This window comes from Nitrosomonas sp. Nm33 (genome assembly GCF_900107265.1).
GTDB lineage: Bacteria > Pseudomonadota > Gammaproteobacteria > Burkholderiales > Nitrosomonadaceae > Nitrosomonas.
This window is the reverse complement of sequence record NZ_FNPJ01000001.1, coordinates 57,672-108,185: the sequence shown is the minus strand read 5'-3', so window position 1 is coordinate 108,185 and position 50,514 is coordinate 57,672. Positions and strand designations below refer to the sequence as shown.

The 50,514-nt window shown below is 41.5% G+C and carries 49 protein-coding genes, 2 tRNA genes and 4 pseudogenes (1 of these 55 cut by a window edge); 19 read left to right on the top strand and 36 right to left on the bottom strand.

Annotated elements, in window-relative coordinates; genetic code table 11:
• Nucleotides 1–115 (bottom strand): annotated as a pseudogene (locus BLV54_RS15345) (IS5/IS1182 family transposase); the annotation flags it as partial.
• Between the two features lie 620 nt (nucleotides 116–735).
• Between BLV54_RS15345 and BLV54_RS00530 the strand changes: the two are divergent.
• Both BLV54_RS00530 and BLV54_RS00525 read left to right on the top strand, forming a co-directional pair.
• A pseudogene (locus tag BLV54_RS00530) lies at nucleotides 736–1,053 on the top strand (transposase); the annotation flags it as partial.
• A 29-nt stretch (nucleotides 1,054–1,082) separates the two neighbouring features.
• The gene (locus BLV54_RS00525) at nucleotides 1,083–1,370 is read left to right on the top strand and encodes a DUF1840 domain-containing protein (protein WP_090566195.1); all 288 of its coding nucleotides are present in this window, start codon (nucleotides 1,083–1,085) and stop codon (nucleotides 1,368–1,370) included.
• A gap of 53 nt (nucleotides 1,371–1,423) precedes the next feature.
• Here BLV54_RS00525 and BLV54_RS00520 read toward each other — a convergent pair whose 3' ends face one another.
• The 3 genes and pseudogenes from BLV54_RS00520 to BLV54_RS00510 all read right to left on the bottom strand — a co-directional run bounded on the left by BLV54_RS00520 (nucleotide 1,424) and on the right by BLV54_RS00510 (nucleotide 4,075).
• Nucleotides 1,424–2,083, bottom strand: coding sequence for a PAQR family membrane homeostasis protein TrhA (locus tag BLV54_RS00520; RefSeq protein ID WP_090566192.1), 660 nt, complete (start codon nucleotides 2,081–2,083; stop codon nucleotides 1,424–1,426).
• Between the two features lie 250 nt (nucleotides 2,084–2,333).
• Nucleotides 2,334–3,090: pseudogene (locus tag BLV54_RS00515) on the bottom strand (IS5 family transposase).
• Between the two features lie 148 nt (nucleotides 3,091–3,238).
• Nucleotides 3,239–4,075: pseudogene (locus BLV54_RS00510) on the bottom strand (NYN domain-containing protein).
• Nucleotides 4,076–4,227: 152 nt separating this feature from the next.
• Between BLV54_RS00510 and BLV54_RS00505 the strand changes: the two are divergent.
• Complete coding sequence (locus tag BLV54_RS00505) at nucleotides 4,228–4,911, top strand: RelA/SpoT domain-containing protein (protein WP_176969627.1); 684 nt, start codon at nucleotides 4,228–4,230, stop codon at nucleotides 4,909–4,911.
• Between the two features lie 115 nt (nucleotides 4,912–5,026).
• Complete coding sequence (locus tag BLV54_RS00500) at nucleotides 5,027–5,206, top strand: hypothetical protein (RefSeq protein WP_143032379.1); 180 nt, start codon at nucleotides 5,027–5,029, stop codon at nucleotides 5,204–5,206.
• Nucleotides 5,207–5,563: 357 nt separating this feature from the next.
• On the opposite strand, the gene BLV54_RS00495 is transcribed toward BLV54_RS00500, so the two are convergent.
• From BLV54_RS00495 to ftsY, 5 genes are all read right to left on the bottom strand, one after another.
• Nucleotides 5,564–5,656: transfer RNA gene (locus BLV54_RS00495), tRNA-Ser, on the bottom strand.
• 94 nt (nucleotides 5,657–5,750) lie between these two features.
• Complete coding sequence (gene rpoH / locus BLV54_RS00490; RefSeq protein ID WP_090566181.1) at nucleotides 5,751–6,599, bottom strand: RNA polymerase sigma factor RpoH; 849 nt, start codon at nucleotides 6,597–6,599, stop codon at nucleotides 5,751–5,753.
• Between the two features lie 298 nt (nucleotides 6,600–6,897).
• Nucleotides 6,898–7,806 carry a permease-like cell division protein FtsX gene (gene ftsX / locus BLV54_RS00485; protein WP_090566178.1) on the bottom strand — a complete coding sequence of 303 codons (909 nt, stop codon included), beginning with the start codon at nucleotides 7,804–7,806 and terminating at the stop codon, nucleotides 6,898–6,900.
• Nucleotides 7,803–8,456 carry a cell division ATP-binding protein FtsE gene (ftsE, locus tag BLV54_RS00480; protein WP_090566175.1) on the bottom strand — a complete coding sequence of 218 codons (654 nt, stop codon included), beginning with the start codon at nucleotides 8,454–8,456 and terminating at the stop codon, nucleotides 7,803–7,805. Before ftsE ends, ftsX begins: the two co-directional genes overlap by 4 nt.
• Before the next feature lie 37 nt (nucleotides 8,457–8,493).
• The gene (ftsY, locus tag BLV54_RS00475; protein ID WP_090566173.1) at nucleotides 8,494–9,492 is read right to left on the bottom strand and encodes a signal recognition particle-docking protein FtsY; all 999 of its coding nucleotides are present in this window, start codon (nucleotides 9,490–9,492) and stop codon (nucleotides 8,494–8,496) included.
• A gap of 402 nt (nucleotides 9,493–9,894) precedes the next feature.
• Between ftsY and alr the strand changes: the two genes are divergently transcribed.
• Nucleotides 9,895–10,986 carry an alanine racemase gene (gene alr, locus BLV54_RS00470; RefSeq protein ID WP_090566170.1) on the top strand — a complete coding sequence of 364 codons (1,092 nt, stop codon included), beginning with the start codon at nucleotides 9,895–9,897 and terminating at the stop codon, nucleotides 10,984–10,986.
• 38 nt (nucleotides 10,987–11,024) lie between these two features.
• Here the strand turns inward: alr and BLV54_RS00465 are convergent, their stop codons facing one another.
• Both BLV54_RS00465 and BLV54_RS00460 read right to left on the bottom strand, forming a co-directional pair.
• On the bottom strand, nucleotides 11,025–11,783 hold the full coding sequence (locus tag BLV54_RS00465) for a peptidylprolyl isomerase (protein ID WP_339389429.1): 759 nt from the start codon (nucleotides 11,781–11,783) through the stop codon (nucleotides 11,025–11,027).
• Nucleotides 11,784–11,986: 203 nt separating this feature from the next.
• Nucleotides 11,987–12,289, bottom strand: a complete 303-nt coding sequence (locus tag BLV54_RS00460) for a YciI family protein (RefSeq protein WP_090566205.1) — start codon at nucleotides 12,287–12,289, stop codon at nucleotides 11,987–11,989.
• A 326-nt stretch (nucleotides 12,290–12,615) separates the two neighbouring features.
• Between BLV54_RS00460 and BLV54_RS00455 the strand changes: the two genes are divergently transcribed.
• Together BLV54_RS00455 and BLV54_RS00450 are read left to right on the top strand one after the other, a co-directional pair.
• On the top strand, nucleotides 12,616–13,563 hold the full coding sequence (locus BLV54_RS00455) for a DnaJ C-terminal domain-containing protein (RefSeq protein ID WP_090566163.1): 948 nt from the start codon (nucleotides 12,616–12,618) through the stop codon (nucleotides 13,561–13,563).
• Nucleotides 13,564–13,887: a chaperone modulator CbpM gene (locus BLV54_RS00450; RefSeq protein WP_090566160.1), complete on the top strand. Its 324-nt coding sequence runs from the start codon at nucleotides 13,564–13,566 to the stop codon at nucleotides 13,885–13,887.
• A gap of 89 nt (nucleotides 13,888–13,976) precedes the next feature.
• On the opposite strand, the gene BLV54_RS00445 is transcribed toward BLV54_RS00450, so the two are convergent.
• The 4 genes from BLV54_RS00445 to BLV54_RS00430 all read right to left on the bottom strand — a co-directional run bounded on the left by BLV54_RS00445 (nucleotide 13,977) and on the right by BLV54_RS00430 (nucleotide 17,235).
• Complete coding sequence (locus BLV54_RS00445) at nucleotides 13,977–14,921, bottom strand: alpha-L-glutamate ligase-like protein (RefSeq protein WP_090566157.1); 945 nt, start codon at nucleotides 14,919–14,921, stop codon at nucleotides 13,977–13,979.
• 3 nt (nucleotides 14,922–14,924) lie between these two features.
• A complete protein-coding gene (locus tag BLV54_RS00440) occupies nucleotides 14,925–16,451 on the bottom strand; it encodes an inactive transglutaminase family protein (RefSeq protein ID WP_090566155.1) in 1,527 nt (508 codons plus the stop codon).
• Nucleotides 16,448–17,071 carry an ATP-dependent zinc protease family protein gene (locus BLV54_RS00435; protein WP_090566152.1) on the bottom strand — a complete coding sequence of 208 codons (624 nt, stop codon included), beginning with the start codon at nucleotides 17,069–17,071 and terminating at the stop codon, nucleotides 16,448–16,450. The genes BLV54_RS00440 and BLV54_RS00435 overlap by 4 nt, the downstream gene beginning before the upstream one ends.
• A 90-nt stretch (nucleotides 17,072–17,161) precedes the next feature.
• A tRNA-Gly gene (locus BLV54_RS00430) sits at nucleotides 17,162–17,235 on the bottom strand.
• A 62-nt stretch (nucleotides 17,236–17,297) separates the two neighbouring features.
• Here BLV54_RS00430 and thiS point away from each other — a divergent pair.
• From thiS to BLV54_RS00410, 4 genes are all read left to right on the top strand, one after another.
• On the top strand, nucleotides 17,298–17,501 hold the full coding sequence (gene thiS, locus BLV54_RS00425; RefSeq protein WP_090566149.1) for a sulfur carrier protein ThiS: 204 nt from the start codon (nucleotides 17,298–17,300) through the stop codon (nucleotides 17,499–17,501).
• Between the two features lie 86 nt (nucleotides 17,502–17,587).
• A complete protein-coding gene (locus tag BLV54_RS00420; RefSeq protein WP_090566202.1) occupies nucleotides 17,588–18,379 on the top strand; it encodes a thiazole synthase in 792 nt (263 codons plus the stop codon).
• A 42-nt stretch (nucleotides 18,380–18,421) separates the two neighbouring features.
• The gene (gene trmB, locus BLV54_RS00415; RefSeq protein ID WP_090566146.1) at nucleotides 18,422–19,093 is read left to right on the top strand and encodes a tRNA (guanosine(46)-N7)-methyltransferase TrmB; all 672 of its coding nucleotides are present in this window, start codon (nucleotides 18,422–18,424) and stop codon (nucleotides 19,091–19,093) included.
• Nucleotides 19,094–19,393: 300 nt separating this feature from the next.
• Nucleotides 19,394–20,671, top strand: coding sequence for a flavin-containing monooxygenase (locus BLV54_RS00410; RefSeq protein WP_090566142.1), 1,278 nt, complete (start codon nucleotides 19,394–19,396; stop codon nucleotides 20,669–20,671).
• 12 nt (nucleotides 20,672–20,683) lie between these two features.
• Here the strand turns inward: BLV54_RS00410 and BLV54_RS16610 are convergent, their stop codons facing one another.
• From BLV54_RS16610 to map, 6 genes are all read right to left on the bottom strand, one after another.
• Nucleotides 20,684–21,070: a formate/nitrite transporter family protein gene (locus BLV54_RS16610; RefSeq protein ID WP_256328996.1), complete on the bottom strand. Its 387-nt coding sequence runs from the start codon at nucleotides 21,068–21,070 to the stop codon at nucleotides 20,684–20,686.
• A gap of 95 nt (nucleotides 21,071–21,165) precedes the next feature.
• The gene (locus tag BLV54_RS16605) at nucleotides 21,166–21,480 is read right to left on the bottom strand and encodes a formate/nitrite transporter family protein (RefSeq protein WP_256328995.1); all 315 of its coding nucleotides are present in this window, start codon (nucleotides 21,478–21,480) and stop codon (nucleotides 21,166–21,168) included.
• 66 nt (nucleotides 21,481–21,546) lie between these two features.
• Nucleotides 21,547–22,794 (bottom strand): radical SAM family heme chaperone HemW, encoded by a 1,248-nt coding sequence (gene hemW, locus BLV54_RS00400; RefSeq protein ID WP_090566138.1) that lies wholly within the window; start codon nucleotides 22,792–22,794, stop codon nucleotides 21,547–21,549.
• 35 nt (nucleotides 22,795–22,829) lie between these two features.
• Entirely contained in the window at nucleotides 22,830–23,423 is a 594-nt protein-coding gene (gene rdgB, locus BLV54_RS00395) for an RdgB/HAM1 family non-canonical purine NTP pyrophosphatase (RefSeq protein WP_090566136.1), read from the bottom strand.
• A gap of 7 nt (nucleotides 23,424–23,430) precedes the next feature.
• Nucleotides 23,431–24,153, bottom strand: a complete 723-nt coding sequence (gene rph, locus BLV54_RS00390) for a ribonuclease PH (RefSeq protein ID WP_090566133.1) — start codon at nucleotides 24,151–24,153, stop codon at nucleotides 23,431–23,433.
• Between the two features lie 49 nt (nucleotides 24,154–24,202).
• Nucleotides 24,203–25,012 (bottom strand): type I methionyl aminopeptidase, encoded by an 810-nt coding sequence (map, locus tag BLV54_RS00385; protein WP_090566130.1) that lies wholly within the window; start codon nucleotides 25,010–25,012, stop codon nucleotides 24,203–24,205.
• A gap of 752 nt (nucleotides 25,013–25,764) precedes the next feature.
• On the opposite strand from map, the gene BLV54_RS00380 reads away from it, so the two are divergent.
• A complete protein-coding gene (locus tag BLV54_RS00380) occupies nucleotides 25,765–26,442 on the top strand; it encodes a c-type cytochrome (protein WP_256328994.1) in 678 nt (225 codons plus the stop codon).
• Between the two features lie 81 nt (nucleotides 26,443–26,523).
• Here the strand turns inward: BLV54_RS00380 and hemL are convergent, their stop codons facing one another.
• The 3 genes from hemL to thiD are packed head-to-tail and all read right to left on the bottom strand — an operon-like array spanning nucleotide 26,524 to nucleotide 29,315.
• Nucleotides 26,524–27,807, bottom strand: a complete 1,284-nt coding sequence (gene hemL, locus BLV54_RS00375; RefSeq protein ID WP_090566124.1) for a glutamate-1-semialdehyde 2,1-aminomutase — start codon at nucleotides 27,805–27,807, stop codon at nucleotides 26,524–26,526.
• A 14-nt stretch (nucleotides 27,808–27,821) separates the two neighbouring features.
• Entirely contained in the window at nucleotides 27,822–28,475 is a 654-nt protein-coding gene (gene thiE, locus BLV54_RS00370) for a thiamine phosphate synthase (RefSeq protein ID WP_090566121.1), read from the bottom strand.
• A 9-nt stretch (nucleotides 28,476–28,484) separates the two neighbouring features.
• Nucleotides 28,485–29,315, bottom strand: coding sequence for a bifunctional hydroxymethylpyrimidine kinase/phosphomethylpyrimidine kinase (gene thiD / locus BLV54_RS00365; protein ID WP_090566118.1), 831 nt, complete (start codon nucleotides 29,313–29,315; stop codon nucleotides 28,485–28,487).
• Nucleotides 29,316–29,367: 52 nt separating this feature from the next.
• On the opposite strand from thiD, the gene BLV54_RS00360 reads away from it, so the two are divergent.
• Both BLV54_RS00360 and gloA read left to right on the top strand, forming a co-directional pair.
• Nucleotides 29,368–29,556, top strand: a complete 189-nt coding sequence (locus BLV54_RS00360; RefSeq protein WP_090566115.1) for a rubredoxin — start codon at nucleotides 29,368–29,370, stop codon at nucleotides 29,554–29,556.
• Nucleotides 29,556–29,960 (top strand): lactoylglutathione lyase, encoded by a 405-nt coding sequence (gene gloA / locus BLV54_RS00355; RefSeq protein ID WP_090566112.1) that lies wholly within the window; start codon nucleotides 29,556–29,558, stop codon nucleotides 29,958–29,960. The genes BLV54_RS00360 and gloA overlap by 1 nt, the downstream gene beginning before the upstream one ends.
• A gap of 159 nt (nucleotides 29,961–30,119) precedes the next feature.
• Here the strand turns inward: gloA and BLV54_RS00350 are convergent, their stop codons facing one another.
• The 4 genes from BLV54_RS00350 to BLV54_RS00325 form a co-directional block, all read right to left on the bottom strand.
• Nucleotides 30,120–30,827 (bottom strand): SAM-dependent methyltransferase, encoded by a 708-nt coding sequence (locus tag BLV54_RS00350; protein WP_090566109.1) that lies wholly within the window; start codon nucleotides 30,825–30,827, stop codon nucleotides 30,120–30,122.
• A gap of 136 nt (nucleotides 30,828–30,963) precedes the next feature.
• Nucleotides 30,964–31,347 carry a Co2+/Mg2+ efflux protein ApaG gene (gene apaG, locus BLV54_RS00345; protein WP_090566106.1) on the bottom strand — a complete coding sequence of 128 codons (384 nt, stop codon included), beginning with the start codon at nucleotides 31,345–31,347 and terminating at the stop codon, nucleotides 30,964–30,966.
• Nucleotides 31,348–32,339: 992 nt separating this feature from the next.
• Complete coding sequence (locus BLV54_RS00330) at nucleotides 32,340–33,146, bottom strand: inositol monophosphatase family protein (RefSeq protein WP_090566100.1); 807 nt, start codon at nucleotides 33,144–33,146, stop codon at nucleotides 32,340–32,342.
• A gap of 1 nt (nucleotide 33,147) precedes the next feature.
• Nucleotides 33,148–33,702 carry a thioredoxin family protein gene (locus BLV54_RS00325; protein WP_090566096.1) on the bottom strand — a complete coding sequence of 185 codons (555 nt, stop codon included), beginning with the start codon at nucleotides 33,700–33,702 and terminating at the stop codon, nucleotides 33,148–33,150.
• Nucleotides 33,703–33,788: 86 nt separating this feature from the next.
• Here BLV54_RS00325 and BLV54_RS00320 point away from each other — a divergent pair, with 86 nt between their 5' ends.
• Entirely contained in the window at nucleotides 33,789–34,550 is a 762-nt protein-coding gene (locus tag BLV54_RS00320) for a 16S rRNA (uracil(1498)-N(3))-methyltransferase (protein ID WP_090566094.1), read from the top strand.
• A gap of 143 nt (nucleotides 34,551–34,693) precedes the next feature.
• Nucleotides 34,694–36,028 (top strand): amino-acid N-acetyltransferase, encoded by a 1,335-nt coding sequence (argA, locus tag BLV54_RS00315; RefSeq protein WP_090566090.1) that lies wholly within the window; start codon nucleotides 34,694–34,696, stop codon nucleotides 36,026–36,028.
• A 59-nt stretch (nucleotides 36,029–36,087) separates the two neighbouring features.
• On the opposite strand, the gene BLV54_RS16360 is transcribed toward argA, so the two are convergent.
• Entirely contained in the window at nucleotides 36,088–36,345 is a 258-nt protein-coding gene (locus tag BLV54_RS16360; protein WP_218132275.1) for a hypothetical protein, read from the bottom strand.
• The gene (locus BLV54_RS00310; RefSeq protein ID WP_218132274.1) at nucleotides 36,342–37,883 is read right to left on the bottom strand and encodes an EAL domain-containing protein; all 1,542 of its coding nucleotides are present in this window, start codon (nucleotides 37,881–37,883) and stop codon (nucleotides 36,342–36,344) included. Before BLV54_RS00310 ends, BLV54_RS16360 begins: the two co-directional genes overlap by 4 nt.
• A 349-nt stretch (nucleotides 37,884–38,232) precedes the next feature.
• Here BLV54_RS00310 and BLV54_RS00305 point away from each other — a divergent pair, with 349 nt between their 5' ends.
• The 3 genes from BLV54_RS00305 (at nucleotide 38,233) to BLV54_RS00295 (ending at nucleotide 42,251) form a co-directional block, all read left to right on the top strand.
• On the top strand, nucleotides 38,233–38,505 hold the full coding sequence (locus BLV54_RS00305) for an oxidative damage protection protein (RefSeq protein ID WP_090566086.1): 273 nt from the start codon (nucleotides 38,233–38,235) through the stop codon (nucleotides 38,503–38,505).
• Nucleotides 38,506–38,578: 73 nt separating this feature from the next.
• Nucleotides 38,579–40,678: a polyphosphate kinase 1 gene (ppk1, locus tag BLV54_RS00300; protein WP_090566084.1), complete on the top strand. Its 2,100-nt coding sequence runs from the start codon at nucleotides 38,579–38,581 to the stop codon at nucleotides 40,676–40,678.
• A 19-nt stretch (nucleotides 40,679–40,697) separates the two neighbouring features.
• Nucleotides 40,698–42,251: a CYTH and CHAD domain-containing protein gene (locus BLV54_RS00295; protein WP_090566081.1), complete on the top strand. Its 1,554-nt coding sequence runs from the start codon at nucleotides 40,698–40,700 to the stop codon at nucleotides 42,249–42,251.
• Nucleotides 42,252–42,385: 134 nt separating this feature from the next.
• On the opposite strand, the gene fba is transcribed toward BLV54_RS00295, so the two are convergent.
• From fba to BLV54_RS00265, 6 genes are all read right to left on the bottom strand, one after another.
• Complete coding sequence (gene fba / locus BLV54_RS00290) at nucleotides 42,386–43,450, bottom strand: class II fructose-bisphosphate aldolase (protein WP_090566078.1); 1,065 nt, start codon at nucleotides 43,448–43,450, stop codon at nucleotides 42,386–42,388.
• Between the two features lie 117 nt (nucleotides 43,451–43,567).
• Nucleotides 43,568–45,049, bottom strand: a complete 1,482-nt coding sequence (gene pyk, locus BLV54_RS00285) for a pyruvate kinase (protein ID WP_090566076.1) — start codon at nucleotides 45,047–45,049, stop codon at nucleotides 43,568–43,570.
• A gap of 26 nt (nucleotides 45,050–45,075) precedes the next feature.
• On the bottom strand, nucleotides 45,076–46,254 hold the full coding sequence (locus tag BLV54_RS00280) for a phosphoglycerate kinase (RefSeq protein WP_090566073.1): 1,179 nt from the start codon (nucleotides 46,252–46,254) through the stop codon (nucleotides 45,076–45,078).
• 216 nt (nucleotides 46,255–46,470) lie between these two features.
• Complete coding sequence (gene gap, locus BLV54_RS00275) at nucleotides 46,471–47,472, bottom strand: type I glyceraldehyde-3-phosphate dehydrogenase (RefSeq protein WP_090566070.1); 1,002 nt, start codon at nucleotides 47,470–47,472, stop codon at nucleotides 46,471–46,473.
• Between the two features lie 71 nt (nucleotides 47,473–47,543).
• Nucleotides 47,544–49,559 carry a transketolase gene (gene tkt / locus BLV54_RS00270; RefSeq protein ID WP_090566067.1) on the bottom strand — a complete coding sequence of 672 codons (2,016 nt, stop codon included), beginning with the start codon at nucleotides 49,557–49,559 and terminating at the stop codon, nucleotides 47,544–47,546.
• Between the two features lie 154 nt (nucleotides 49,560–49,713).
• Nucleotides 49,714–50,514: the 3' portion of a sigma-54-dependent transcriptional regulator gene (locus tag BLV54_RS00265; RefSeq protein ID WP_090566065.1), read on the bottom strand. 462 nt of this gene lie beyond the right edge of the window; the window shows 801 of its 1,263 coding nt (coding positions 463–1,263); the start codon falls outside the window, past its right edge; the stop codon is at nucleotides 49,714–49,716.

Below are 50,514 nucleotides of genomic sequence, written 5' to 3'. Positions count from 1 at the left end.
GATATAACATACCTTCTATCGTCATGCGCAAATTGCGCTTGTTATAAATCGCTTCTTGAAGCAGAATTTTCTCCAGCTTCGACCAGAACTCATCAGTAAGCATCAATCGGGGCATCGCAAACTCGTTTTATTGGTGGTGTGAGAACCTCTCAATATTACGAGTTTGCTTCTATTTATGAAATACTTATCTCAAAACGTCAACAGACCCTAGCATCGGCTCTATCTCGATTTAAGACAGTGATGGATCAATTAGCACATGTACGGATGTTGCGTGAACTGTTACACCACAGAATCCTAAAAATCCTTCGTCAACTCAATAGCTTGATCTTGGTTTTGCTTAACCGGGCAATAGTAAAATTTTATAATTACTTGTTTAATCAGAAGATGAAGATGCATCCTGATAAAGACACACTGAACTATGATGCAGATGAGCTATGCAAAAGAATCGCCATTCTTACGCAAAGCATAATGAATTTCTGGGAAGGTGGCGGTTGGGCTTCGGGAGACGCTGCAAATCTTCTGGATAGATCGATGCTTCAATGGCAAGCATCCTTAGCGATGAGCTTATCGCGGTGGGTAAATGCGTCTTCCTATGGTGACCTCATTCTCGCGTGGGCCAGCCTAGGAGCGCTGATCGAGGGTCAACTCAAACTGTTTCTATGTGTTTACTATTATGACTACGCAAAGGATATAGATGGAATACGTAAACGCGGCCAACCAATTGATCCTGACATAAAGATACATTTGGCGGTGGATGATTGTGGCTTACCGGTCGAGTTTGAGATTACCGCTGGAGAAGTGAATGATTGTTCTGTAGCACCGCACCTTATTGCCAAGTTACCCGATGCGGAAGCAATGGTAGCGGATAGGGGCTATGACAGTGAATGTATACGTGAGCAGATAGTAAAGAAGGGAGCCAGGGCTGTGATACCAACAAGGCGCAACTCAGTGAAAGGTAACGCAGATATGGATTGGGGATTATATAGATACCGGCATTGGGTAGAAAACGCTTTTGCCCGGCTAAAACAGTACCGGGCAGTGGCAACGCGATATCAATTCATTACTCATTCAAGGAGAAATGTATGCTCATGACATTTACAACCGATGTCTATGCCGACACCATGTTTGGGAATGACGCGCTTACCATGTTGAAAATGATGGAGTACAGTGCAACCGTGCCAGGCGCTATTCTGGCAGCGGATGTCCCTCAAGCGCCGAGTCGGTTAACAGCCGCTTTAAATGCACAAAAAGAAGTCTCACCAGCAAAGGATACGGATGAGCCAGCGGTGAGCATGGTTAATCGAGGACTGCCTCTAATTGAGCTACTGACTGCCGTAGCAAAGGCAGGCTGTGACGTAATGTGGAAATAAATCGATACCAGGAGAAAATAGGCTAAGTGGAAGGTCTATCTGCAGGAGTCATGCTAGGAGGCCGCATACCGGAGCACCGCGACGTAATGACATGCAGTACCCACCATTACAAACAAATGCCAGATGAAATGACCGTATCGAAAGCGCGAATCGGTCACAAAAAAAAACACGCCAACGGTGTAAGCCATGCCCCCTGCAACTAACCATAGTAGGCCGGATGCAGGTATGCGGGTATATAACGGATAAATCGCGATCAGAATGAGCCACCCCATAAGCAGATAAAGACTGGTAGAGATGATGGGGTTGTACATCTTATCAAACACCTTCAGTGCCACCCCGATTGCGGCAAAGCTCCAGACGATCCCAAGGAGCATCCAGCCCCATGCGCCACGAAGCACACCAAGCGTGAACGGCGTGTAGGTACCGGCGATAAGGAGAAAGATCGCGCTGTGTTCGACAATTTTAAACACACACTTGGCCTTGCCTCGCGGCAGGGCGTGATATAGAGTGGAAGCAAGATAAAGCAGCACCATCGTTGCCGCGAAGAGACTCGCACCGGCGATGAATTCCGTATCTGCGTGCTGCACTGCATGCATAATAAGAAATGGGGTTGCCACAAGTGCTGCGACCAATCCTATACCATGGCTGATGCTGTTCGCGATCTCTTCCCCTCGGGACTGCTCACGTTCGGGTTCTGCAAGCAATATTTTCACGATTTTCCAACCTGCGGTCTAACGCGGGTGTGAAAAACGACTTGATGGGTCAAGCAACACCGTTTCCGGGAGGTACTTGAACTTGATTTTTCGTCGATCGGAGATAATCGAATACACAGCATTTTGAGAAGTGGAAGCCAATTCTGTTCACCTCTGGGTACAACTTTATGAAAAGTATTTGCAATGTCCACGCTGATCGGTACACGCATTAGCGTGGAGTAGTTTAACAAGGCTAAGGTCTGTTAACATTTCACATAGGTAGCCATAGATATCCACATGCCATGGCAACCATACTTTCGTAATTTCTCTTCCGTTTGTCATATCGCGTTGCTACTGCTAGCACTGTTTTAGCCGGGCAAAAGCGTTTTCTACCCAATGCCGGTATCTATATAATCCCCAATCCCCAATCCATATCTGCGTCACCTTTCACTGAGTTGCGCCTTGTTGGTATCACAGCCCTCTGGCTCCCTTCTTTACTATCTGCTCACGTATACATTCACTGTCATAGCCCCTATCCGCTACCATTGCTTCCGCATCGGGTAACTTGGCAATAAACTGCGGTGCTACAGAACAATCATTCACTTCTCCAGCGGTAATCTCAAACTCGACTGGTAAGCCACAACCATCCATCGCCAAATGTATCTTTATGGTGTTACCCGCACGGCTTTTCCCGATAGCCTGCGGTTCTTGACCTGCTGCACCCGCACTATGCTGATGCGCTTTAATGTAGCTGCCGTCAATGAATTTCCACTCCCAATCCGGATCAATGATCAGTGCCTTGAAAACCCCGACCCACTTGTTACTGGATGACCAAGCATTGAATCTCTTGTAGATTGAATTCCAATACCCAAACACCTTGGGTAAGTCTCGCCACGGGCAAACCAACCCCATTCGATACCGCATACCTTCTACCGTCATGCGCAGATTGCGCTTGTATAAATTGTTTCTTGAAGCAGAACCTTCTCCAGCTTCGACCAGAACTCATCACTGAGCATTAATCGGGGCATTGCAAACTCGTTTTATTGATTGTGCGAGAACCCCAATATTACGAGTTTTCTTCTATTTATGAAATACTTATCTCAAAACGTCAACAGACCTTAGTCTGTCGCCGCAAAAAGAAACGAAATTTTATCGGCTATTAAACACGTGTCTCGCTCATTTTTTCCTTTTATCCTTAATACGCTGATTCTGAGTGTCTACTTCGAACAAGCCAATGGCCTTTATGAGGTCGCTGAATTTTGCGTAACCATAATTTCGCGAATCAAATGCTGAGAAGTTCTTCACAATATGTTTTTTCACCTCTCCCATGTTAGCAAAGCCATCTTCATCGGAAATCGCTTCAATTGCAGAGCGGATCAGTGATACCAGTTTGGTGTCCATCGCCAGCTCCCTGGAATTTTTCTTGGTACCGGGTATTATGGTTGAAGCTTCGCTCGAAGTTGTCGTAGATTTTGTGGTTTTCTTTTTCGGACTCGCTTTGGATTTGCTAGAAATATCTTCCGCTTGTGTCGAAAGATCATCTTCACTGTCGACCTGCTTATTTTGCGAAAGGATTTCGAAGTACTTGAATTCGTTGCAGGCGGCTTGCAATGATTCCGGTGTTTTTTTCTTACCAAAACCGTAGACCAGTTTACCGGCTTCTCGGAATCGAATCGCCAGCCTGGTGAAGTCGCTGTCGCTAGAAACGATACAAAAACCGTCCAGCGGGGCTGTGTAGAGCAGATCCATAGCATCAATGATCAGCGCGCTATCCGTTGCATTCTTGCCTTTGGTGTTGGCATATTGCTGAATGGGTTGGATAGCGTGTTTGGGCAACATTTCCTTCCATCAGCTCAACTGATTTTGAGTCCAGTCACCATAAATACGCCTGACATTCGCATCTCCGAATTTTGATATTTCCTCGAACAATTCATCAATGAGGTCGATCACCTTAAAGGTGTTGTCCGCATCAATCAATACCGCTAGCCTGGGATTGTTGTTGTCGGCACTCATAGAGTAGTCCGAAGATAATCAAAATTTGTAGTGAACATGTTTATGGGAAAATTCCTGAAGTTATTTGAAGTTGAAAGTATACAGAATATATACTGTCCTTTCCGATCCTCCCCGTTCTGGTAAGAATATGAATACAAGTGGAACTGAAATATGTGAACCTTGATGACTACGAGAAGAAATACTTCCCGATCTACAAAGCTTTCGCTGAAACGGTTCGTTTCATTTTGGAGAAAGCGTTACTAGTCACCGAAAATTTACCAAGACCTCAATCCATTCAGTGCCGAGCTAAAGAAATCGAAAGCTTGCGGCGACGACTAACCGAGTTGGGCAAACTGGATACACAGACACTGGAGCTAGATCGCCGAGATCTCGCGGGTGTCAGGCTTATCTTCTATACCAACAATGACGTTGATCACTTTCTGGCATCACCACTAATCCGAGAAAATTTCGAGATTGAAGAAGATTCGACGAAGGTTCACCATCCTACTCTTGAAAACAAAAGGGTACGATACCGGGCAATTCATTATACGGTTCGGTTACGTGAGGATCGCACGCATCTACCAGAATATGCGAAGTTCGCTGATCTTCGATGTGAAATTCAGATCCAGACCATTCTAAACCACGCTTGGTCCGAGACATCCCATGATCCTATTTATAAAGCCGAAATGGGCAATGGTACGGAAAGAAAGCTATGGAAGGCATTTTCCGTCGATTTGAGCAGATTATGGACAAGTACCTTATACCGGCAGGCTTTGAAATACAGAAAGCTCAGCAAGATTATGAACGACTTCTTCAAAGCAAAGAGCTCTTCGACAAAGACATCGCCAACCTATTGAATGATGCTCAGAATAACAATGAGCGTTATGAAATCCTAACAGGACTTAAGGACTACGCTATTTGGTTAGAGGTGAATTTGGATTTGCGAACGCGTGGAGATCTAGGAAGGAAGCCTTGACTGAATGGCTTGAAGATGAGAGATCAGAGGTCCAAGCATTCGCTAAAAGGCATATCGCAGAACTTAACCTCATGATCACATCAGAACAGCGTCGAACCGAGGCTGAAAGAGAAATACGAAATAGAAACTATGATGAGGAAAATGACAAAGACGATCCGTGGACTAATTATGCTTGATGTTGAATGGCTGCTTTTTGATGTCTAGCAGATGTTAAGTAGATTTTCCTCATTGATTGCTAATGGCACAAAGCGGTCATTTCAATGATGCCAATTGTCAGCGCTTATTGAATTCTATTTTTGAATCAGTCAGATTAAATCTAAACTTTTATAGATAATACTAATCGTATAAAAAGAATTCTCTATGTTGAGAATGCAAATACCCGTTAAGCTGGGAAATTAAAGTTTGATTGATGACCGGCACTCGTTACCGAAAATGAAATGTATTTTAATATTGTTCTTCAGTACGGTAAAAGGTACGGTATAAATGATATTTTCTTAAAATTTACTTTATAATCAAGTACTTACATAGATTATTGGCGGAGAGGGTGGGATTCGAACCCACGTGCCAGGTTACCCCAACCATCTGATTTCGAGTCAGCGCCGTTATGGCCACTTCGGTACCTCTCCACGCGCGGTATTCAAAATATAAATTTGCAAACCTTCATAGTTTACCAGTTTATAGCCGTTTTATTTATAACAAAAAGCATGATCTTTGTATAAATTAGACGGCATCAGCAACTGCATTTCTTATTTTCTGAATTGCTTTGACTTCAATCTGTCGAACCCGCTCAGCTGATACCCCCAGTTCTTCAGCCAATTCATGAAGCGTCGCAGTATCTTTTTCTCTTAACCAGCGGGCCTCAATAATATGACGACTACGATCATCAAGTTTTGCAAGTGATTCTTTAAGTCTTTCATGGTATATGCGAGAAATCTGTTCTTTCTCACATACTTGCGACGGGTCTATTCCATCAGTCAAATAATTAATTGGACTACAGCTTTCATCATCTTCTTCTGATAATGGCTCCAATGAAATATCGCGACCACTAAAGCGGGTTTCCATTTCGACTACTTCTTCAGATTTGACTCCCAATTGCTTTGCTATCACAGCCACTTCTTCCTGATTCAGGGTATCCAGACCTTGTTTCATACTCCGTAAATTAAAAAATAACTTACGTTGCTGTTTGGTAGTTGCGATTTTGACTAATCTCCAATTTCGCATGATGAATTCATGAATTTCTGCTTTAATCCAATGAATGGCAAATGAAACAAGGCGTACGCCACGCTCCGGATCAAATCGTTTCACAGCTTTCATTAATCCGATATTACCTTCCTGTATTAAATCAGCATGGGGTAGCCCATAACCTAAATAGCCCCGAGCTATAGCAACTACTACTCTTAGATGCGATAACACCAATTGATGAGCAGCTTTTATATCATTTTCATCCCTCAGACATTTCGCCAAACGAATTTCTTCCTCTTGGGATAGCATAGGAAAGCGGTTAACAGTTTGAATATATCCTTCAATACTACCTTCCACTATCATTGGTAACGCTAGAGTTGTTGTCATACTTTCTCCTTTAACTTCAGTTTTAAATTGTTATTATTTTAAAATTTATTTTAGCACTCACGCAATGAGAGTGCTAATAATCCCTGAAGTTTCCCTCATCATTAAGAAATTTAAGAGAGAAAATCTTTTGAAGACCCAAATTTTAGTGTAGAAATAAAATAAATATTTCCTGAATATTCAGGAAATATCTTACTTTTTGAAGATAAAAATCTAGAAAGTGAGTAAAAGTGAGTAAAAGTGAGTCTGTGTATAGGAGACGCTGGGTATGAAAAAGTTTACCCACTAAAAATCAACATCTTTATTTTGGTTCTATTTGAGAAAGATGCTGTGCAACTGATAGCCTTGCTCCCAACCACCCCAGCAACGCTGAAAAAATAAGCAGGCTAAGGCTATCTTGTAAAGAAAGATGGTTCAAATGAAAATCCGATGCATAGAGTTGCGCAAGCTCAACTAAACTTTCATTGATTGCCTGAATGCTTAAAGCAATGAGGAGCCAGGCAGCTATCGCACCGCCCATTCCTTGTATTGCACCAAAATAGAGAAAAGGACGACGAATGAAGCTGTCTGTAGCACCGATTAACTTAGAGACTTCAATTTCATCCCGTTTGGTCAATATCTGCAGGCGAATAGTGTTGAAAACTACTATTACCAACGCTAGACTCAATAACACAGCTAACATTAATACGGCAAGCTGACCTAATCTGAGTAAAGCATCCAATCGCCTGGCCCAATCGGTATCGACCTGAACATGCTCTACCTCAGGCCATTTTTTTATGGTAGCGCGTATATTCTCAAGTTCATCAGGTGAAATTTGCTGGATATTGATAATAAAAGCATCAGGCAATGGATTTCTTATAAGATTGCTTGCAATATCATTTAAACTACTTTCTTGTTGTAGCTGTTGCAAGGCAATTTCCTTGGAGATGAATTGAAAACTTGCAATAGAAGGAAATTTCTCTAACTGTGAATTAATATTTTCAATATCTGCGTGTGACGCGTTCAGTTTAAGAAATAAACTTAATTGGGGCGTATTGACAGTATCACCCGAGATAGTTTGCAGATTCCCAAGCAAAGTATAAATACCAAGAGGTAAACTGAAAGCAATACCAATCACAATAATGCTCAGGAGGCTAGATAATGGTGCATTTACAAGCTTTTTGAATGTCTGGCTTAGTGCTTGCCAATGTTGAAATAACCATATGTTCATATAACCAGCTTTCCTTGATTGAGTGTAAGAATACGATACCGGTTATCATTTAATATTGCTGTGTCGTGGGTAGCAATTACTACAGTAACGCCTACTTGATGAAAAGATCTGAATACTTCCATAATGCTCTGCGCATAATCTGCATCAAGATTCGCTGTTGGCTCATCGGCTATCAAAATAGATGGACGATGAACTACTGCTCGAGCAATACATAATCGTTGCTTCTCGCCCCCTGATAATGTGATGGGGTAAGCATTTTCCTTTTCCAGCAACCCAACCTTATCAAGTGCGGCTCGAACTCTGCTAGCCGCAGTCTTTCTCTGAAAGCCTCGTATTTGTAGTGGCAGCATAACATTGGCAAAAACAGTTCGATCATACAAAATTTTCTGATCTTGAAAAATTAAACCCAGGCTACGCCGCAAAAAAGGAATTGTATTTTTCTTAAGTGCATTGACATTCTGGTCGCTTACCATGATATTGCCAGATGTGGGTCGTTCAATTGCTGCAATAAGCTTTAACATAGTGCTTTTACCAGCACCTGAGTGGCCAGCTACCAATACTAGTTCACCCGAATGAATTGTAAAAGCAACATTTTTTAGAGCTTCAAAGCCGTCTGGGTAACGCTTGTAGACATTGATAAAGCTAATCATAAATACTACTACCACCAAGATTTAAACTGTTAAAAGCTTAATCAAATATTGCCTCGACAAATTCCTGCGCATTAAAGGGTCTTAGATCATCCAGCCCTTCTCCTATCCCGATAAAGCGCAAGGCAGGAGGGTCTTGTGGATATTGTGCGGCTATAGCAGCGATTACACCGCCTTTGGCAGTTCCATCCAGTTTGGTAAGAACTAAGCCTGTCACCCCAAGTGCTTCATCAAAAGCCTTGAGCTGGTTAAGTGCATTCTGACCTGTATTGGCATCCAATACTAATAAGACCTCATGTGGCGCATCTGGTAACGCTTTGTTGATAACACGTTTGATCTTTTTAATTTCTTCCATTAGATGCAATTGAGTAGTCAAACGACCAGCAGTATCGGCCAATACTATATCGATATCTCGTGCTTTGGCTGCATTGATTGCATCGAATATGACAGCTGCCGGATCACTCTTTTTCTGGGAATCGCTCTCCTGGGCAATAACTATAACGCCATTACGTTCGCCCCATGCCAATAATTGCTCTCGCGCTGCTGCACGGAATGTATCTCCAGCAGCCAGTAATACCGATTTACCTTGTGATTGAAAATAATGAGCAAGTTTTCCAATCGTAGTGGTTTTCCCAACGCCGTTTACACCTGTTATCATAATAATAAAGGGTTTCTTCGTCGTAACATCAAGTGGTTGTGCCAATGGCGCAAGCAAACTAACCAAAGTCTCCTGAAGCGCTCCTTTTAGTTGCTCTGCGTTGCTCAACGCATCTCGTTTCACTTTTTTACGCAATGTTTCCAGCAACCAATTTGTAGCATTCACGCCAGTATCTGCGGTAAGCAAGATGGTTTCGAGCTCATCATAGAGAGCTTCATCTATTTTGCGACTACCCAATAAACTGGATAATTGCTTGCCGAAATTCTGCCGGGTCCGAGCAAGCCCTTGTCTGACTTTGCTTGTCCAACTCTCCGTATTAGAATTATCTTCAGTGGGATTTTTTTCAGTAGAATTTTTTTTAGATTTAAAAAGGCTAAACATTCTGGTAGGCTGTAGTTACTCTGAATTCACAATAAATGCTGATTTTATTCCTATTACACAAATTTGAGTGTGTTAAAAATCAGCGCGCTATATTCTTATCACATTACTTAAATAATCAAATAGTTGCGGTATTAAAATACCAATTTCCTTTATAAAGATGAATTTTCTAACATATTATTTTTTATGTTACATCAAAATGTTTTTCTGATAATCCATATTACTAGTTTAAAGTGGAAAAATTAGCTGTCCGTAATATAATTCAATCAACTTGTATCTGTTATAACCTATTGACTTAATCAAATATATCTTTCTTTTTTTCTTGTACCCTTGCAATCTCTTCTAAAGAAATAGAATAAAATTCAAGCAATTGAGATAAAGTTATCTTCCAAATAAATAATATCAATGCCTCGCCCAATCCATACACTGATTGATCTTTCAGCACTTGAACATAATCTTTGCATCGTACGCAAACATGCGCAAAACGCACGTATCATGGCAGTAATCAAGGCAAATGCTTATGGGCATGGCTTACTCAATACTGCAAGTGCTCTAAAAGCCGCGGATGCTTTTGCTGTTCTTGAACTCGATGCTGCTGTACGCTTAAGAGAAGCAGGTATTTATCAACCCATTTTGCTTCTTGAAGGTTTTTTCTCTGAGGCAGAGCTAGCAATTATAAGGCAGTATCAATTAAGTACAGTAATACACAATCATGAGCAATTGACTATGCTCTCCTCAACAAAACAAAAAACTAAGATAAATATATTTCTTAAAATCAATACAGGAATGAATCGTCTTGGTTTCACACGCAAGGAAGGATTAGCCGTACTTGACACGCTAAGGATTAATCCGTATATCAATCAAATTACGTTAATGACACATTTTGCCTGTGCAGATGATCCCTCTAAAAAAGACGAAGTCAATCAACAGCTCAAACGTTTCCGCTTATTTTTTGGAAAATATCATCTGCCATGCTCATTGGCAAACTCTGCAGCAATTTTACAATATCCAGAAGCACATGCTGACTGGGTACGTCCTGGCATTATGCTCTATGGTGCATCCCCTCTGATAGATAAAACCTCTTCAGAGCTGGGTTTACGCCCTGTCATGACGGTTTCAAGCAGAATAATTGCCACACAACATATTGATGCAAAAGAAAAAGTTGGATATTGCGGTCAATTTCAGGCCGAACAACCAATGCATATTGGTATCGTTGCATGCGGTTATGCTGATGGATATCCACGACATGCGCCCACAGGAACACCAGTGCTTGTCAATGGGCAGCGTACACGTATAGTGGGACGTATATCCATGGACATGCTAACTGTTGATCTTACTGGGGTTAAAAATGCTAGTATTGGGAGTCCAGTAATTTTGTGGGGAAACGAGTTACCAATAGAAGAGGTAGCAAAATCTGCGGGTACAATCAGTTATGAATTGTTTTGTGCTTTATCCTCAAGAGTTAAGGCATTAACAGTAACAAACGAGAATCAGTAAAGCCTTTTAACTTCACTGACTCCCAAGCAAAAATATGTTTATTCAACTTTAGCTTTACTACGTAAATCTTGCACAGTTGTAGCAAAGTTTCGCTGTAATACACGTTGCTGCATATTCGATTTTACTTCTTCAAATGGAGGTGTGACTGCAGTACGTACATCTTCTAGGCGAATTACATGCCATCCGAAAGAAGTTTGCACCGGTTTTTCAGTCGTACTTCCTTTTTTGAGGTTCTGCAAAGCTTCCGCAAAAGGCTTGACATAGGCTGCAGCTGCGCTCCATCCTAATTCACCCCCATTGTTTTTACTACCGACATCAATTGATTTTTCTCCTGCCAGTTTCTCGAAAGAAGCGCCTTTTTTCTTAAGAGAAGCAATGATATCTTTGGCTTCTGCTTCAGTTTCAACCAGGATATGACGAGCTTTATATTCCTTATCACCCATCTGTGCTTTCACAGCATCATATTCACGTCGTAATACAGCGTCACTCACGGTATTATTTTTGATGTAATCAGCCTGATAGGCTCTAACTAATATCGCCTGACGCGCAAGTTCGGTTTGAGTTATCACATCCGGATCCCGATCAAGTCCTTTCTTAAGAGCTTCTTGCACAATAATCTCCTCCGCTATGAGATTCTCGCGCAGAGCATTTCTCATTTCCGAAGATTCAGGTTGGCCTTGAGCTACAGCCGCTTTGACCATAAAATCAAGCCTCGCCTGCGGAATGACTACTCCATTCACTTTTGCTACAGCAGCAGTCGATTGGGCATGAAGAGAAGTGACAATAAAACTCGACATACACACTGGTATTAACAATAGAATTTTTATTAAGCGCATGCAGCTACCTCTAAGTAATTTAAAATTGATATAAATTTATTTATACAAGATTACGCTCTAACAGTATGATTGACTGTAAGCGTGATTCTTTGCATATTATAGGCATAGGTAACGTAAAATATCTGATAATCCTTATTAATGAAACCTCTTATATTTAACTTGGTTTAATCTGGTAAAACTTTTTTGAATGGTTTAACAGTTACTTTTGAATATACTCCTGAGGTAATATAAGGATCCGCTTCCGCCCAAGATTGCGCTGCTTCAAGTGAAGCAAATTCTGCCACAATTAAACTTCCTGAAAAGCCGGCAGGCCCGGGGTCGGGACTATCAATTGCAGGATAGGGTCCTGCAAGTATAAGTCGCCCTTCATTTTGCAATGCTCTGATGCGCTCTAAATGTGCTGGTCTGGCTATCATGCGCTTTTCAAGGCTATCCGGAGCATCTTCCCCATTTATCACATAAAACATCATATTAATTACCTATTTTTATTAATTTATCTTTAATCTTATATATCAATTTTTTAAACCATTTAGGCTAAAATAATTATTAGTAAATTAGAAATTATTTCATATTAATTTAAATAGAGATTATAGAGATTATAAAAATCTCTTAGGATTCAATTTTTATACTTTACATTGATTTATTATCAACTAATAGATTAAAAAGAATTATTAAATACTTACTTAATTACATTAAATAGGATTTGGCTTAAACGAATATAGTGTTAGATTTAAATTTGATTTTAACTGGGAAATCTTGTGAATTATAAAAAATAAATTGAATATAAAGTAAAGTGGAATTCAAAGATTACTATAACATTTTGGGCATCAAACGAGATGCCACACAAGACGATATTAAACGCGCCTATCGTAAGTTGGCACGAAAATATCACCCAGATGTCAGTAAAGAACCTGATGCCGAGAACCGTTTCAAAGAGATTGGCGAAGCATATGAGGTACTTAAAGATCCTGAAAAACGTGCTGCTTATGATCAATTAGGCTGCAGTTGGAAAAGTGGTCAGGAATTTCAACCTCCACCGGGATGGAATCAGGGTTTTGAGTTTCATGGTGGTGGCTTTACCCAAGCAGATGCTTCAAAATTCAGCAACTTTTTTGAAGCATTATTTGGAAGCCGCTTCACTGCCAATAGGAAGAATCGTGATTATGGTTTCAATGTACGCGGCGAAGATACACATGCCAAAATATTCATTAATCTTGAAGATGCTTATCATGGAGCAACTCGTGCTATCACACTCCAGCACACCGAGATAGGCTCTGATGGGCGACCACAGATCAAGGAGCGTACATTAAATGTGCGAATACCAAAAGGAATTCGTCAGGGTCAACTTATTCGTCTCGTAGGCCAAGGTAGCCCAGGTGTAGGCCAAAGTAGAGCCGGAGATCTTTATTTAGAGGTAGCATTTCAACCGCATCCTTTCTATAAAGTTGAGGGAAAGGATGTGTTTCTCGAACTTCCTGTTACGCCGTGGGAAGCCGCGTTGGGGACAACAATCAAAGCTCCTACTCCAGCGGGTATTGTTGATTTGAAAATACCCCCTGGCAGCCAATCTGGGCGCAAACTACGCCTGAAAGAACGAGGTATTCCAGGTCATCCACCTGGAGACTTATACATTATATTGCAAATTATTTTGCCGTCAGCTGATAGCGAGCAAGCTCGCATGCTATACCGAGAAATGGAACAAAAACTGGCATTCAATCCGCGCGCCAGATTGGGGGTATAAATGACAATAAATCATGATGCAATCGATGGCATTATCGTTGAAGATGATATGGAATTTTCTTTCGGGGAGTTAAGTCATATCTGTGCGGTCAATGCAGAGTGGATCATTTCTTTAGTTGAAGAAGGAATTCTTGAACCAATGAATATCACGTCCAAACAGTGGCGCTTCAGTGGTGCTTGTCTACGACGCGTTCAGGTTATTCAGCGTTTACAAAAAGATCTTGGCGTTAATCTGGCAGGCGCCGCATTGGCGCTCCAGCTTCTTGAAGAGGTCGAAATATTACGCACTCGTTTAAGTATAATCAAGTCCAGCGATATTGGATAGTCTAAAGCAAACCCATTGTCACCTAAGTAAATAGGCAAGAATCCAAGTTAGCATGGGTTAACACAGCTAACTGTTAGAAAGCAGGCTTTCTATATTCGTAGATAAAGATCCTGAGCAAGAGATGCTCGTTCTTGCGCCGAAACAGGAATTTCAGTGAGTTGATCAATATAATCAAGACGTTTTTGCATACCTATTCCATTAGCAATTTGAATGGATAAACCAGGCCTTGCGTTCAATTCCAGTACCAAAGGACCAAGTTCACGATCCAATACAACATCAACTCCTAGATAACCTAATCCGACTAGTTCATAACACTGGGATGCCAATGTTAATAGCTTATCCCAGTGAGGTATTTTAAAACCTCTAATGTTGGCACCAGTGTCAGGGTGTTGTTCAACTGGATGGTTTTGCCAAACAGCATTCGTAGTATGTCCGGTTGCCAAATCTATTCCTGCTCCCACTGCACCTTGATGTAAATTTGCCTTACCGTCTGACATACGTGTAGGTAAACGCACCATTGATGCAACAGGTATCCCTCTGAATACTACGGTACGAATATCTGGCACTCCACGATAACTAATTGATTCAAATAATGGATCAAACTTTACTCTGTATTCTATGAGAGCCTGATCTGGTTGACCACCGAGGCTATACATGCCACTTAAAATATTGGAAATATGATATTCCAGATCTTCCTCTGTCAACAAACTACCATTGTTATGCTGATAGCGATCATTGATTCGTCCAATAATCACATAAATACCGTTACCCCCCGAGCCGTGTGCCGGTTTAACCACGAAATCTTTATGCCCACTTACAATATCGGGAAGATTACCTATGTCGTGCTCGATTTCAATAACACCATACAATTCGGGTACAGCAATTCCTGCTGCAATTGCCAGTCGTTTGGTGCGAAGCTTGTCATCGACCAATGGGTAGAGGGAACGTTCATTGTAACGTAAAATGTAATCAGCATTTCGTCGGTTTATCCCAACAACACCCGCTTGCTTTAGATTTAGTAAGGTTCTGAGCATTTTTTAGCGTTTGGCTAAAGCCCGGAAGCGCCACAGCTCTGTCAATCGATATCCGGAATACCGACCAAATAATAGCATGGCTGCCAATACAACAAGCAATAATTCAGGAAATACAAATATTAAATGTTGTAAAGCATGGATATTCATCACCAGATAGCCAATCGTTGCCACCAGCAAGCTTCCTGCGCCCTGTTTAAATGCTTCTGCGGGACCAGCCTCATCCCATGTGAGAGACATCCGTTCTATGGTCATAGTCATGATTACCATTGGAAATAATGCTACTGATAGCCCCATTTCAAGTCCAAGTTTGTGCATGATAACGCTGATACTCGTCATGAGAAGCACTACCATCGTCAACACAGAAGCCAATCGCGGAATAAGCAATAGCTTCAATCGATCTACATAAGCACGCAATAATAGCCCTAATCCAACAATCAAACAAAACAGCAGTAACCCCCAGGCCAGCTCTGTCTCTCGGAGAGCCAGTGCGATCAATACCGGCATAAATGTCCCAAAGGTTTTAATCCCAATTAGATTGCGCATTAAAACGACAACAAACGCCCCTAAAGGTACCATTAGTAATATCTTATATACATTCTGACTTTGAACCGGCAATGAATATAAGGAAAACTCCATCAGATGTGATCCCTTCAACACCGCACGTGATTCTGCAATATCCACCAATTCCCGTAGTGTTTTTGCTACAGAAAATTGAAGACCTATTTCATTTCCCCCCTCGACAGAAAAGGCTTTCTGATCGCCAATTTGCCATATGATAAAATTAGAAGGCAGACCTTCCTGACCATCCTTTATATTGAGTGTGCGCCATTGCTTACCATTATGAACTTGTATCCAGGACTCCAATTCAGAATAACGCCTACCATCTTCTAGACGAAGACCTTGAATAATTCGAGTAGGAATGCGAGCTCCTGCTAAAATCCAGTGAATACCTTTAGCAAGATTACGGGAATTATTTATATGCTCAAGCAGCAATTTTAGCTCTGGTGCTGGTGATGTAGCGTTTAATTGCTTAATGACTTGTTGTGCAAAAGAAACCGTATCTGCAGATTGCTGTCGCGCCTTATCGAGCAGCCCTTGGATAATTGGTCGGAAATTCTCAGGATAATCTGGTATTGATGGATAAACTGGCGGTTTACCTGAATCGGTTGTCTTTTCAGCATCCTCGTATATTATTGCGCGATAGAATAATAATTGTTTTCCTTCCGCGCGCCGCTTTGCCCACAGAGCTGTACGTCCACTATCGTCTTGTTCAATTGCCAATCCATAATTGGCTGCGACGAAATCCTCGTCCAGAATAGTATAGCCAGAAGGATTAAAAAGGAGCGGTAAACTCACTTTTACGCTGGTATCGGGTTTTGCGCGAAAAATAATACGCGCTTCTACATTCCAGACTTCTGCTTTCTCAGAAGCTGTTAGAGGCAATCCCAGTGTTGTTACTTTATAAGTAGCTAAACCTAGCCCTATCGCACACAATACTATAACCAGGAGTAATAAATGAAGCTGTCTCATTCAGTGATAGTCAACTCATCTGGTTGATCATGCTTTTTCTTCTTTTTCTTTACGTGACCGCAATCAGCCTTACTAAGATGAGTGCGCGACGAATCAACCAGAGCAACACCCGCAAGCGCTCTGCGTCCAAGCAGAATGGGATAATTTAAGGCTCGACGATCGATAAGATTAAATTCAACATTACGTACTTCGTTTGCTAAACAAATGTCCATCGCAACAACAAGGCGTACTTGTGGAATTCCGCTATGTTGTTTTATCTTATGTGAACGAAGGATGGGGCGTTCAATTTCGATAGTCCGATTAGGTTTACCCTTTTCAGTTCCAAAATCGAGAGTAAATCGCACCCAATCTTTATTTCCTTTATTAAATTGATGAATATCACGTGCACTCATAGACGAGGTATTTGCCCCAGTATCTATACGGGCAAGCATTTTCAGACCCCATGGCTCCAATCGAATAGATTCTACCCATCCAAGGATATGTCGCAGCTCAGGTTGATCGATTTTATTATCACGTAGCTCAGGTTGATCGGTTTTATTATCACTTAACACTGAATCGCTTGCTACTAGCAAAACAATTGCTAAAAAACAGTAAAACTGTCCCTGTAGGATTTTAATCATCAAGACGATCCGAGATTATTTGATCAAAATACTGATATTATATTATCAATAAGCCACACCCCGCATGCTTTTATTGCCAGAAAATGACAATGGAGCGGGTGAAGGGAATCGAACCCTCGTCGTAAGCTTGGGAAGCTTCTACTCTACCATTGAGCTACACCCGCATGATAAAATTATATAATTAAATGAATCTTTGAATTTACCTTACACTAAAAACGTATTTCAAATGTTACAAGTCACCATTAATGGTCAACCTCAGCATTTTGACAACTCTTTAAGCCTTCAGCAACTAGTTGAACACCTGTCGCTACAGAATAAGCGTATCGCTATCGAGCGTAATGGTGAAATCGTCCCTCGAAGTCAATTTTCCGAACAAACACTGTCTGATGGAGATCAACTAGAAATTGTTGTGGCAGTGGGTGGAGGATAATTTTTTACATTAATTCGAATATCAAATCAATATCAAACGTTTTGCTATTCTACATGCAACCTACAATTTCAATAAAAGCTGATTTCATGGATGATTTCATCGTTGCTGATAAACATTACTCATCCCGACTTTTGGTCGGTACTGGCAAATATAAAGATTTCAACGAAACCCGTGCTGCCATTGAAGCCAGTGGCGCACAAATCATAACCATAGCAATCCGGCGGACTAACATTGGACAAAATCCTAACGAGCCCAATCTGCTGGATGTTCTGCCACCGACTCAATATACATTGCTACCTAATACTGCTGGTTGTTATTCAGCAGATGAGGCAATCCGCACCTTACGGCTTGCAAGAGAATTGCTTAATGGACACTCCCTGGTAAAACTAGAAGTACTCGGTGATCCAAAGACATTATTCCCTAATGTGGTAGAAACCATTAAGGCTGCAGAAATTCTTGTCAAGGAGAATTTTCAAGTAATGGTTTATACCTCGGACGATCCTATTGTTGCTAAGCAGTTGGAAGAAATTGGTTGTGTCGCCATTATGCCTTTAGCGTCACTAATAGGATCTGGAATGGGTATTCTCAACCCATGGAATTTGCAGATTATCATTGATAACACCAAAATCCCTGTTTTGGTAGATGCCGGTGTTGGAACTGCATCTGACGCAGCAATCGCGATGGAACTGGGCTGTGATGGTGTGTTAATGAATACTGCTATCGCTACTGCACAAAATCCAATTATGATGGCCTCAGCCATGCGTAAAGCTGTAGAAGCAGGCCGCGAAGCCTATCTAGCGGGGCGCATGGCAAAAAAACCTTATAGCGCAAATCCAAGTTCACCGCTTGAAGGCATTTTACCGGCCCAGTCGAAGTGATCTTTCATCCAGCTATATAAAATTAATTTAAACGACGATATTTTGTCATCAGTGAGCTCTATTCGTAGTTATGTACTTCGCCAGGGCCGTATCTCAAATGCCCAGCGCAATGCCTATGAAACGCTGCTACCAGAATTCGGAATTCCTTTTTCTACAAAGCAACTAAATCTTGAAAAGGTTTTTGGACGCAGTGCTCCCAAAATTCTGGAAATAGGCTCTGGCATGGGAGAAACCACAGCCACTATTGCTCAACAGTACCCCCAAAATGACTATGTAGCGTTAGAAGTTCATACGCCAGGAGTAGGTAGTCTACTTAGTCAAATCAAAATACTTGAATTGACGAACTTACGCATTATTCAACATGATGCAGTCGAAGTTTTGCAGCACATGTTGCCAACTGAATCGCTCGACGGTGTTCATATTTTTTTTCCCGATCCCTGGCCCAAAACGCGACATCATAAGCGCCGGTTAATTCAACCTGCTTTTGTTTCACTTTTATGCAAGCATTTGAAATCAGGTGGTTATATTCATGTTGCCACCGATTGGAAAGACTATGCTGAACAGATTTTATTCGTTCTTAATAACGAAGCATTTCTTACTAATACGACAACTGATTTCGTCGTGCGCCCCCAATATCGCCCACTGACAAAATTTGAGCAACGTGGTTTACGATTAGGACATAACGTGTGGGATTTAATTTTTACCAGAAAATAACGTCAATACAGTTTTTTTGAATCCGCTCCTTATTGCAAAACCAGATAACTCTCAGCACTCTTTTATCCTATCCCATTCAACTTCAGATACTGCTGATCAAAATTATTGTTATCCTGCTTTTACTGCCTTTGCTATAAAGTGGTTCTAAGTAATACGATATATTTATGTGTACGCTGTTTAGTTAAATTTGTGCGGTCAGCTAGAAATGCTCATGTACTCCACCCAGGCCCTGACCGGAAAGTCTATAATAAAATCACATACTCCATCCCGTCCTACTGAGAAATCCAAGTTTAATAGTTTATGAGAATTGCTATTATCGGTGCAGGCTGTTCTGGCCTGACTACCATAAAAAATTTGATTGAAGCTGGTCTAGAAGAAATTACTTGCTTCGAGAAAAATGACCAGATTGGTGGAAATTGGATATTTACGGCCAACAAGAGCCATAGCAGCATTTGCGAAACAACTCATATTATTTCCAGCAAATCGATGTCGCAGTTCAGCGACTTCCCGATGCCCGATGATTATCCTGATTATCCAAGTCATCAGCAGGTACTTGCATATTTTCAAGCCTATACCAAGCATTTTCATCTGGAAAAATATATTCGATTTAATACTACTGTGCTCCATGTAGAAAGAATCGAAAAAGAAGGCTGGCGGCTGTATCTGAATGATGGTACCAGGGCAGATTTTGATTATCTTTTGATAGCCAATGGCCATCATTCGGTACCACGCTCCCCTTCTTGGAAGGATGACTTCATGGGAGAATATCTACATGCCCACGACTACAAATCGAATCGGGAATTTGAAGGCAAACAGGTATTGGTAGTAGGTGCTGGCAACTCTGGCTGTGATTGTGCTGTTGAAACCAGCCGTGTTGCTGCACGAGTGGATATCAGTCTCCGCTCCCCACAGTATATTATTCCCAAGTTTGTTATGGGGCAACCTACCGATTCTTTCGCTGCTTCATTTCAATGGTTACCACAAAATATCCAAGACATATTCCAGAAGATTTCTCTTCGTATTCAGATTGGACGCTACCGTGATTATCAATTACCCGAACCAGATTTTTCACCCACCCAAGCCCATCCCACCATCAACTCTGAATTACTAGACAAAATACGGCATGGGAAAGTACATCCCCGTCAGGGGATCAAAGAAATTTCAGGCCAAACCGTATTTTTTGCTGATGACTCTTCTGCTAGATACGACGTGATCATAGCGGCCACCGGTTATAAGATTAGTTTTCCTTTTTTTGATTCGACTTTCATTAACTGGGAAAATGTAACCAACATTCCGCTCTATCTTCGGATGTTTCATCCTAAGCACCCCACTCTGATTTTTATCGGATTGATTCAACCACAGGGCTGCATATGGCCACTTTCTGAGATCCAAGCCAAGCTAACTGCTCAACTGATTACCAATAAAATACAACTCCCAATGAACTGGCGTGAACAGGCATACATTGAAGGTAAATATTTAGAACAGCAATTTATCCGACACCCACGCCACTCCATCGAAGTGCACTATTTTCCGTATTTAAAGAAACTGTACCAAGTACTCCGGCAAAACCGGGGGTAACTTAATTGAACATTATTCTTTATGTCTTGCGCCTGTCAAATAAAGTGCAAAACCGGTAAAAATCATTCCTCCTACGATATTACCCAAAATGACTGGAAATCCATTCCAAAGCCACCAGTCAGTAATCGTAATGTTTGCCCCTAATAACATACCTGCAGGGATGACAAACATATTTACAATGGCATGCTCATAGCCCAATGCAAAAAAAGTCATGATAGGTAACCAAATGGCAGCAATTTTGCCACCCGTCGTGGTTGACGTAAATGCGATAACAGCACCTAATGCTATCATCCAGTTACAAAGCATCGCGCTGGTAAACGCAGAAATAGTGCCGCCTAATCCGATGTCAGCATAAGCAATTGTTTTTTGCTCAGTTGTTGCTACTATCCTCATCGCCATATTGATGGTTGTGGGATCAATATGACCTGCTTTGGTTACTACCAGAAAAAAAGAAATGCATACGATACACTTCCTATTAGATTACCAATCAATACCTAGAACCAGTTATGAATCAGGCGGTTGAATTGAGCTCTGCCATCCTTGACGGCAATGGGTATTAAAGCAAAATTTCCAGTCGCCAGCTCAAGTCCGAGGAGAACAATCATGACTAGACCGACAGGAAAAATAATGGCGCCGGCAATACCCAGTCCAGTTTGTGTCGTAGCGACAGCAGCGAGGCTCGCTGCATAACCGAGGAAAGCGCCGGCTAAAGCACCACGAATCAGCATATCCTTAACTGAAAGCACTGCTTTTTTGGCGCCTACATTCAGCATATTCTCGACAACATCTTCGAGTTTCACGTAAGCCATTAGATTTACCCTTGCCGGTTATACTTCTCTGGAATTACAAAATTTGATGGTTAAGAACAATTTATATTAATCATTGATCTGGATACAATTTTTACGCTTTTCTGGTAAAAATATCTGCAGTAAATCATTCAAAAAACGTCTACCGGTTAGCGATGGCATGATGCAATGATGATCCCAGCTGATTAAACCTCGTTGCTCTGCTTCTTTCAGTTGTTGTTGAATAGCGGTAATGGGCAAGCCAGTCCGCGCCTGAAAGCTTTCGACCTGGAAGCCGCTGATTAAACGAAGCGCATTCATCATGAATTCAAATGCTCGATCTTCCCCCTGAATTTCGTGTTCAGATTGTATCGGATCACCTAAGGCGCCATCCTTGGCTAAGATTTTCGTAAGATATTGCCTGGGTTGTTTATAGCGCATTTGTCGTATTATCTTATGCTGGAAACTAATTTTACTGTGCGCCCCCGCACCGATCCCCAAATAATCGCCAAATTGCCAGTAATTTAGATTGTGACGTGATTGATAATTAGGTTTGGCAAATGCCGAAGTCTCGTAGTTTGCGTAACCCCGACTTGATACTGTCTGTTCAATCATCAATTGCATCTCTGCAGCGAGATCATCATCTGGCAACGTAGGGGGAAAGCGATAAAATAGCGTATTAGGTTCCAGTGTCAAATGGTAAGCTGATATATGTTGAACCCCTGATGCGCATGCAAATGCAATATCATGACGTGCTTCTTCCAAGGTTTGATCTGGTAATGCATACATCAGATCAAGGTTCACGTTATCAAAATTTTTTAATGCAATCTCGATTGCATGATGCGCTTCTTTATCATCATGTATTCGCCCCAGTGCTTGCAAGTGCCTGGGATTGAAGCTTTGAACACCGATAGACAGACGATTGATCCCCGCAGCACGGAAATCTGCAAATTTTTGTGCCTCGAATGTGCCGGGGTTGGCTTCCAGCGTAATTTCGGTAGAAAGTTCTAGTGGTAATAGCATTCTTACGTGGGTAAGAATTTTATCAACAGCTTGCGCGCTTAATAAACTAGGCGTTCCACCCCCCAGAAACACACTGCTGACAGGTCGTCCCCAGATTTGAGGTAATGCCATTTCCAGATCACGGATAAGTGCTGATACATACTCATCTTCAGGCAATGCATTCCCCTTTTTGCCAATTTCGTGCGAATTAAAATCACAATATGGGCATTTTTTAACACACCATGGAATGTGAACATAAAGGCTCAATGGCGGTAAAGCTGTGAGTTTGGGCGATTGCGTACTAAATAGGGATGAAACAGAAATAGCTGCTGTCATGATCAATCAAATGCTTATTTTCGATGCAAAAATGATCAGAGTTTGGTAAACGCGAGAAACTCGCTTAACTTTCTGAGCGCTTTTCCACGATGGCTGATCAGATTCTTTTGCTCCATGGGAAGCTCTGCCGCTGTTTTATTCAATTCGGGCAAGAAAAAATACGGATCGTATCCAAATCCCCCTTCCCCACGCGGCTCCAGCATGATCTCGCCATGCCAGCTACCATCGGCGATAATTGGCTGTGGATCGTCGGCGTGCCTTACCAAGACGATAATACAATAGTAATAGGCACGCCGATCTGGTTGATTTTTCAATATACTGATTAGCTTTTGATTGTTACGTTCGTCTGACCTAGACTCCCCTGCATAGCGGGCAGAAAATACACCAGGCGCACCGCCCAGAACATTGACACAAATACCAGAATCATCTGCAAGCGCAGGTAAACCAGTAACTCGGCTAGCGTGACGTGCTTTGGCAAGTGCATTCTCAACAAAGGTGCCGTAAGGCTCTTCAATTTCAGTCACCCCTAAATTCGATTGGGGTATGACTACAATTCCAAGTGGCGCAAGTAATTGTTGTATTTCTCTTAGCTTGCCTGAGTTATTACTAGCAATGACGAGCTCTTGCATAGTTTAATTAATCCAATGCAAGTACTGTTTTTTGCAAGGTGATCAGTTCCTGTATTCCCTGTTGAGCCAAATCTAACATAGCATTCAGCTCTTTCCGACTGAATGCTGCGCCTTCAGCGGTTCCTTGTACTTCTACCAAATCGAGACTTCCTGTCATCACAACATTCATATCAGTATCACAAGTAGAATCTTCGGAATAATCCAGATCAACCAATGGCACACCATCATGCATGCCCACTGAGATAGCTGCAACGTGATCTCGAATTGGATTGCTTACGATTAAGCGTTGTGCCAGTAGAGATTCGACTGCATCATATAGCGCTACAAATGCACCAGTAATACTTGTTGTCCTGGTTCCACCATCTGCTTGTATGACGTCACAGTCAATCTGAATGGTTCGCTCTCCTAATTCCTCCAAATTAATGATTGAGCGTAATGCCCGCCCTATCAAGCGTTGAATTTCCATGGTACGCCCTGATTGTTTGCCTTTTGCAGCTTCTCGCTGCATACGCTCATTCGTCGAGCAGGGCAGCATACCATACTCAGCAGTCAGCCATCCCTGCCCTGATCCCTTAAGAAAGGGAGGAACTTTGTCGGCAATACTTGCAGTACACACGACTCTGGTATCTCCACATTCAATGAGTACAGCTCCTTCAGCATGCTTGGTATAACGACGAGTAATCTTGACCGGGCGAATTTGAGTAGTAGCACGATTATTTTGACGGAACATTATTGGAATCTGTTATCAAAGATTTTTTATATACAATTAAGCCAGGTATTCAGGTAGCAAAACGATAAGAGGTTGGTTTGGGTGGAGAGCCTGTTGATATTGTTAATATCTCATAACCATTCTCGGTAACCAACACTGTATGTTCCCATTGGGCTGATAAGCTGCGATCTTTCGTAATCACTGTCCAACCATCAGGTAGCGCACGGATGGCCGCCTTACCCGCATTGATCATAGGTTCTACTGTAAAAATCATGCCGGCTTTAAGCATCAGACCTGTTCCAGGACGACCATAATGAAGAACCTGGGGATCCTCATGAAATTCTGCACCAATACCATGACCACAAAATTCTCTTACTACGCTATAACCCGCACCCTCAGCCATGCGCTGAATGACATGACCAATATCGCCCAAATGTTTACCAGGCCTGATTTCTTCTATCCCCCGCCACATCGATTCATAAGTCACCTCACACAAGCGCCTGGCCTGTATCGATGGTTGTCCAACATAATACATGCGGCTGGTATCACCATGATATCCATTATAGATTACCGTCACATCAATATTGACGATATCCCCCTCTTTCAATTTTTTATCTCCTGGTATGCCATGACAAACCTGATGGTTAACTGAGGTACAGATTGATTTGGGGAAAGGACTATACCCTGGGGGAGCATAATTAAGTGGCGCAGGTATAGTTTTTTGAACATCGACCATATAGTCGTGGCAAAGCTTATCAAGCTCACCAGTCGTAATACCCGGAGCAACATAAGGTGTAATGTAATCAAGCACCTCAGACGCTAATCTTCCGGCTATCCGCATTTTCTCAATTTCTTCAGAAGTTTTTATATGAACCGTCACAATATTTTTTCTCAATAATCCAACTATTACATAACAAAATTCTTCATTTTTTATATTTTAGAGCTTATTTCTGTCACTAAAGTACTCCCATTCTAGTATTTCCAGTTTACTATCAGGAAACTGTTGGACAAACATAAGAGTTTTTTACTTCTTTAAGGGAATTGAGAAGAATGAATTTTACTTGCTCAAAATTCAATTTATTAATATTTATGTTTGAAATACCCTTGCTTTTCAGTTCCTTCATCAATTGCGCCACTACTGACTGGTCACGTAGTATGTCGAATGATAGGGTATTATGCCATTGGTTGTACTTATTACCCTCAATATGTTGATAAGGTATATTAAATTTCCACTACTTATTAATTTGTCTTTCGATCTCGCATTCTGTGGTTTGAGAGAAAGAAGTTTACCCATACTTAACGATCTCTCCTGCAGGCAACTCACTTAAATAGCTGCCTACTCTATTTTTAGAATATCTGCTCTGACTCGATACAAATCAATACCAAATATATTTTATATTTTGCATGCTACTCTCGAAGATAACAATTTTATTTTTTCTGGATGTCATTGTAAGACATGCACTTTTATTTATCTGATTTGATCCTAGCTGAATAATCATCAAAAATTTCCTCTATTAACAAACATTAATGAGAAGAAAAATATTTTCATTCTGATGGATTATTAACTATAACCGTTTACTGTTATTAATAAACCTTGTTAGAATGCGGGTTAAATTCAGCGCTTTTCTTTTTATGAAAACCTTAAAATCATCAATCCTTCAAAATATGAAAGTCATTAAAAATACTGCAGTCATTTTTGCATTTATATTTTCACATCAAATTTTTGCCGATACGCCTGGTACTCATGGTGATCCTGAAAAAGGCAAAGAAATTGCTATGGGTGTTTGCGCTGGCTGCCATAATGCCGATGGCAATAGCGTTATTCCAAGCAACCCGACTCTTGCTGGCCAGCATGCGGAGTATATCACCAAGCAACTAATGGATTTCAAGGTAGAAGGTGATTCACCTGCAAAACGTAATAGTCCGGTGATGGCCTCTATGGTTTCAGCACTCACTGCGGATGATATGAAGAATCTCGGTGCTTATTATGCTCAACAAAAAACCAAACCTGAAATCATTAGTGATGGTGATAAATCATTACTAGAAATAGGTAAAAGAATATATAATGGTGGAAATTTAGAAAATAATGTGCCAGCTTGTTCCAGCTGTCACTCCCCTAACGGAGCAGGTATCCCTCCTCACTATCCTAAACTCGCAGGCCAGCAACCAGCCTATACGGTTTCACAATTAGAAGCATTTTATCAGGGAGCTCGCGCTAATGACATTAATAGCTCTATGCAAAAGGTGGTACTACGCATGAGTGCGAAGGAAATAAAAGCTGTAGCCGAATATATTGCAACGTTACAGTAAACTGAGATTCTGCTGTAAAAGTAAGTGTAGTTTTATATTAAAAAATTGTTAAATTACCCCATCAGGGGTAATTTAACATTCCTATACCCAAGAACTAAAAATACGTTCAGCTGCAAACAATGTTTTGTCAATGTCTTCGCTATTGTGCATAGCAGAAACGAAGCCAGCCTCAAACGCAGATGGTGCAAAATAAATCCCCTCTTGTAACATGGCATGGAAAAAGCGATTAAATGCTTCTTTATCGCATGCCATTACATCTGCAAAACTCTTGGGCAGTTCTTTACAAAAATATAAACCGAACATGCCACCAACAGATTCGGCACAAAAATTCACACCGTATTTGTTTGCAACGACTGTCAGACCCTGAGTCAGCTGTTGCGTTTTAGCTGCAAGCGTTTCATAAAATCCAGGCGCTTGCACTTCGCGAAGGGTTGCCAATCCAGCTGCAACCGCAACAGGATTACCAGATAAAGTACCTGCCTGATATACCGCACCAAGTGGAGCCAGGCACTGCATAATATCCCGTCGCCCTCCGAATGCAGCTAGAGGCATACCTCCACCTATCACTTTACCTAGTATCGTAAGATCAGGTTTAATCTGATAAAGTCCTTGGGCACATTCCAGACCAACGCGAAAACCTGTCATTACTTCGTCAAAAATCAGGACGCTACCATGTTGCGTGCATAGCCTTCTTAAGGCTAATAAAAAATCTGGCTCTGCTTTTACCAGATTCATGTTCCCTGCCACTGGCTCAACGATAGCGGCGGCAATTTCCTTGCCAAATTCATTAAAGGTTTTTTCCAGACCAGCAACATCGTTATAGCTTAGTACAATGGTATGTGCTGCAGTTTCAGCTGGAACACCTGCTGAGCTAGGATGACCAAAGGTCAATGCACCAGAACCCGCTTTTACCAACAGGGCATCATCATGACCGTGATAACAGCCCTCAAATTTAATAATATGACTTCTACCTGTATAGCCACGTGCTAAGCGAATAGCACTCATTCCAGCTTCGGTACCTGAACTCACCAACCGCACTTGTTCTATCGAAGGAAGCAATTTGCAAAGCAGCTCAGCAATTTCTAGTTCTGTTTCAGTAGGAGCACCAAAGGATAATCCATTCTGTGCTGCTTCCTGAACTGCTTTGACCACTTTGGGATGAGCATGACCAAGGATAAGCGGCCCCCATGATCCGACATAATCTATGTAGGACTTTTCATCTACATCCCAAAAATAAGCACCTTGACCACGTTTAAAAAAAACAGGCGTGCCACCAACAGATTTAAAAGCGCGCACAGGTGAGTTAACACCCCCAGGAATATATTTCTGGGATAATTCATATAATTGTTGATTAAGTGAAGTCATTTACTTACTCGTCATTAAGGTGATGGAGAAAAAGCCTGTTCAGCCCTCAAAAATAACTGGTTAAATTTTTTTGCAACAGATTGAATATTCTGAGTACCAAATAACCCATGACTAACAGCAATAGAATCACTTCCATGAATGATGAGTGAAGCAGCATTAGCCAAAGTAATGCCACCAATTGCAACGATGGGAATGTTCAGTTTCTTCTTTGCCTCAGACAACAAATCAATTGGTGCTCTTACCGTATTAGTTTTAGTTTTTGAGTGAAAAAAAGCACCAAATGCAACATAATCAGCGCCCTGTCTTTCTGCCTCAAGAGCCAGCTCCAGCTGATTATAACAGGACACGCCAATAATTTTGTTTTGCCCTAGATAATTTCTAGCATCAATAATAGTGATATCTTCTCTTCCAATATGTATTCCGTCTGCATCGACTTCTATAGCCAGATCATAATGATCATTGATGATTAAGATGGCACTATATTGCTTACAAAGCTTGGATAGTGCGCTTGCCTGAGTCAGGCGCAGCCTGTAATCAGCGATTTTATTTCGATATTGAACATATTGAATACCAGCTGTGAGTACCTGACGCGTCATCACACATAGTTGTGTTGTATCCGTAATATCAGGTGTAATGGCATATAAGCCATTAATTTCGTGAGATATCATTAAAAGCAGCTATTTTTTCTCTTCTAGATCACTCTCATCACACGCCCAGAAAAATCTATCTGGCAAATATTGACCCATCCCAGGACGAAACCCTGATTTAAGCGCATGCCAAGTATAATCTTGTGCTTCATAAACACTTTCCGCAATAGGCAATCCATGTGCGAGAGAAGCGGCAATCGCTGACGAGAGCGTACACCCCGATCCGTGATAAGAACCTGGTAATCGCTGCCATTCATCCGCACGGATAACTCCGTTAGTATCATATAGCGTATTAATTACCTTAGTTGTATTTTCATGAGTACCCGTAATCAGGGCATATTCACATCCCATCTGCAATAACCGCTCGGCACTCTGTTTTAAGTCAATAACCTCTAATTCATCCTCATTCTCAAGTACCAATCGCCTTGCTTCTATACTATTTGGCGTAATAATCGTAACTTGTGGAATTAATAAATCGCGTATGGCCGTAATTATTTGCTCATTAGCAAGAGGATCGCCGCGACCAGAAGCAAGCACCGGATCAAGAACCGCTGGGATATTTGGATAATCAGCAATCACTTCAGCAATGGCTACGACAGCTTCAACACTGCCAAGCAAGCCTATTTTGAAAGCATCTACTGGCATATCTTCTAGCACGATACGAGCCTGATCTGCAATCCACTCAGAATCCAGTGCCATTATATTCTCAACGCCAACAGTATCTTGGATTGTTATCGCAGTAATAACTGAAAGTGGATGACAACCCATACTTGCTAATGTGAGAATATCAGCCTGTATACCTGCTCCTCCGCTTGGATCGCTTGCAGCAAATGATAATACTTTTGGGGGTGGTTGGGACATGCAATAATACCGTAAAATATAATTTTAACTTAAAAGGATATTTTGATCTATCATGCCTACCGATGAAAATCAGATTTATCACCGATACATGTGTTTGATCTGTGGTTATATCTATGATGAAGCCGAAGGTTCACCTCACGAAGGAATTCCTCCTGGAACACGATGGGAAGATGTACCCATTAATTGGACCTGCCCTGAATGTGGCGCACGTAAAGAAGACTTTGAAATGGTAAAAATATAATGCGCATACTTCACACGATGCTGAGGGTAGGAAATCTCGAAAAATCTATTCATTTCTATACCAAAATTCTGGGTATGAAAGTTTTGCGCCAGAAAGAATATCCAGATGGAAAATTTACATTGGTATTTGTAGGTTATCAAAATGAATCAGAAAATGCTGTTTTAGAATTAACTTACAATTGGGGTGTAGAAAAATATGATCTTGGAACAGCATTTGGTCATATTGCAATAGAAGTAGATAATGCTTATGAAATGTGTGAAAAAGTAAAAAATTTAGGGGGAAAAGTAACGCGTGAGGCTGGCCCAATGAAACACGGCTCTACTGTCATTGCATTTATTGAAGATCCTGATGGTTATAAGATTGAGTTTATTCAAAAAAAGGTAAATGAATCAATTTCAATATAGTGGATAAGCTTTATAAGGAACATCAAACTATTAAATTGCTGTTACCAGGATTAAGAATGATGCTAAAAGATGTTTAGCATATACGAATAATTAGCTGATTTATAAATCGATGGTAACAGCAGCACTCATTTTTGCTAGCTGACAAGAGAATCTTTCAAATTATCTGTGCAATAAAAAAACCGCAGGTTTCTTATTGATTTCTGGTAGATAACTTCTCCATTCCTTGATTTTCTTTGTAGCAATATATTCATCTTTTAAAGTAAGATTACTGGCAATACATAAATCGGTTTCATCATTGCAGTTCTGGATTAATATCTCCAACAATTTCTGATTTCGATATGGCGTTTCTATAAAGATTTGGGTTTGATTAGCCCTTGCTGATTCTTCCTCTAATTGGATAATTGTTTTGAGACGCAGTTCGTTTTTTATGGGCAAATAACCATGAAAACGAAAACTTTGCCCATTCAATCCAGATGCCATTAACGCTAATAAAATGGATGATGGCCCCACAAGCGGAACAATAGGCACATTCTTTTGATGTGCAATTCGCACAAGATTTGCTCCTGGATCAGCAACGGCTGGACAACCCGCTTCAGATAATAACCCTATATCATTTCCTGCAAGTAATGGCTGAAGTAGTCGGTCTAGCTCATTAGATCGAGTATGCTCATTTAACACCTGCATCTCAACCTCCTGTAAAGGTCGCATACCTTCAATTCTCTTCAGAAAATGTCTAGCAGTCTTAGGATGCTCAACAATAAAATATTTGAGACAGGTAATACGCTGCCGCACATTTACAGGAATGATGTCAGCAAGCTCTGCTTCTCCCAATGGGGCTGGTATAAGGAAAAGTGTGCCAGGATGCATACTATAGACTGTCTCCAACTAGTTTTACTGTCAAATTGTAGAAACGAAATTTCCTTGCTATAAGAATTATCCAAACAGTATCTTTGGAAAAAACATTTATCGAGGAAACTCAGGGCCACTCTGATATGCTAGAAATTTAATGAAGTACTCTTGGAACACTCAAAATGAATTCAGGAATATCTACGGTAAAATGAAAACCATCCTCAGCAACCATCTGATAACTTCCCTTCATTGTGCCGGCTAGGGAGGGAATCATTGTACCGCTTGTATATTCGAAACTATCACCAGGTTTAATCAGTGGTTGTTCTCCCACTACACCTAAGCCTCGTACCTCGTGAATATTACCATCTCCACTAGTAATGATCCAATGGCGGCTTATTAATTGCGACGCCACATTTCCTGTGTTGGAAACAGTAATGGTATAAGAGAATACGTGGCGATCCGCTTCTTCATCTGATTGCTCGGGCAGATATGCGGTACTGACCGATACATTAATATCGTATTTCTTTTCGTCATTCATAGCTTATATATTGCAAACTATTTTCCAAATTGGAATAAATTATTAACCTAAATTTAGTTATTTCTAAAAAATCATATTAAATTACCAAAGTAATTGGTAATTTCCTGAATAATATATGCCCAAGGATAGCTTTTAAGAAATGCGTAGAAATACAGTACTACAATATGAACCGCGAAATGCGGCAACAAGCGATTCTTTCTGAAGTTATTTAACTATATAAAAATATATACAAATCTTTTAAATCTAATACATAAATTGGCAATATAAATCATCATTACTGTAATAATAGTATATGTAAACCTTATTCATGTGAAGGTTTTTAATGTAAAACTAAAGACATTATTACCATCGTATTGAGTAAACTATTTTCTCCAGAAAGCAGCTGTAAATATAATCAAAAGAGTATAAAACTCTAGTCTTCCCAGTAACATGGCAAAGCTACTGAACCAGATCTGGAAATCTGTCAAGGAAGCATAGATTGTTGCTAATCCAGTTTGATTGAGTCTTGGTCCCAGATTATTGATACTTGCAGCTGTGGCTGAAAAGACTGTCATTCGCCCAAACCGCTTAATATCAGAACCAAAATCATGAGAATCATGCTTGCTAAATAAATAAGAATACGAATACTACAAAGATAATTGGATTGGCTTCTTTCAGGAATAATGGGATGATCTTTGTAAAATATCGCTGCCATCCGAGTATCGATATTGGGAACATGCTTACGTAATGCCTGTAGTTAATGTCCTACCAATGACTCTTTGTAGTGCCCTTACAGCAATCAGACTCACTTTATCAGAAGTAAAATCAAGCACCTGTAATGCTCGATCGTGCAACAAGGCTAGCTACTTTGCGGCAATATTAACCACAGCGATATCGTTTGCCTCACTTACCAAACTTTCGGCAACGGTAGAGCCAACTCGTCCAGCCCCTAAAATAAGAATTTTCACTGCTGCAATCTGTTCTTTTTGAGTTTTTGATTGCTACAAAACATCTTACACCGCAGAAGCTTCGTTATTCTGATGATGCGCCCTTACCCAATCACGCCATTGCCTAAACAATGTAGGATCAAGCGCGGCAATCACTGAGCGCCTCCAGGGTGATCCTGCCCAATAATCATCCTGATCGAAGCTACACATGGAGCCGCCCGCTTCTTCCAAAATCAGACAGCCCGCCGCATAATCCCAAGGTTTCTGACCGCCGTGGAGATACAAATCAAAATAGCCCGCAGCGGTATAACACCATTCTAGAGCACAAGCACCAAAGTTACGCTGTGACGCATAGGGAGGATATGCAGCTATCTTCTCAGCCAATTTACGATCAAGGCGCTTAAGATCGACATTAGCTATCGCATTTCGCAGATGAGTCTCACGATTTCTCAACGGCAATGGAATCCCATTAAGATAAGCGCCCTTACCTTTTTCTGCATAAAACAATTCTTTTGTAACAGGATTGTAGACAACACCCAAAATACTCCGCCCTTTACGCATCAATGCGACGGAAACCCCAAAATAAGGAAGGCCATTAAAAAAGTTGGAGGTACCATCAATTGGATCAACACTCCAGAGCCCAGCATCTCCCGCTTCCCATTGGGCATGTTGTTCCTGTATGGACATTTCTTCACCCATTACTGCAACAGGATAAATTTTTTGGAGTTTATCCAGTAAAACTTCCTGTGCTACTAAATCAGCTTCAGTATAAAAACTACCATCCGCTTTACGCTGGCGCACCACTTGCATATATCGAGGCATAATTTCCTCTTGTGCAACGTCTTTTACGACGGCAATGACTTGTTCCAGCATATTAATCTCGCCATTTGATCGAGCAGCCGATACTCGGTATTTGATCTTTAGGGCCCTGCCCCGTTTGAGCAACTTGCACCATTGCCTCGAATAAGTCACGACGCGCATCATTAGGTGCCGCCTCCTTGCGAGAGGCATCCAATCGTCCACGATACTGAAGTTCTAGACGATTATTGAAACCAAAAAAATCCGGTGTACAAACTGCTCCATAGGTTTTGGCAATTTCCTGGGTTTCATCCCATACGTAAGGAAAAGGATAGCCATACTCTTTGGCCACTTTAACCATGTTGTCAAAAGAATCTTCTGGATAATCCTTAGGATCATTCGACATAATAGCGATCGCACCTATACCGTATCCCGCCAGCTCTTTTACGTCCCGTATGATACGATCGCGTACTGCTTTGACATAAGGGCAATGATTGCAAATAAACATCACTAGTAATCCATTCTCACCTTTTATAGCAGCTAGGTTATAACGTTTGCCATCTACTCCAGGCAAATCAAAATCAATTGCTTTCCAGCCAAAATCACAAACAGGTGTTTCAAGACTTGCCATAATTTTTCTCCTTATCGTAGGTCTTGTTAGTCTTTGCTATATTATCATGAAATCATAATTAGCCTGTTCTCAGACCGCTATCCATCATGACTGCACGTTTTTATTATCCTGGCCCTATGATACCGGGTCAAATTATCACTTTGCCTATAAATACAGGCCATCATGCCACGCGCGTGTTACGCCTTAAGCAAGGTGACAAAGTGATTTTGTTTAATGGAGAAGGTGGTGAATTTTCAGGATCAATCCATCATATTGATAAATCGGGTAGTACGGTGATTCTCTCGCAATTTCACGCAATCGAACGTGAATCACCTCTTTCTATCAGCTTGGTACAAGCTGTTTGTTCTAATGAGAAAATGGATTGGATCATACAAAAATCGGTAGAGCTCGGTGTTAACTGTATTCAGCCTATTACAGCAACTCGCAGTGTTGTAAGACTTTCAGAAGAACGTGCAAATAAACGACAATTGCATTGGCAACAAGTAATCATTGCTGCCTGTGAACAATGTGGTAGAAATCGTATTCCGAAACTACACCCATTGCTAACACTATCGGATTGGTTTAGTCAACAATTTGAAAACAAACGAAATAATATAGAAAATAAATCCCCTTATAAACTTTTGCTTTCACTCACAGCAAATAAGCGTCTATCCGAATTTTCGTTGCCAAGCATTGATACACCCCTGTTACTGCTTATTGGACCGGAAGGAGGATTTACGACAGAAGAAGAAAAAGCAGCCTATGCGACTGGCTTTGTTTCAATTTGCTTAGGCCAGCGCACATTACGAACTGAAAGTGCAGCACTCGCTGCGATAGCAGCCATGCAGGCCTTATGGGGAGATTATTGAATCAGTTTTTTTACATTCATAGACAATAGCTTTTCTGCTTCAAAATACATGAGATTGCTTTTCTTCTAATAAAATAGCTGTTGATCAATATGCTCCATGAAAAAGCTAAGTGATTATTAAACTCACAACAACATTATCTGAACATGACACGCAATGCTGATTTTGTCACTTGGTTCCGTTCCGTTGCGCCTTATATAAAAGTATTTCGCAGTAAAACTTTTGTGATCGCATTTGGTGGCGAAGTCGTAGATGATGGCAATTTTGTTGAACTGGTTCACGATTTCAATCTATTAGCAAGCCTGGGAATCCAGTTGATTCTGGTGCATGGCGCGCGACCACAAATTGAATTCCAATTACAACAACATAACTTAGAAGCGATGTATGTAAATGGAATACGAGTGACAGATAATGCCACGCTTCAATGCGTTAAAGAAGCAGTTGGAAAAGTTCGTGTCGAAATCGAAGCTTTGATGTCTATGGGGTTACCCAATTCACCCATGGCTAATGCCGCCATTCATGTTGCTAGCGGTAATTTCGTTATAGCCCGCCCAATCGGTGTGCTTGAAGGCATTGATCTTATATATAGTGGGGAAGTACGAAAAATTAACACCTCAGTTATCCGCACACGTTTGGAAAATGGAGAAATCGTTTTACTTTCGCCACTCGGCTACTCACCCACTGGCGAAATCTTCAATCTCACGCTGGAAAATGTTGCGACCGAAGTAGCTATTGCGCTTGGGGCAGAAAAACTTATTTTTCTGATGAATCCCCTTGGCATCATGCGCGAATCTACGGAACATCGTAGCACTTTATGGCGTGAATTGACTATTGCGGAAGCAAAATCAGTACAAAAAAAATTCAGCACGCCAATCGATTTAACAGATGATATCCAGTTATATCTCCCCTGTGCAATACATGCTTGTGGAAATGGAGTCGCGCGAGTTCATCTGATCAGCCGTCATATAGAAGGTGCTTTGTTGCAGGAATTATTTACCCATGAGGGTATCGGCAGCATGATCACGCAAGGACCCCTGCAAACTATACGCAAAGCTGAAATAGAAGATATAGGTGGTATTTTGCAATTAATCGAACCACTGGAAAATGAAGGCGTGCTGGTTAGACGCAGCCGTGAATTATTAGAGATCGAGATTGATCATTTTACCGTTCTGGAACACGATAATATGATCATTGCCTGTGCTGCACTTTACCCTTTCCCTAATGAAGGTGCTTGCGAGTTGGCTTGCCTTGCTGTCCATCCACACTATCGCAAAACTGGCTGCGCCAGTACTTTACTCAAACATATCGAACAGCAAGCCTTAGCACAAGGTTATCTTAAGTTATTCGTCCTAACCACGCGCACAGCCCATTGGTTCATCGAACGGGGTTTCACAGAAACAACACCCGATAAGTTACCTAAGAGCAAACAGAGTCTTTATAATTATCAACGTCGCTCAAAAGTATTCATGAAGCAAATATAAATTTGGGGTAGTGGCAGGCAGTCGCTGTGCAATGATTTAACTTAGCAGCGATTTCTAAGTTAAATCGCTGCTTTCTCTGGGATTGCGGCTTCTCGTTTTGCTATATACAAACCACTTGAGCTATTTTTTGCCCGATGTTTAGCAATAGCCGCTGCATTGGCTACCTGTTCCACCTTTTCAAACTCATTTGGCTTGACTAACACTGCTCCAACAGACAATGTTGTGCAAGGGAAGAAACGAACTACTCCGTGCCTGTCTTCTGCTTCGATACCGCCAGCAAGCCGCGCAATCTCATCAAACAATGTGAGCGCTTTCACCGCAAAATCATCAATGATGCGTTCGCAGCGAGGTTGCCAGTCAGCACTCTGAAACAGAATGACAAAATCATCCCCCCTACATGCCCGACAAAATCGCAACAAGAGTCACAATACCTCAAACACGTTTGTGCCGCCAGACGAATCATTTCATCACCACGCCAGTAACCATATTGGTCATTGAAAGGCTTGAAATGATTCAGATCAATATAACAGGCTACAAATTCAGTACCACTGTTCAGTAAGCGCTGAATATGTAAGCTAATGGGGATATTGCCTGGCAGAGAGGTCAGCGGATTAGCATGGCGCGCGGCTTCTATGCGCGCCTCAGTAACGGCGCGAACAAGTTGCTCGCCTGTACCTAAGCCAACATAACGGCCATTATCCGTAACGATGAACCCTTCTATCAAATAGCGCTGGTCTTCCGATGTTAATATGCCCAGTAAGTTATCTACGTCCTCATTTAACTCAATCAGACGAGGAGAATAATTGGCGAATTTTTTACACGGTCTGCGACCATTCAGCTCCCTAAAGTACATAGTTGCGTATTGGCTCATAAACTGGTCACGGTTAATCATCGCGATAGGCCTTTCATCTTCTACGACCGCCAGCGCATGAAGATCAGGACAAGCTTGAAACAGTGATTCTACTTCACTGTTAGGAGCATTGGGGCTGACAGCTCGTGCCTTGATTACCTTTAGGCCGCGCAGTATGTTTGGCCGTGCATTTTGCTGTAAATGAGGTAGTACTGCTATCTGTTTGTCCTTCAGAATTTTCGCAGATTCAGCTGTTATTGTCCGCGCGGGAACGGATGTAGGATACCCTAGCAGATACCCTTGACCATAGGCCAGTTGCAGGTCACGTAATATTCGTAAATCGCTACCGGATTCAATGCCTTCCGCCACTAATTGAGTGCCAAAAACCTCTGCGATGCATTTGAGAGCATGCACCATTTGCAGATTTTCTGTACGATTCCCCAATTCCTTAGTGAAATATTTGTCAATTTTAACAAAAGCAGGCTTGATTTCAGACCATAGTTTAAGGCTGGAGCGTCCGTCGCCAAAATCATCCAACGCCAAAGAGATACCTTCGCTGTTAAGATAATGAGCTTCCTTACGAAAGCGATCCATATCACTTGTTCGCTCATGCTCTGTGATCTCTAATATTAACATACGTGGCAGCACACCATAAGAACGGATGAGGTTTACTAGTGAGGCAGAACCATGAATAGAACTAGCTTGCAAGAGAGCATTAGCGCTAAGATTCACAAATAATCGCCCAGGCTCAGGAAACTGCCCCCATTGGCTCAGCGCTTGATGCAGACAGTGAAGCTCAAACTCAAGAATCAGACCTTCTTCTTCAGCCAGCTTGAACAATTTATCAGGATTATGGAAATTCGTATCTTTGGGGCCACGGATCAATGCTTCATGGGCGAATACAACGCCTGCTTGTAAATCACTTATAGGCTGAAAAACGCAATTCAGCAAGCCAGCGCTCATCAGCTGTTGCAATTGACCTTTATTAGACTTATTGTCAGACATTAAGAATATCCTTTGTATGCGCGATTAAGTTATCATCCACTGGCATGTTCCTGTAAGTTAATTTTTTTCTCCAAAACAAAATATAAGAAAAATTTCGCAGCACGCCTAAAGCTGCTGCTTAATCTCACATCCAATTTCAACTTTGCCACCCCCTGTGCAAAATGCTTCACTTTAAATGTTGAAATGCTAAGATGAGGAAATACTTATTACATCATCATTACATCAATATGAAAATGAATGTAATTACAAAGTGCTGCAGTTAAATAACTGCTTTAACAAGCAGTTGTTTTAATATGACTTATAATTGAGGAAAATATAACTTTTTCAATTAACTTGTTCGGGTAACAAAATGGCAAGAATAGTGAAATGTATCAAGCTGGAACGTGAAGCGGAAGGATTGGATTTTCCTCCCCTTCCAGGTGAGTTGGGAAAACGAATCTATGAGAATGTATCAAAAGAAGCTTGGCACCAATGGATCCAGCACCAGACTATGCTCGTTAACGAATATCGTCTGAATCTTGCTGATATCAAAGCACGTAAATATCTCACAACACAAATGGAGGCCTATTTTTTTGGTGATGGTGCTGATCAGCCAGCAGGGTATATTCCACCTGACAAGTAAGCTTGAAACAAGAGGGATAGCTCGCTGTCTTAATAGATTATAGATTACAACCAAAAAACAAGATAAGCCGAAAATGCTAGATTCAGCCGTTATAAGTAATTTGACTACCTCCACTCCATTTCTTAACCGAGAGCTTAGTCAAATCGAGTTTAACCGACGTGTACTTGCCCAGGCCGAATCCAAAGATACACCATTATTGGAAAGATTACGTTTTCTCTGCATTGTCAGTAGCAACTTCGATGAATTTTTTGAAGTTCGTGTCGCGGGACTAAAAGAACAAATCAAATTAAATACACCAGGTTTTGGACCAGATGGCATGCTGCCTCGCCAAACTTTCAAATTGGTTTCTGAAGAAATACATCAAATTGTTGCCCGACAATATCAGTTACTCAACGAAAATATCCTGCCAGAATTAGCTCACCATGGTATTCGCTTCCTCCGTAGAAGTAATTGGAACGACTGTCAACGAGAGTGGATTAAAGCTTTTTTCTTTCGTGAGCTTATGCCCATGCTAACACCGATTGGCCTAGATCCTTCCCACCCCTTTCCGCGCGTATTAAACAAAAGTCTTAATTTTGCGGTAGAACTAGAAGGAAAAGATGCTTTTGGGCGCAATTCTGGTATGGCAATAGTCCAAGCACCACGTATTCTTCCTCGCATCATACGGCTTCCCCAGGGGGTAAGCACTGAAGAATATAACTTTATATTCTTATCCTCGATTCTCCATGCCCACGTAGGTGAACTGTTTGCTGGCATGCAACCGATAGGTTGTTTCCAATTTCGCGTCACCCGCAACAGTGATCTGTTTGTTGATGAAGAAGAAATCAAAGATTTGCGGATTGCTTTACAAGGTGAATTACCTCAACGGCATCTTGGTAATGCGGTACGACTCGAAGTAGCGGATAACTGTCCACAGCATATTTCCCAATTTCTACTAGAGCAGTTTGGTTTAACTGCAGATGATTTATATCAAGTAAATGGACCGGTCAATCTAGTACGTCTCATGCAAGTTCCTGGACAAATAGATCGTCCCGACTTGAAATTTCCTCTATTTATTCCGGGCTTGCCTTTTTCCACTCAGAAAAAGAAAATCTCAAATATTTTCCAGATGCTTCGCAAAAGCGATATTTTATTACATCATCCTTATCAGTCATTTCAGCCAGTCATACAGTTTATCCAGCAAGCATCGCTGGATCCAGATGTTGTAGCTGTCAAACAAACGGTTTATCGTACCGGCTCAGACTCTAACGTAATGGAAGCGCTCATCGCTGCAGCCAGCCGAGGAAAAGAAGTTACCGTGGTAGTTGAACTGCTGGCGCGATTTGATGAAGAAGCTAATATCAATTGGGCTAGTCGTCTCGAAGAAGTGGGAGCTCATGTTGTTTACGGTGTTGTAGGTCACAAAACCCACTGCAAGATGGCAATGATAGTCCGGCGTGAAGAAGGCAAGCTTCGTCGCTATGCGCATCTTAGTACGGGTAATTATCATCCAGAAACCGCACGGCTCTATACTGATTTTGGATTACTTACTTGCCATGAAGAAATTTGCTCCGATGTCAATGAAGTTTTTCTGCAACTGACTAGCCTGGGTAAGGCTAGCAAATTGAAGCATCTCTGGCAGTCCCCCTTTACCCTTCATAGCCAAATACTAAATGCCATTAGAAATGAAATGGAAAATGCCAAAGCAGGTAAACCTGCAAACATCATTGCCAAAATGAATGCATTACTGGAACCCAACATCATTCAAGCATTATACGCTGCTTCGCAAGCTGGGGTAAAAATTCAACTCATTATACGAGGTGCATGTGCTTTGTGCCCTGGTGTACCCGGCATGTCAGAGAATATTACAGTGCGCTCCATCATTGGGCGCTTTCTTGAGCACACGCGAATTTTTTATTTTCGTAACAATAATGAGCACAATATTTATTTATCCAGTGCTGATTGGATGGATCGCAATTTCTTTCGCCGAATTGAAATCTGCTTCCCAATTCTGGAGCCACGCCTGAAAAAGCGTGTAATCTCAGAAGGATTAAAACCTTATCTTAGAGATAACACCCACGCGTGGGAAATGGATGCCAACGGCCATTACAAACGTAAATCTGTCCGCTCTAGCAGGCGTTTTACTGCTCAAGAGGCATTGCTTACAAAACTAGCAGCAGCAAAACAAGGCTAATTTTATAAGACGTGGATCTATGCCTAAAGAAATCGAGCTCAAGCTATCGCTACCCGCAAACTGCATTAAACATTTGCAGAATTTACCCCTACTTAAAACTTTGGGTATTTCCCAACCAATTAAACTAAAGCTTTATACGATTTATTACGACACACCTGATTTAGCCTTAAAAAGGCAGCATTGCGCGCTACGCCTACGTCAAATAGGAAAAAACTGGGTGCAAACCATCAAAACAGAAGGTAGCGTCGCCTCTGGATTGCATCAGCGCAATGAATGGGAAGTGCCCGTTCCCAGAAATCATCTTGATTTCACTCAATTAAGCGATCCCAGAATAATCAAATTACTGAGCAATTCTGAGTTGAGGAAACAACTACGGCAGATATTCATTACACAATTTACTCGCCATATGCATATTCTGCAAATGGATGAAGGTAGTCAAATCGAGCTCTGTCTTGACCATGGCAAAATTATTGTAGACCACACAAAGGAATCATTTACTGAAATCGAGCTTGAATTAAAGTCGGGCAAGCCAGTTCAACTATTCCGACTTGCCCTTATGCTTGTCCAGATACTTCCATTCCCACTCAGATTGGAAAATATAAGTAAGGCTGAACGAGGCTATATGCTTTATACAGGACATAAAGATCCTCCAATTAAGGCCTTACCTGTCGAGCTCAAAGCTGATATGGATTTAACTACAGCTTTTACTCTGATCGCGCAAAATTGTCTTGATCAATTGACCAGAAATGAGCATGGCATGTTGGCAAGTAGCGATGTTGAATACCTCCATCAGATGCGCCTTGCGCTGCGTCGGCTCCGCACCGCATTTGATGTTTTTGTCACCGCCACTTCAAACGAAGTATCACTCACACAAGAGCTTAAATGGTTAACGCGCCAATTAAATCCAGCTCGTGACTGGGATGTTTTTGTTACGGAACAGCTTCCTAAAATTCAGAAGAATTTTGCTGAGCATGCAGGGATAGCTGTGCTCATAAAAACGAGTGAAATATTACGCAAGAAACACAATAAAACTGCACACAATAGTATCAGATCGAAGCGTTATACAAAATTGATTCTGCAACTGAATTTATGGCTAGAAGAAATATTTAAATACCCAGATCGACCACAAGCCTTGAAGAACGCAGTCGCTACTAAGACGGTGCTAATTACTTTCACGAAGACTTTTTTGACAGATCGCCATCAACAAATCATTGATATTGTGGAAGAAATTGAAAAACTTGATGCAACATCACTCCACTCACTCCGTATTAGCATAAAAAAACAACGTTATACTGTGGAATTTTTTCAAACTCTTTTTTCTCCTAAAGAGGTTAGAAAATATATCCATTCATTATCCGGACTACAAGATGCACTTGGTGCCATTAATGACAGCATAAATACCCAAAAACTGCTTAAAGAAATCCCCGCTTCGAAAACAAAGACATTAATATCACGAGAAGCTACAGGAATCATTCTGGGATGGAATATGCAGCGATTACAGCGAAAGAATATAGAGCTAAAGGATACCTTGCAACTTTTCTACCGTACTCCCCTTTTCTGGGAAACTTATTGAGATACAGAGCCGACACACCGCATTTTACTTTTATATAAATATTAAAAAGCGTAGCAAAAAATTAAGGCTGCTGGTATTTGGCAAGATAATCAACCAATCTCCAGCAGCCTTTTTTATACCCTATCCGTACTTATTTAAGTAACGATAGGTTTTAGTTCTCCTTTTACATATCTGTTAGCCATTTCTTCTAGCCCGATAGGCTTGATTTTACTTGCCTGCCCTGCGCTACCAAATGCTTCGAATCGTGCTTTACAAATTTCTTTAGCAGCAGCAGTCGCATCCTTCAAGAATTTTCTTGGATCAAATTCGCTTTTGTTCTTAGCCAAGTGCCGACGAATTGCCCCAGTCATAGCTAATCGAATGTCTGTATCGATATTTACCTTACGCACGCCATTTTTAATGCCTTCTTGAATTTCCTCAACAGGCACACCGTAAGTTTCTTTCATTTCGCCACCATATTCACGAATGATTTCAAGCCATTCTTGAGGGACAGAGCTTGAGCCATGCATCACTAAATGGGTATTGGGAATCCGCTTGTGGATTTCTTTGATACGCTCAATAGCCAGGATATCGCCTGTTGGTTTTCGTGTAAATTTGTAGGCACCATGCGACGTGCCAATAGCAATAGCAAGTGCATCCACGCCTGTTTTTTTCACAAAATCGGCAGCTTGTTCAGGATCGGTCAGCAGTTGATCATGAGATAGCACGCCTTCAGCACCATGACCATCCTCTGCTTCTCCCATCCCGGATTCAAGTGATCCAAGACAACCCAATTCACCTTCAACAGAAACGCCGACCGCATGCGCCATAGCGACAACTTTTGCGGTAACATCAACATTATATTCATAGGATGAAGGTGTTTTGGCATCTTCTTTAAGAGAGCCATCCATCATGACGCTAGAAAAGCCACTACGAATTGCATTTACACATACTGCAGGTGAAGCACCATGGTCTTGATGCATCACAATAGGAATATGTGGATAGGCTTCCACTGCCGCTGCAATCAAATGACGCAAAAAAGCCTCTCCAGCATATTTACGCGCACCGGCTGAGCCTTGCATGATCACTGGGCTATTGCATTCATCCGCTGCCTGCATAATCGCATGAATCTGCTCGAGATTATTCACGTTAAATGCAGGCAATCCATATCCATTTTCTGCTGCATGATCTAAGAGTTGTCGCAATGATACAAGTGCCATTTAGGTCTCCTTCATTTGAAATTTTGTATCAGATTTATCATAAAAATTAGTTGATAGGAATTCGTATCTCGATAAAGGGCGTTCTTAATTTATTAAATCAACTTGCGATAAGAAAAATTAAGAACTTATTGATACTGGATTTGCTTCAGTGTTTTCTAGATTTCTCAATTTTCTGTGATCACCTACACGAACGATTTTCATGGTATTGGTACCCCCTGCTTTGCCAACAGGCTCACCTATGGTCATCACGATCAGATCACCATCACGCACTGCCCCACGCTTAAATAGCTCATCTTCCGCCAAACCTAAAACAATTTCTGGATCAAATATGTCCTGCCCAAATTTTATGGGATAAACCCCTCGAAACAGAGTCATTTTACCAAGCGTATCCTCCTGGGGACTCAGGGCAAATATGGGCACTTTTGAGCTTCTTCGGGACATTAACAATGCAGTTACACCACTCTGGGTAAGCGCTGCGATGGCACGAATTTTCAGACCCGTAGCAGTATACATCGTTGCACGGGCAATAGCCTCTTCAATGCTACTTGGCTGGGTTTCGGGTGAACGCTGTAATGTCTGGTTTACTATGTACTCTTTTTCTGCTTCCAGACAAACTCTTGCCATGGCTTCTACTGCCTCGATCGGATACTGCCCTGCAGCAGATTCAGCAGACAACATAACGGCATCAGTCCCATCCAATACTGCATTGGCCACATCTGATACTTCAGCACGAGTGGGAATCGGATTAATGATCATGGATTCCATCATCTGCGTTGCAGTTACGACGAGTTTATTTTTAGCACGAGCTGAGCGTATCATCCGCTTTTGCAATGCTGGTACGGCAGCGTCTCCCACTTCAACAGCCAGATCGCCCCGGGCAACCATGATCGCATCCGATGCATCCAAGATATCATCTAACGCCAAGATAGCTTCAGAGCGCTCGATTTTTGCCATAATCAGGCTATTGCCTCCAGCCTCTTGCATTAAAGTACGTGCCTGACGTATGTCTTCACCTGTCCTAGGAAAAGATACCGCCAAATAATCCGCTTTCAATGCTGCGGCAGTCTGGATATCCTGCTTGTCCTTATTAGTCAGAGCTGGCGCGCTCAGTCCACCACCTTTTCGATTAATGCCTTTATTGTTTGACAGCACGCCCCCTTGCTTGACTTGACAATATATTTCATTTCCAACCACCTTAGCAACGTTAAGAACAATACGACCATCATCTAATAGCAATATCGCACCAGCTTCCACGTCGTTAGGTAACTCTTTGTAGTCAAGCCCTACTCTTTCCTCATTACCTAATTCGCAGTCAGCATCAAGTATGAATTCATCGCCTACTTTGAGCCAGATTTTCCCGTGATCAAATTTACCAATCCGAATTTTAGGTCCTTGCAAATCAGCTAATATTCCAACCTTATAACCGGTGGAACGCGCAAGGTTACGAGTGAGGTCAGCGTAAGCAATTTGTTCTTCGCGAGTACCGTGTGAAAAATTTATTCTCACGACATCAACGCCTGCAAGAATCATGCGCCGCAGAATAGTAGAGTCGCTACAAGCAGGCCCCAGCGTAGCAACGATTTTCGTTCTTCTAATCATTCCAAAAAGAATTTTCAGATCAAATTTTAACGTGCTCGCAATTCGAGAATTTCAACCGCCGGGAGTTTTTTCCCTTCCAAGAATTCAAGAAAAGCCCCCCCAGCTGTCGAAATATATGACACTTTATCGTATATATCATATTTCTGAATTGCAGCAATAGTATCGCCACCCCCAGCCAATGTAAAAGCCTTGGTATCAGCAATCGCTTTTGCAATGGTATGTGTGCCTGCACCGAACTGATCAAACTCAAATACACCTACAGGTCCATTCCAAACGACAGTACCTGCCTTCATTATAATATCAGCCAATTCTTTAGCGCTTTTCGGTCCTATATCGAAAATCATGTCATCATCCGATACGGCATCTGCATCTTTCATCACAGCTGGTTCATTAGCATCAAATTTCTTGCCAACCACAACATCCACAGCGATTGGAATCGTCGCATTTCGCTGTTTCATTTTATCTATCAACATTTTTGCAGTTGGAATCAAATCATCTTCGCACAAGGATTTACCAATATTTTTTCCTGCAGCTTTAAGGAATGTATTGGCAATCCCACCACCTACCACCAGTTGATCTACTTTTTCAGAAAGTGATTCAAGCACTGTCAGTTTGGTTGATACTTTTGAACCTCCAACAATCGCAACCATAGGTCGTGCTGGATTGTGTAAAGCTTTAGTCAACGCTTCTAATTCTTCTGTCAAAAGTATGCCAGCACAGGCAACGGGAGCATATTTTGCAATCCCATGAGTTGATGCTTCAGCTCGATGCGCAGTACCAAAAGCGTCCATCACAAATATGTCACATAACTTAGCATAGCTCTGGGCAGTTACATCATCGTTTTTTTTCTCGCCTTTATTAAAACGGCAATTTTCGAGAACAACCAACTCACCCAGCGCAACTTCAAATCCACCATTCACCCAATCCTTGATCAAACGTACCGGTTTACCCAGGCGTTCTGCAATATTATCAGCAACAGGCTTTAGCGAATTCTCCTCACTCCATACTCCTTCTTCCGGGCGCCCCAAGTGGGAGGTTACCATAACTCTTGCGCCACGATCTAAACAATATTTTATAGTGGCCATCGATGCTGTAATGCGCGCATCTGATGTAACTTTGCCATCTTTGATGGGTACATTAAGATCAGCGCGAATAAAAACGCGCTTGTCTTTCAAATCGAGATCGGTGAGCTTGATAACAGACACATTAACTCCAATATAAATATTAATAAGAATAGCTTGCAGTATTGATTGACTGCTTACTAACTCAAAGGGATAAACTAATCATTATGAAATAAGCAACAAAATAAATAACTCCGAGTAAAATCATAACCTTGTTCTATTAACATCTGATTAAGAAGTTTAAACTTTTAAGTTTTCTACTCGGAGTAAATCGTATGCTTATCTTGATTCTTTGAGGGCTTATTTGTTAGCAATAACGCGAGCCATCTCTAATACTTTACAGGAGTATCCCCATTCATTATCGTACCAGGCAACGACTTTAACAAAGTTTTTGTCTAATGATATTCCTGCTTCAGCATCGAAAACAGAGGTACAGCTTTCACCACGGAAATCAGTCGAAACCACTTTGTCGGCAGTATAGCCAAGCACACCTTTCAGTTGACCTTCTGAGGCAGCTTTCATGACATTGCAGATTTCATCATAAGTAGCTTCTTTATTTAATTCCACAGTAAGATCTACAACAGAAACATCAGAAGTCGGTACTCTAAAAGCCATCCCGGTGAGCTTCTTGTTCAGCTCGGGAATAACAGCACCAACTGCCTTTGCTGCACCTGTAGAAGAAGGAATAATATTTTCAAGAATTCCTCGCCCTCCTCGCCAATCTTTATTAGAAGGACCATCTACTGTTTTTTGGGTAGCAGTTGCAGCATGAACAGTGGTCATTAATCCACGTTTGATTCCCCAAGTATCATTCAACACTTTCGCGATTGGTGCAAGACAGTTGGTTGTACAAGAAGCATTGGAAACAATAGTTTGTCCATTATAAGATTTATCATTAACACCATATACAAACATTGGCGTATCATCTTTAGATGGTGCGGTCATAATAACTTTCTTGGCGCCTGCTGCAAGATGCTTTTCGCAAGTTTCTTTAGTAAGGAAAAGTCCTGTTGACTCCACTACCACATCAACACCCATCTCATTCCATTTTAACTCAGCAGGATCTTTAATAGCGGTTAAGCGTATTCGCTTACCATGTACTATTAAAGTATTTCCTTCCACTGAAACATCACCGTTAAAACGACCATGCACAGAATCATGCGTCAGCATATAAGCCAAATAGTCTGGCTCAAGCAAATCATTGATAGCAACTACTTCGATATCGCTGAATTTTTCAACAGATGCACGAAATACCATCCGCCCAATACGACCAAACCCATTGATTCCTACTTTTATTGTCATTATAAAAACTCCTCAAAACAAAAAAAAACCGTAACTAAGTATGCCTCTTCTACCTAAATAAACGACACGATTTATATAATTCTCTTCACTGCCTCTACGACGTTCTCGACAGTGATACCAAAGTATTTAAATAATACTTCGGCTGGAGCCGATTCTCCAAAAGTATCGATGCCAATGATTTCCCCCTCAAGTCCGACATACTTATACCAGTAATCTGTCACACCAGCTTCTACCGCAACACGTTTAATGCCTTTTGGCAACACACTTTCCTGATATGTTTGGTCTTGGCGATCAAACCGGCTAGTACATGGCATGGATACTACGCGCACCTGAATACCTTCGGCAGACAATGCTTTCTGCGCAGCCATGGCCAGCCCCACTTCTGATCCGGTTGCAATAATAATTGCCTGCGGGTTTCCATCAGCAGCTTCGGATAAGATATAGGCTCCTTTATCGATTAGCTTGATGGTTGCCGCATCTCTTTTCTGGAAAGGCAGATTTTGTCGACTAAAAATAAGGGTCGACGGTCCATTCTTGCGCTCAATTGCACGCGCCCAAGCTATAGCTGATTCAACCGTATCACAAGGTCGCCATACATCCATATTGGGTATCAGGCGTAATGTTGCTGTTTGCTCTATCGGTTGGTGTGTTGGACCATCTTCACCTAAGCCAATCGAATCATGAGTAAATACAAAAATATTACGGATTTTCATTAAAGCAGCCATGCGCAAAGCATTGCGCGCATATTCTGAGAACATCAGAAATGTGCCCCCGTAAGGAATGATACCGCCATGTAATGATAAGCCGTTCATAATGGCACTCATACCAAATTCACGTACACCATAATAAATATAATTCCCGCCGGATTCTGCACTCACTCCTTTTGAACCAGACCATAGCGTCAGATTAGAACCCGCTAAATCAGCCGACCCTCCGACCAGTTCCGGCAAAATGGGTGCTAATCCCTCGATTGCATTCTGCGATGCTTTTCTAGTGGCAATAGTCTCTTCTTTTGCGTTAACGCGACTTATAAAACTGTCAACATGCTCAGACCAATTAGCTGGTAATTCCCCAGTCATACGACGCTTGAATTCGGTTGCTTCTACAGGATATTTCTTTTCATACTCTGTAAGCTTATAATTCCATTCACTTTCCAGCTCATTACCTTTTGCACGTGCATCCCATGCATCGTAGACTTCTTGAGGAATCTCAAAGGGAAGATAATGCCATCCAATGTGAGGGCGTGCAGCCGCGATTTCTTCTTCCCCTAATGCCGCGCCATGAACTGCATGGGTATCGGCTTTATTGGGTGACCCCATCCCAATAACCGTCTTACAGCAAATCATAGAGGGTTTGTTTGGAATCTTTTTGGCAGCCTCGATAGCGGCCTCAATTGCATCTGGATCATGACCATTTACATTTGGCACAACATGCCATCCATATGCTTCAAAGCGCTTAGGCGTATCGTCAGTAAACCAACCCTCTACATGTCCATCAATTGAAATACCGTTATCGTCATAAAAACAAATGAGTTTACCCAGCCCTAATGTGCCCGCCAGAGAAAATGCCTCATGTGAAATACCTTCCATCAAGCATCCATCACCAAGAAACGCATAGGTATAGTGATTAACAATATCAAAGCCAGGACGATTAAATTCTTGTGCGAGAATTCTTTCTGCCAATGCCATACCTACGGCATTGGTAATACCCTGTCCTAAAGGCCCTGTCGTTGTTTCTACTCCCGGTGTATAGCCATATTCTGGATGTCCGGGTGTTTTGGAATGAAGTTGCCGAAAATTCTTGATATCTTCAATTGACACATCATAACCAGTCAAATGTAAGAGCGCATAAAGCAACATAGAACCGTGCCCATTGGACAAAACGAAGCGGTCACGGTCAACCCATTTGGGGTTACTTGGATTATGACGCAAATGATGAATCCAAAGCACCTCCGCAATTTCTGCCATACCCATAGGCATGCCAGGGTGGCCAGATTTAGCTTTTTCTACTGCGTCCATAGCCAAGGCACGAATCGCGCTCGTCAAATTCTTGAATACTGGCGCGTTAAAGTCCTCAAATGCTCCCATTTTTACTATCCCTCAAAAAATTCAAAAAACAGAATATCCATCTTCCGCGCCGCATGACAACAAAAGTTGGCAAAAACCGATATTATCACCTAAGACGAAGTGCTCTACAACATTGATTTATTAATACACTCAAACACACTTTTTTGATGTTATTTCAGCTATTCTGGTTACGTAACTTAATGCCCAGTGCTTTTATTTTACGATAAAGATGTGTGCGCTCCAGCCCTGCACGTTCGGCAACACGCGTCATATTACCGCCTTCTTGGTCAATTAATTTTTCGAAATAATTTTTCTCAAATAAATCTCGTGCTTCACGCAAAGACGCATTCAAAGGTATATCCGGCGCAATTGATATAGCTGTCGTTAAAGGAGGTGCTAAAGTCTGCTGCACAAGCTCCACTGAAATTTCAGTACTGGTACAAGTTAAAGCTAACGAATGTACCACACTCGTCAGTTGAGCCAGATTACCCGGCCAATCGTAGTTGCGTAACGTGTTTAATGCAGCCGTACTAAAATGAATGAATGGCGCTTCACCCGATTCAATACAATTTGAGAGTATTTGATTGGCTAGTTCAGGAATGTCTTCACGATGCATTCTAAGAGATGGGACACTGATACAAAGACTGCTTAATATCTCGTATAACTTAGGATTATAAATACCTTGCGCGGTTAATTCTGCCAAGGGAAAAGTCGTAGCGCATACTAAACGCACATTATATTTTTCTAATTTACTCAGGAGCAGAAGCAATCCTTTTTGTTCCAATTTATTGAGGTCGCCAATTTCTCTAAGAAATAATAAACCGTCCTTTGCTTGCTCAAGTAAATTCACTGGGTTTTCCGCAAGAAATGAAAGTGATTCCGGTTCAACCCATGGAGTATTGATATGATGTAGAAAATGAGCACAATGCTCTATTCCCACACCCGGCTCACCCATGAACAGTACGGGTACTTTCAA

Coding starts and splice junctions, on each gene's coding strand:
- BLV54_RS00525 (WP_090566195.1), top strand. CDS start 1,083: ATGCTCATGACATTTACAACCGATGTCTATGCCGACACCATGTTTGGG.
- rpoH (WP_090566181.1), bottom strand. CDS start 6,599: ATGACAACAACTCTAGCGTTACCAATGATAGTGGAAGGTAGTATTGAA.
- ftsX (WP_090566178.1), bottom strand. CDS start 7,806: ATGAACATATGGTTATTTCAACATTGGCAAGCACTAAGCCAGACATTC.
- ftsE (WP_090566175.1), bottom strand. CDS start 8,456: ATGATTAGCTTTATCAATGTCTACAAGCGTTACCCAGACGGCTTTGAA.
- ftsY (WP_090566173.1), bottom strand. CDS start 9,492: ATGTTTAGCCTTTTTAAATCTAAAAAAAATTCTACTGAAAAAAATCCC.
- alr (WP_090566170.1), top strand. CDS start 9,895: ATGCCTCGCCCAATCCATACACTGATTGATCTTTCAGCACTTGAACAT.
- BLV54_RS00465 (WP_339389429.1), bottom strand. CDS start 11,783: ATGTCGAGTTTTATTGTCACTTCTCTTCATGCCCAATCGACTGCTGCT.
- BLV54_RS00460 (WP_090566205.1), bottom strand. CDS start 12,289: ATGTTTTATGTGATAAATGGGGAAGATGCTCCGGATAGCCTTGAAAAG.
- BLV54_RS00450 (WP_090566160.1), top strand. CDS start 13,564: ATGACAATAAATCATGATGCAATCGATGGCATTATCGTTGAAGATGAT.
- BLV54_RS00445 (WP_090566157.1), bottom strand. CDS start 14,921: ATGCTCAGAACCTTACTAAATCTAAAGCAAGCGGGTGTTGTTGGGATA.
- BLV54_RS00440 (WP_090566155.1), bottom strand. CDS start 16,451: ATGAGACAGCTTCATTTATTACTCCTGGTTATAGTATTGTGTGCGATA.
- BLV54_RS00435 (WP_090566152.1), bottom strand. CDS start 17,071: ATGATTAAAATCCTACAGGGACAGTTTTACTGTTTTTTAGCAATTGTT.
- thiS (WP_090566149.1), top strand. CDS start 17,298: ATGTTACAAGTCACCATTAATGGTCAACCTCAGCATTTTGACAACTCT.
- BLV54_RS00420 (WP_090566202.1), top strand. CDS start 17,588: ATGGATGATTTCATCGTTGCTGATAAACATTACTCATCCCGACTTTTG.
- BLV54_RS00410 (WP_090566142.1), top strand. CDS start 19,394: ATGAGAATTGCTATTATCGGTGCAGGCTGTTCTGGCCTGACTACCATA.
- BLV54_RS16610 (WP_256328996.1), bottom strand. CDS start 21,070: ATGGCGATGAGGATAGTAGCAACAACTGAGCAAAAAACAATTGCTTAT.
- BLV54_RS16605 (WP_256328995.1), bottom strand. CDS start 21,480: ATGGCTTACGTGAAACTCGAAGATGTTGTCGAGAATATGCTGAATGTA.
- hemW (WP_090566138.1), bottom strand. CDS start 22,794: ATGACAGCAGCTATTTCTGTTTCATCCCTATTTAGTACGCAATCGCCC.
- rdgB (WP_090566136.1), bottom strand. CDS start 23,423: ATGCAAGAGCTCGTCATTGCTAGTAATAACTCAGGCAAGCTAAGAGAA.
- rph (WP_090566133.1), bottom strand. CDS start 24,153: ATGTTCCGTCAAAATAATCGTGCTACTACTCAAATTCGCCCGGTCAAG.
- BLV54_RS00380 (WP_256328994.1), top strand. CDS start 25,765: ATGAAAACCTTAAAATCATCAATCCTTCAAAATATGAAAGTCATTAAA.
- hemL (WP_090566124.1), bottom strand. CDS start 27,807: ATGACTTCACTTAATCAACAATTATATGAATTATCCCAGAAATATATT.
- thiE (WP_090566121.1), bottom strand. CDS start 28,475: ATGATATCTCACGAAATTAATGGCTTATATGCCATTACACCTGATATT.
- thiD (WP_090566118.1), bottom strand. CDS start 29,315: ATGTCCCAACCACCCCCAAAAGTATTATCATTTGCTGCAAGCGATCCA.
- BLV54_RS00360 (WP_090566115.1), top strand. CDS start 29,368: ATGCCTACCGATGAAAATCAGATTTATCACCGATACATGTGTTTGATC.
- gloA (WP_090566112.1), top strand. CDS start 29,556: ATGCGCATACTTCACACGATGCTGAGGGTAGGAAATCTCGAAAAATCT.
- BLV54_RS00350 (WP_090566109.1), bottom strand. CDS start 30,827: ATGCATCCTGGCACACTTTTCCTTATACCAGCCCCATTGGGAGAAGCA.
- apaG (WP_090566106.1), bottom strand. CDS start 31,347: ATGAATGACGAAAAGAAATACGATATTAATGTATCGGTCAGTACCGCA.
- BLV54_RS00330 (WP_090566100.1), bottom strand. CDS start 33,146: ATGCTGGAACAAGTCATTGCCGTCGTAAAAGACGTTGCACAAGAGGAA.
- BLV54_RS00325 (WP_090566096.1), bottom strand. CDS start 33,702: ATGGCAAGTCTTGAAACACCTGTTTGTGATTTTGGCTGGAAAGCAATT.
- BLV54_RS00320 (WP_090566094.1), top strand. CDS start 33,789: ATGACTGCACGTTTTTATTATCCTGGCCCTATGATACCGGGTCAAATT.
- argA (WP_090566090.1), top strand. CDS start 34,694: ATGACACGCAATGCTGATTTTGTCACTTGGTTCCGTTCCGTTGCGCCT.
- BLV54_RS00310 (WP_218132274.1), bottom strand. CDS start 37,883: ATGTCTGACAATAAGTCTAATAAAGGTCAATTGCAACAGCTGATGAGC.
- BLV54_RS00305 (WP_090566086.1), top strand. CDS start 38,233: ATGGCAAGAATAGTGAAATGTATCAAGCTGGAACGTGAAGCGGAAGGA.
- ppk1 (WP_090566084.1), top strand. CDS start 38,579: ATGCTAGATTCAGCCGTTATAAGTAATTTGACTACCTCCACTCCATTT.
- BLV54_RS00295 (WP_090566081.1), top strand. CDS start 40,698: ATGCCTAAAGAAATCGAGCTCAAGCTATCGCTACCCGCAAACTGCATT.
- fba (WP_090566078.1), bottom strand. CDS start 43,450: ATGGCACTTGTATCATTGCGACAACTCTTAGATCATGCAGCAGAAAAT.
- pyk (WP_090566076.1), bottom strand. CDS start 45,049: ATGATTAGAAGAACGAAAATCGTTGCTACGCTGGGGCCTGCTTGTAGC.
- gap (WP_090566070.1), bottom strand. CDS start 47,472: ATGACAATAAAAGTAGGAATCAATGGGTTTGGTCGTATTGGGCGGATG.
- tkt (WP_090566067.1), bottom strand. CDS start 49,559: ATGGGAGCATTTGAGGACTTTAACGCGCCAGTATTCAAGAATTTGACG.